Source organism: Streptomyces sp. Inha503, assembly GCF_047215865.1.
Taxonomy (GTDB): Bacteria; Actinomycetota; Actinomycetes; order Streptomycetales; family Streptomycetaceae; genus Streptomyces; species Streptomyces lycopersici.
The window spans coordinates 10841051-10897523 of record NZ_CP178360.1; the positions used below are offsets into that span (position 1 = coordinate 10841051).

Annotated in this window: 45 protein-coding genes (2 of these 45 cut by a window edge); 23 read left to right on the forward strand and 22 right to left on the reverse strand. The window is 73.2% G+C overall.

What is annotated here, in order from left to right; translation table 11 throughout:
* A protein-coding gene (locus ACJX2R_RS45180) for an AAA family ATPase (RefSeq protein ID WP_413104826.1) crosses the window boundary here: on the forward strand, window positions 1-2158 show its 3' portion. 653 nt of this gene lie to the left of the window's left edge; 2158 of the gene's 2811 nt are visible here — the last part of the coding sequence; its start codon lies beyond the left edge, outside the window; its stop codon occupies window positions 2156-2158.
* Between the two features lie 331 nt (window positions 2159-2489).
* On the forward strand, window positions 2490-3095 hold the full coding sequence (locus ACJX2R_RS45185) for a LuxR C-terminal-related transcriptional regulator (protein ID WP_051573486.1): 606 nt from the start codon (window positions 2490-2492) through the stop codon (window positions 3093-3095).
* A 78-nt stretch (window positions 3096-3173) separates the two neighbouring features.
* Here the strand turns inward: ACJX2R_RS45185 and ACJX2R_RS45190 are convergent, their stop codons facing one another.
* Window positions 3174-4859, reverse strand: a complete 1686-nt coding sequence (locus ACJX2R_RS45190; RefSeq protein WP_262697620.1) for a PucR family transcriptional regulator — start codon at window positions 4857-4859, stop codon at window positions 3174-3176.
* A gap of 202 nt (window positions 4860-5061) precedes the next feature.
* Between ACJX2R_RS45190 and ACJX2R_RS45195 the strand changes: the two genes are divergently transcribed.
* The 3 genes from ACJX2R_RS45195 (at window position 5062) to ACJX2R_RS45205 (ending at window position 9589) form a co-directional block, all read left to right on the forward strand.
* Complete coding sequence (locus tag ACJX2R_RS45195) at window positions 5062-6321, forward strand: aspartate aminotransferase family protein (RefSeq protein WP_037957403.1); 1260 nt, start codon at window positions 5062-5064, stop codon at window positions 6319-6321.
* Between the two features lie 88 nt (window positions 6322-6409).
* A complete protein-coding gene (locus ACJX2R_RS45200) occupies window positions 6410-7882 on the forward strand; it encodes an NAD-dependent succinate-semialdehyde dehydrogenase (RefSeq protein WP_413104827.1) in 1473 nt (490 codons plus the stop codon).
* Between the two features lie 138 nt (window positions 7883-8020).
* Window positions 8021-9589, forward strand: a complete 1569-nt coding sequence (locus ACJX2R_RS45205) for a CAP domain-containing protein (RefSeq protein ID WP_413104828.1) — start codon at window positions 8021-8023, stop codon at window positions 9587-9589.
* Window positions 9590-9625: 36 nt separating this feature from the next.
* Here the strand turns inward: ACJX2R_RS45205 and ACJX2R_RS45210 are convergent, their stop codons facing one another.
* Window positions 9626-10363: a peptidoglycan-binding domain-containing protein gene (locus ACJX2R_RS45210; RefSeq protein WP_413104829.1), complete on the reverse strand. Its 738-nt coding sequence runs from the start codon at window positions 10361-10363 to the stop codon at window positions 9626-9628.
* 182 nt (window positions 10364-10545) lie between these two features.
* Between ACJX2R_RS45210 and ACJX2R_RS45215 the strand changes: the two genes are divergently transcribed.
* Window positions 10546-11799: an FAD-dependent oxidoreductase gene (locus ACJX2R_RS45215; RefSeq protein WP_413104830.1), complete on the forward strand. Its 1254-nt coding sequence runs from the start codon at window positions 10546-10548 to the stop codon at window positions 11797-11799.
* Between the two features lie 57 nt (window positions 11800-11856).
* On the opposite strand, the gene ACJX2R_RS45220 is transcribed toward ACJX2R_RS45215, so the two are convergent.
* Window positions 11857-13377 (reverse strand): amino acid permease, encoded by a 1521-nt coding sequence (locus tag ACJX2R_RS45220; RefSeq protein WP_413104831.1) that lies wholly within the window; start codon window positions 13375-13377, stop codon window positions 11857-11859.
* Window positions 13378-13434: 57 nt separating this feature from the next.
* Window positions 13435-14442 carry a hypothetical protein gene (locus ACJX2R_RS45225; RefSeq protein WP_413104832.1) on the reverse strand — a complete coding sequence of 336 codons (1008 nt, stop codon included), beginning with the start codon at window positions 14440-14442 and terminating at the stop codon, window positions 13435-13437.
* Window positions 14443-14708: 266 nt separating this feature from the next.
* Here ACJX2R_RS45225 and ACJX2R_RS45230 point away from each other — a divergent pair, with 266 nt between their 5' ends.
* Genes ACJX2R_RS45230 through ACJX2R_RS45240 form a run of 3 tightly spaced genes read left to right on the forward strand, consistent with a single transcriptional unit; the run spans window position 14709 to window position 18931 of the window.
* The gene (locus ACJX2R_RS45230; RefSeq protein WP_413104833.1) at window positions 14709-16205 is read left to right on the forward strand and encodes an FGGY family carbohydrate kinase; all 1497 of its coding nucleotides are present in this window, start codon (window positions 14709-14711) and stop codon (window positions 16203-16205) included.
* 48 nt (window positions 16206-16253) lie between these two features.
* Complete coding sequence (locus tag ACJX2R_RS45235; protein ID WP_413104834.1) at window positions 16254-17681, forward strand: NAD(P)/FAD-dependent oxidoreductase; 1428 nt, start codon at window positions 16254-16256, stop codon at window positions 17679-17681.
* A complete protein-coding gene (locus tag ACJX2R_RS45240; protein ID WP_413104835.1) occupies window positions 17678-18931 on the forward strand; it encodes an NAD(P)/FAD-dependent oxidoreductase in 1254 nt (417 codons plus the stop codon). Before ACJX2R_RS45235 ends, ACJX2R_RS45240 begins: the two co-directional genes overlap by 4 nt.
* Window positions 18932-19027: 96 nt before the next feature.
* Here the strand turns inward: ACJX2R_RS45240 and ACJX2R_RS45245 are convergent, their stop codons facing one another.
* Window positions 19028-19417 (reverse strand): RNA-binding S4 domain-containing protein, encoded by a 390-nt coding sequence (locus ACJX2R_RS45245; protein WP_044567614.1) that lies wholly within the window; start codon window positions 19415-19417, stop codon window positions 19028-19030.
* Between the two features lie 30 nt (window positions 19418-19447).
* Between ACJX2R_RS45245 and lpdA the strand changes: the two genes are divergently transcribed.
* Together lpdA and ACJX2R_RS45255 are read left to right on the forward strand one after the other, a co-directional pair.
* The gene (gene lpdA / locus ACJX2R_RS45250; protein WP_413104836.1) at window positions 19448-20848 is read left to right on the forward strand and encodes a dihydrolipoyl dehydrogenase; all 1401 of its coding nucleotides are present in this window, start codon (window positions 19448-19450) and stop codon (window positions 20846-20848) included.
* Window positions 20849-20971: 123 nt separating this feature from the next.
* The gene (locus ACJX2R_RS45255; RefSeq protein ID WP_413106117.1) at window positions 20972-23566 is read left to right on the forward strand and encodes a SpoIIE family protein phosphatase; all 2595 of its coding nucleotides are present in this window, start codon (window positions 20972-20974) and stop codon (window positions 23564-23566) included.
* Between the two features lie 17 nt (window positions 23567-23583).
* On the opposite strand, the gene ACJX2R_RS45260 is transcribed toward ACJX2R_RS45255, so the two are convergent.
* From ACJX2R_RS45260 to ACJX2R_RS45285, 6 genes are all read right to left on the reverse strand, one after another.
* Window positions 23584-24582 (reverse strand): MBL fold metallo-hydrolase, encoded by a 999-nt coding sequence (locus ACJX2R_RS45260; protein ID WP_413104837.1) that lies wholly within the window; start codon window positions 24580-24582, stop codon window positions 23584-23586.
* Between the two features lie 137 nt (window positions 24583-24719).
* Entirely contained in the window at window positions 24720-26222 is a 1503-nt protein-coding gene (locus tag ACJX2R_RS45265) for a glutamate synthase subunit beta (RefSeq protein WP_413104838.1), read from the reverse strand.
* A 38-nt stretch (window positions 26223-26260) separates the two neighbouring features.
* Complete coding sequence (locus ACJX2R_RS45270) at window positions 26261-27319, reverse strand: NAD(P)H-dependent flavin oxidoreductase (RefSeq protein WP_413104839.1); 1059 nt, start codon at window positions 27317-27319, stop codon at window positions 26261-26263.
* Window positions 27319-28059: a CoA-transferase subunit beta gene (locus ACJX2R_RS45275; RefSeq protein WP_413104840.1), complete on the reverse strand. Its 741-nt coding sequence runs from the start codon at window positions 28057-28059 to the stop codon at window positions 27319-27321. Before ACJX2R_RS45275 ends, ACJX2R_RS45270 begins: the two co-directional genes overlap by 1 nt.
* Window positions 28056-28904: a CoA transferase subunit A gene (locus ACJX2R_RS45280; RefSeq protein ID WP_413106118.1), complete on the reverse strand. Its 849-nt coding sequence runs from the start codon at window positions 28902-28904 to the stop codon at window positions 28056-28058. Before ACJX2R_RS45280 ends, ACJX2R_RS45275 begins: the two co-directional genes overlap by 4 nt.
* 21 nt (window positions 28905-28925) lie before the next feature.
* Window positions 28926-29681, reverse strand: coding sequence for an enoyl-CoA hydratase family protein (locus tag ACJX2R_RS45285; RefSeq protein WP_413104841.1), 756 nt, complete (start codon window positions 29679-29681; stop codon window positions 28926-28928).
* 79 nt (window positions 29682-29760) lie between these two features.
* Between ACJX2R_RS45285 and ACJX2R_RS45290 the strand changes: the two genes are divergently transcribed.
* The 3 genes from ACJX2R_RS45290 to ACJX2R_RS45300 all read left to right on the forward strand — a co-directional run bounded on the left by ACJX2R_RS45290 (window position 29761) and on the right by ACJX2R_RS45300 (window position 32803).
* Window positions 29761-30576 carry an SDR family oxidoreductase gene (locus ACJX2R_RS45290; protein WP_413104842.1) on the forward strand — a complete coding sequence of 272 codons (816 nt, stop codon included), beginning with the start codon at window positions 29761-29763 and terminating at the stop codon, window positions 30574-30576.
* A 1-nt stretch (window position 30577) separates the two neighbouring features.
* A complete protein-coding gene (locus tag ACJX2R_RS45295; protein WP_413104843.1) occupies window positions 30578-31492 on the forward strand; it encodes an SDR family oxidoreductase in 915 nt (304 codons plus the stop codon).
* A 132-nt stretch (window positions 31493-31624) separates the two neighbouring features.
* Entirely contained in the window at window positions 31625-32803 is a 1179-nt protein-coding gene (locus tag ACJX2R_RS45300) for a serine hydrolase domain-containing protein (RefSeq protein ID WP_413104844.1), read from the forward strand.
* 145 nt (window positions 32804-32948) lie between these two features.
* Here the strand turns inward: ACJX2R_RS45300 and ACJX2R_RS45305 are convergent, their stop codons facing one another.
* Both ACJX2R_RS45305 and ACJX2R_RS45310 read right to left on the reverse strand, forming a co-directional pair.
* Window positions 32949-33941: a patatin-like phospholipase family protein gene (locus ACJX2R_RS45305; protein WP_413104845.1), complete on the reverse strand. Its 993-nt coding sequence runs from the start codon at window positions 33939-33941 to the stop codon at window positions 32949-32951.
* Window positions 33942-33995: 54 nt separating this feature from the next.
* Window positions 33996-35090, reverse strand: coding sequence for a GDSL-type esterase/lipase family protein (locus ACJX2R_RS45310; protein ID WP_413104846.1), 1095 nt, complete (start codon window positions 35088-35090; stop codon window positions 33996-33998).
* A 153-nt stretch (window positions 35091-35243) separates the two neighbouring features.
* On the opposite strand from ACJX2R_RS45310, the gene ACJX2R_RS45315 reads away from it, so the two are divergent.
* Complete coding sequence (locus ACJX2R_RS45315; protein ID WP_413104847.1) at window positions 35244-36866, forward strand: phytoene desaturase family protein; 1623 nt, start codon at window positions 35244-35246, stop codon at window positions 36864-36866.
* A 5-nt stretch (window positions 36867-36871) separates the two neighbouring features.
* On the opposite strand, the gene ACJX2R_RS45320 is transcribed toward ACJX2R_RS45315, so the two are convergent.
* The 5 genes from ACJX2R_RS45320 to egtA form a co-directional block, all read right to left on the reverse strand.
* Complete coding sequence (locus ACJX2R_RS45320) at window positions 36872-38095, reverse strand: transglycosylase family protein (RefSeq protein WP_413104848.1); 1224 nt, start codon at window positions 38093-38095, stop codon at window positions 36872-36874.
* Between the two features lie 295 nt (window positions 38096-38390).
* Complete coding sequence (egtD, locus tag ACJX2R_RS45325; RefSeq protein ID WP_413104849.1) at window positions 38391-39356, reverse strand: L-histidine N(alpha)-methyltransferase; 966 nt, start codon at window positions 39354-39356, stop codon at window positions 38391-38393.
* On the reverse strand, window positions 39353-40108 hold the full coding sequence (gene egtC, locus ACJX2R_RS45330; RefSeq protein WP_413104850.1) for an ergothioneine biosynthesis protein EgtC: 756 nt from the start codon (window positions 40106-40108) through the stop codon (window positions 39353-39355). Before egtC ends, egtD begins: the two co-directional genes overlap by 4 nt.
* A complete protein-coding gene (gene egtB, locus ACJX2R_RS45335; protein WP_413104851.1) occupies window positions 40108-41436 on the reverse strand; it encodes an ergothioneine biosynthesis protein EgtB in 1329 nt (442 codons plus the stop codon). Before egtB ends, egtC begins: the two co-directional genes overlap by 1 nt.
* Window positions 41433-42698 (reverse strand): ergothioneine biosynthesis glutamate--cysteine ligase EgtA, encoded by a 1266-nt coding sequence (gene egtA / locus ACJX2R_RS45340; RefSeq protein ID WP_413104852.1) that lies wholly within the window; start codon window positions 42696-42698, stop codon window positions 41433-41435. The genes egtB and egtA overlap by 4 nt, the downstream gene beginning before the upstream one ends.
* Before the next feature lie 241 nt (window positions 42699-42939).
* Here egtA and ACJX2R_RS45345 point away from each other — a divergent pair, with 241 nt between their 5' ends.
* From ACJX2R_RS45345 to ACJX2R_RS45365, 5 genes are all read left to right on the forward strand, one after another.
* The gene (locus tag ACJX2R_RS45345; RefSeq protein WP_413104853.1) at window positions 42940-43944 is read left to right on the forward strand and encodes an NADPH:quinone oxidoreductase family protein; all 1005 of its coding nucleotides are present in this window, start codon (window positions 42940-42942) and stop codon (window positions 43942-43944) included.
* Window positions 43941-45146 (forward strand): acyl-CoA dehydrogenase family protein, encoded by a 1206-nt coding sequence (locus ACJX2R_RS45350; RefSeq protein WP_413104854.1) that lies wholly within the window; start codon window positions 43941-43943, stop codon window positions 45144-45146. Before ACJX2R_RS45345 ends, ACJX2R_RS45350 begins: the two co-directional genes overlap by 4 nt.
* Window positions 45143-46294 (forward strand): acyl-CoA dehydrogenase family protein, encoded by a 1152-nt coding sequence (locus ACJX2R_RS45355; RefSeq protein ID WP_413104855.1) that lies wholly within the window; start codon window positions 45143-45145, stop codon window positions 46292-46294. Before ACJX2R_RS45350 ends, ACJX2R_RS45355 begins: the two co-directional genes overlap by 4 nt.
* Before the next feature lie 121 nt (window positions 46295-46415).
* Window positions 46416-47936, forward strand: coding sequence for a GMC family oxidoreductase (locus ACJX2R_RS45360; protein ID WP_413104856.1), 1521 nt, complete (start codon window positions 46416-46418; stop codon window positions 47934-47936).
* Window positions 47937-48100: 164 nt separating this feature from the next.
* Entirely contained in the window at window positions 48101-48295 is a 195-nt protein-coding gene (locus ACJX2R_RS45365) for a hypothetical protein (RefSeq protein ID WP_020866016.1), read from the forward strand.
* 36 nt (window positions 48296-48331) lie between these two features.
* On the opposite strand, the gene ACJX2R_RS45370 is transcribed toward ACJX2R_RS45365, so the two are convergent.
* Together ACJX2R_RS45370 and ACJX2R_RS45375 are read right to left on the reverse strand one after the other, a co-directional pair.
* Entirely contained in the window at window positions 48332-49720 is a 1389-nt protein-coding gene (locus tag ACJX2R_RS45370) for a family 2B encapsulin nanocompartment shell protein (protein WP_413104857.1), read from the reverse strand.
* 91 nt (window positions 49721-49811) lie between these two features.
* Complete coding sequence (locus tag ACJX2R_RS45375; protein ID WP_413104858.1) at window positions 49812-51224, reverse strand: family 2B encapsulin nanocompartment shell protein; 1413 nt, start codon at window positions 51222-51224, stop codon at window positions 49812-49814.
* A gap of 393 nt (window positions 51225-51617) precedes the next feature.
* On the opposite strand from ACJX2R_RS45375, the gene ACJX2R_RS45380 reads away from it, so the two are divergent.
* Both ACJX2R_RS45380 and ACJX2R_RS45385 read left to right on the forward strand, forming a co-directional pair.
* Window positions 51618-52535: a phosphatidylinositol-specific phospholipase C/glycerophosphodiester phosphodiesterase family protein gene (locus ACJX2R_RS45380; RefSeq protein ID WP_413104859.1), complete on the forward strand. Its 918-nt coding sequence runs from the start codon at window positions 51618-51620 to the stop codon at window positions 52533-52535.
* A gap of 69 nt (window positions 52536-52604) precedes the next feature.
* A complete protein-coding gene (locus ACJX2R_RS45385; protein ID WP_262697584.1) occupies window positions 52605-53093 on the forward strand; it encodes a GNAT family N-acetyltransferase in 489 nt (162 codons plus the stop codon).
* Here the strand turns inward: ACJX2R_RS45385 and ACJX2R_RS45390 are convergent.
* Both ACJX2R_RS45390 and xylB read right to left on the reverse strand, forming a co-directional pair.
* Window positions 53074-54372 (reverse strand): ROK family protein, encoded by a 1299-nt coding sequence (locus ACJX2R_RS45390; RefSeq protein WP_413104860.1) that lies wholly within the window; start codon window positions 54370-54372, stop codon window positions 53074-53076. The two genes, ACJX2R_RS45385 and ACJX2R_RS45390, sit on opposite strands and share 20 nt — an antisense overlap.
* Before the next feature lie 72 nt (window positions 54373-54444).
* A complete protein-coding gene (gene xylB, locus ACJX2R_RS45395) occupies window positions 54445-55902 on the reverse strand; it encodes a xylulokinase (protein WP_413104861.1) in 1458 nt (485 codons plus the stop codon).
* Window positions 55903-56021: 119 nt separating this feature from the next.
* On the opposite strand from xylB, the gene xylA reads away from it, so the two are divergent.
* A protein-coding gene (xylA, locus tag ACJX2R_RS45400) for a xylose isomerase (protein WP_262697582.1) crosses the window boundary here: on the forward strand, window positions 56022-56473 show its beginning. 721 nt of this gene lie beyond the right edge of the window; the window shows 452 of its 1173 coding nt (coding positions 1-452); it begins with the start codon at window positions 56022-56024; its stop codon lies off the right edge, out of view.

A 56473-nucleotide genomic window follows, 5' to 3' on the forward strand; every position in this document is an offset into this window, starting at 1 on the left:
GCCGGGGGACGAGGAGTTCGCCCGCGCCTGCCACGAGAGCTCCGCGGGCAATCCGCTGTTCCTGAAGTCGGTGCTGGCGGACCTGGCCGTGCGCGGCCACCGGCCCACCGCCGAACACGCCGAATCGGCCCGCTCCTCGCGCCCCGCCCAGCTGCGCGAGCGGCTGGCCAGCTCCCTGCGCGCCCAGCCCCGGCCCCCGCGCGACCTGGCCGCCGCCATCGCGGTCCTCGGCGACCGGGCCGAACCGGACCTCCTGGGCCGGCTGGCCGGGCTGGACCAGATCGGCTTCCGGGCCGCGCTGCGCGACCTCCACCAGCTGGGGCTGCTCGCCGCCGAGCAGGAGCCGCGCTTCCTGCACCGGGTGGTGCAGGACGCCGTCGAGTCCTCGATGACCGTGGCCGAACGGGAGCGGCTGCATGACGCCGCGGCAGCCCTGATGTACCACAACGGACGCCCCGCCGAACTCGTCGCCGCCCAGCTCTTGGCCGTCACCAGCTCCGACCACCCCTGGGCGGTGGAGGTGCTGCGGGCAGCGGCGGACACCGCGCTGCGCCGCGGCGCGCCCCGCACCGCCGCCCGCTATCTGCGCCGCGCACTCCTGGACGGCTCGCTCACCGGGGAGGGCCGGGCCCGGCTGCTGATCGATCTGGCCACCGCGGAGCGCGCCTTCGACCCGGCCGCCTGTGAACGCCACATCTCCCAGGCGATCCCCCTGCTGACCACGGCCAGGCTCAGGGCCGCCGCGGCCCTGCGGATCTCGCCCACCATCGTGGGCCTCGGGCCGCCATCGGTCGTCGATCTGCTGCACCAGGTCGCCGAGGATCTGGGGCCCGCCGCCTCGCTGGAGGGCACGGCGCGCGATGTGGCGCTGCGGCTCGAGGCGCGGCTGCGGCACGCCGGACACGAGGACCCGGCGGAGCTGGCCGCGGCGGTCGAGCGGCTGTCCGCGCTGGGGGAGGAGCCGCCGCTGATCACCTCCGCCGAGCGCGAGCTGACGGCGGTGCTGCTCAACTCGGCGGTGCTGACGGCCCGCTGGCCCGCGGCCGAGGTCTCCCGGCTGGCCAATCGCATCCTGGAGCGCGAACCGGCCACCTCCGACCAGGTCCACACCCCGCTGCCGCTGGTGGTGATCGGGCTGGTGGCCGCCGATTCGGTACGGGGGATCAGCTCCTGGCTGGCGATGGAGCGGCAGACGCGGCGGCAGGGCGGCACGGTCGTGGACGCGCTCGTCAACGTCCAGCAGGCCATGGTGCTCGGCGCCCGCGGCCGCGTCGCCCAGGCACGTGAGTACGCCGAGCGCGCCGTGCGGCTGGCCGAGGTGCACTGGCAGGAGGTCGGGGTCGTCTCCACCCTCGCCCTCACCCGCGTCGCCCTTGACCTCCAGGACTCCGCGTTGATCGAGCGGATTCTGGACGGCCCCGGGCGGCGCCGCTCCTCGAGCCTGGCCCTGACCGCGGCGCTCCAGTTCGTCAAGGCGGCGCAGGACGCCGAGCAGGGCCGCTGGACCAGCGCCCTGGAAACCCTCCTGGCCTGCGGCCGGCAGCTGGAGGCGTCGGGCTGGCGCAATCCCGTGCTCTTCTCCTGGCGGCCCTGGGCGGCCGACCTCCACCGGCGGGTCGGCGACCCCCACGCGGCCGGGGCGCTGGCCGAGGAGGAGCTGCTGCGGGCGACGGAATGGGGCGCCCCCGTGGCGCTCGGCCGCGCGCTGCGGGTGAAGGCCCGGCTGACCGAGGGTGACCAGGGGGTGCGGCTGCTGCACGAATCGGTCGACGTGCTGCGCGCCTCGGCCAATGAACTCGAACTCGCCCGCACGCTGCTGCTGCTGGGCAAGCGGCTGAGGCCGGGCGGCGGCGAGGCGGCGGCGGTACTCCGGGAGGCCGCGGCCCTGGCCTCGGCGTGCGGGGTGCCACGGCTGGTCGAGCGGATCCGGGCGGCGGACGGCAGCGGTGCGGCGGCCGCCCCGCCGGAGGCGACCCTCACCCGTACCGAACGCACCGTGACCTCCCTCGTCGGACGCGGACTGACCAACCAGGAGGTCGCGGCCGAGCTGGGGGTGAGCTCCCGCGCCATCGAGAAGCATCTGACGAGTTCCTATCGCAAGCTGGGCGTCTCCGGGCGGCGCGAGCTCATCGAGCTGCTGCCTCGCATGCATTCGTGAACGGAGCGTTAACGGCGATAATTGGACGCTGTTTGACGAGGATTCGTGAACCGACCGTACCGGCCCACCGAAGGGGTGGGGTGCGGACCGAACCTTCGGGGCACCCCACCACGGGATTGGGTGGCGACACCCCTGTTGACGTTGACTTCCGTGCCCGTAGATCCCTAGTCTCAATTCTGAAATGAACATTTGGAATTGAATATCGATATTCAATTCCGAATACTGAGAATTAGGAAGGGATGGCAGTCCCTTGGCATTGCCTTTACTAGCGGATTCGGCTCGGCCAACCCCCCACGAGCTTGGACACGAGCAGACCGAGTACACGGATCTATTGCGCCAGTTCGATCAGCCAGGGGCGTGTGTCGTCTGTCTCGACCCGTCGCTCATCGTCCAGCAGGCGAACCGGGAATTCTTCCGGCAGTTCGACGACGCCTCCTCGGACGTGTGCGGCCGCGACTTCTGTGACCTTGTCCACCCCAGCGTCCGGCAGGCGCTGAAGCGGCAGTTCACCCGGCTCCTCGACGGCTCCCGCCACCGGTTCACCACCCATGTGGTGGCCATCGGGGCCGAGGGGGCCGCCTTCACCAGCGGGCTCACCGCCGTGGCGGTGCGCGAGGGCACCGCCCATGTGGCCTCGATCCTCGTGGTGATGCGTCCCACGGCGGGTGGCGAGGAGGTGGAGATGGTCACCAACCGTAAGAAGCTCCTCACCGAGACCGAGGCGCGCATCCTGGAGGGCATCGCCGCCGGGCTCTCCACCATCCCCCTGGCCTCCCGGCTCTACCTCAGCCGGCAGGGTGTCGAGTACCACGTGACGCGGCTGCTGCGGAAGCTGCGGGTGCCCAACCGCGCGGCCCTTGTCTCCCGCGCGTACTCCATCGGCGTACTCAACGTCGGCTGCTGGCCGCCAAAGGTCGTCGACGACTTCATCAAATGACCTCCGCACCGCGGAGGTCCACGAACGCGCCACGGCCGGCCCGGATTCGATCCGGGCCGGCCGTGGCGCGTCGCCGTCTCAGGACGGGGCCGGGCCCCGGGACAGCCGCAGCAGGCGGAAGGCGGTGAGCGCCACATGGAGCTGGGTGCGCTGCTCACCCGACTCCAGATCGCAGCCCAGCACCCGCTCCACCGAGTGCAGCCGCTGGTAGAACGCCTGCCGGGACAGGTTCGCGCGCTTGGCGGCCACCGTCTTGTTGCCCGCCGCGTCCAGGAAGGTGTGCAGCACCGGCAGCAGATCGGTGCCGTGCCGCTCGTCGTAGTCCACCAGCCGTCCCAACTGCCGCTCCACGAACTCCTGGAGCCGCACATCGCCGCGCAGCGCGTACAGCAGCTGCCGCAGCCCGATGTCGGACAGCTCGTGGAACGCCTTGTCCGGCGTCCCCGGAACGGCGGCGTCCGCGACCCGCGCCGCCTGCTGGAACGACCGGGCGGTCTGCGACAGGTCCGACACCTCCGAGCCGACGCTGATCACGGCGTCCGGCCGGGACTCCCGCACCGACCGGCTCAGCCGCTCCACCAGCGGCCGCCACGGCGTGGCGGCGGGCAGGGCCAGCAGCACCCCTATGTGGTCACCGGGCACCGCGCCGACCAGTACGGCGGCCCCGGCCGCCCCCAGCTCGTCCGTCAGCCGGTCCTCCAGCTCGGTCGTCTCCCCGGCGCCGGGCCCGGGGCTGACCAGCACCACCATCAGCCGGCGGCCCGCGACCGGCACGCCCAGCGCCTCGGCCCTCGCCCGGGCCTCGCCCCTGGACCGGCAGCGCTGCTCCACCAGGTCCAGCAGCAGTGTGCGCTGGGCCCGCCGCTCCCAGCGGGTGTGATGGGTGAGCCGGGCGATGGTCAGCGCCGTGGCGGTGCGCTCCAGGACCATCGCGTCCTCGGGGCCGACCGCAGGGTCCCGGGCCCCGTCCGGGAGCATCAGCAGCCGCCCCCACCGCTCGCCCCGGTACTCCACCGCGGTCACCAGCCAGTCCTCCGGACCGCTCAGCCCGGTCCGGTCGGGCGAGGGCGTGGCGCGCGAGCGCCGCTCCCAGCCGGTCAGCGCCCCCTCCACCCCGCGCCCCGGCGAACCACAGATCACGGCCTGGTGCACCAGGTTCTCCAGCACCACGGGGTGCCCGCTCATCTCGGCCGCCATGTCCACCACCTCCTCGGGCCCGGCGCCCCGCAGGGTCAGCGCGGTGAAGGTGTCATGGACGTCCTGGGCCCGGCGCAGGCTCTCCACCTGACTGCCGACGATCAGGGAGTGGAGCACCTGAGTGACCTCCACGAAGTTCACCGTCCGCGAGAGCAGGACGAGCGGGAAGTCCCGCGCCAGACAGGCCCGTACCAGCTCCGAGGGCGGCCGGTGGTAGCGCCGCACCAGCTCGATGACCAGTCCGGCGGCGCCGACGTCCGCGAGCTCGTCGACATACCGGCGGACCAGCGCCGGGTCCTCGGGCAGCGGCATCCCGGTGGTCAGCACCAGCTCCCCGCCCTTGAGGAAGGACGCGGGGTCCAGCAGCTCGGTGATGTGGACCCAGCGGACCGGCCGGGCCAGCTGCCCATGGCCGGAGACCACCTCCGGCGCCCCGGCGGCCAGCACCGGCAGCCGCAGCACCTCGGCGAGGCTGAGCGGCGGACGCCCCGGGATCCGCGGGGCCTCGGCGGGCCGGGGCAGCGGCCGTCCGGCAGCGTCGTACGCGGTGCCGCCGGAGCCGTTCATGCCGCTCACTCTGGCAAGCCCGCACGCCGAGCGCAACCACGATCCCGGCCGACCTCTTGACAAGGCCCTTCCCCGGGGTCGTTGACAGATCGTCCATAGCGATCACCACCCCGCGACACAGTGATCATTGTCCTGACCGGGTCCGCCCCCTCACCCTCGAAGTGTCCGAGCGCATCGCCGACCCGTGGGTGTGGGAGAGAACATGACCAATCTGTCGCCGCAGCTCCGTCAAGCCACTCCGGTGGTCGCCGTCCGCGGAGAGGGCGCCTACATCGACGGCGAGGACGGGCGGCGATACCTCGACTTCACCGCGGGCATCGGCGTCACCAGCACCGGGCACTGCCATCCGCGGGTCGTCGCCGCCGCCCAGGAGCAGGTGGGCACCCTCATCCACGGCCAGTACACGACCGTGATGCACCCGCCGCTGCGGCGGCTGGTCGAGAAGCTGGGCGAGGTGCTCCCCACCGGCCTCGACAGTCTGTTCTTCAGCAACTCAGGCAGCGAGGCCGTCGAGTCGGCCCTGCGCCTGGCCCGCCAGGCCACCGGCCGGCCCAACGTCCTGGTCTGCCACGGCGGATTCCACGGCCGCACCGTGGCCGCCGCCTCCATGACCACCTCCGGAACCCGCTTCCGGTCCGGTTTCTCGCCCCTGATGAGCGGTGTCGTGGTGACCCCGTTCCCCACGGCCTACCGGTACGGCTGGGACGAGGAGACCGCGACCCGGTTCGCCCTGCGGGAGCTGGACTACGTCCTCCAGACCATCTCCCCGCCCGACGACACCGCCGCGATCATCGTCGAACCGGTGCTCGGCGAGGGCGGCTACGTGCCCGCCACCGAGGGCTTCCTCCAGGGCCTGCGGGAGCGGGCCGACCGCCATGGCTTCCTGCTGATCCTGGACGAGGTGCAGACCGGGGTGGGCCGCACCGGACGGTTCTGGGGCCATGACCACTTCGGTATCCGCCCCGACATCCTGGTCACCGCCAAGGGGCTGGCCAGCGGCTTCCCGCTGTCCGGCATCGCCGCCTCCGAGGAGCTGATGAGCAAGGCCTGGCCCGGTTCCCAGGGCGGCACCTACGGCGCCAACGCCGTGGCCTGCGCGGCGGCCGCCGCCACCCTCGACGTGGTCCGCGAGGAGAACCTCGTCGCCAACGCCGAGGCCATGGGGGCGCGGCTGCGCAGCGGTCTGGAGGACGTGGCCGCCAAGACCCCCGCCATCGGCGATGTGCGCGGCCTCGGCCTCATGCTGGCCAGTGAATTCGTCACCGCTGACGGCGAGCCGGACCCGGCGACCGCGGCCCGGGTGCAGCGCGCCGCCGTGGACGAAGGGCTGTTGCTGCTCCTGTGCGGCGCCTGGAACCATGTGGTCCGGATGATCCCCGCCCTCGTCGTCGACGAAGCGGCGATCGACGAGGGTCTGCGCGCCTGGTCCGCCGCCGTCAGTGCCGGAACAGCGGATTCCTGACGCGCACCGCACGTCACCCACGGGAGCCCGATCCGCCCGCCGGTCCGAACCCCTCGGACCGGCGGCGGTCCGATAGGAGATTGCCCCTATGTCCACCCCCTCGTACCCCTCGGCCGCCGAGGTCCTCGCCGCGGTGCCCAAGCAGCTCTACATCGCCGGGTCGTGGTCCGACGCGGCGGGCGGCCGGACCATGCCGGTCGACGATCCGGCCACCGGCGAGGTGCTGTGCGACATCGCCGACGCCGCCCCCGCCGACGGGCAGCGCGCCCTGGCCGCGGCCGAGGAGGCCCAGGAGAAGTGGGCGGCCACCGCGCCCCGCGCGCGCAGCGAGATCCTGCGCCGCGCCTATGAGCTGATCGTGGAGCGGGCCGACGCGCTCGCCGCGCTGATGACGGCCGAGATGGGCAAGCCGCTCGCCGAGGCGCGCGGAGAGGCGGCCTACGCCGCGGAGTTCTTCCGCTGGTTCTCCGAGGAGGCCGTGCGCGTCGAGGGCGGGTTCTCCACGCTGCCGGACGGCAAGAACCGCATGCTGCTGATGCGCCGCCCGGTCGGCCCCTGTCTGCTCATCACGCCGTGGAACTTCCCGCTGGCCATGGGCACCCGCAAGATCGGCCCGGCGATCGCCGCCGGCTGCACCATGGTGCTCAAGCCTGCCCCGCAGACCCCGCTGTCCAGCCTGGCGCTGGCCGCGATCCTGTCGGAAGCGGGGCTTCCGGCCGGGGTGCTCAACGTGGTCACCACCTCCCGCGCCGGAGAGGTCGTGGAGCCGCTGCTGACCGGCGGCCACATCCGCAAGCTCTCCTTCACCGGCTCCACCCAGGTCGGCCGCACCCTGCTCGCCCAGAGCGCGCCCGCGGTGGTCCGCACCTCCATGGAACTCGGCGGCAACGCTCCCTTCATCGTCTTCGAGGACGCCGACCTCGATGTCGCGGTCGAGGGCGCCATGACCGCGAAGATGCGCAACATGGGCGAGGCGTGCACGGCGGCCAACCGCTTCTTCGTCCACTCCTCCGTGGCGGCGGAGTTCGCCGACCGGCTGGCCCGCCGCATGGGCGCGCTGGAGGTCGGCCCCGGCAGCCGCGCCGGTGTCCAGGTCGGGCCGCTCATCGACCGGGCGGGCCGTACCAAGGTCGAGGAGCTGGTCGCGGACGCCGTGGCACGCGGCGCCGAGGTCCTGGTCGGCGGCAGCACCCCCGAGGGCCCCGGGTGCTTCTACCCGCCGACCGTGCTCACCGGCGTCTCCCCGGCCAGCCGGCTGATGGAGACCGAGATCTTCGGACCGGTCGCGGCCGTGCTCACCTTCGACGACGAGGACGAGGTGCTCGCCACCGCCAACGACACCGAATGGGGCCTGGTGGGCTATGTGTTCACCCAGGATCTCAACCGCTCGCTGCGGGTGAGCGAGCGGCTCGAGGTCGGCATGGTCGGCCTCAACACCGGACTGGTCTCCAACCCCGCGGCCCCCTTCGGCGGCGTCAAACAGTCCGGGCTCGGACGCGAGGGGGGCCGCGTCGGCATCGACGAGTTCCTGGAGTACAAGTACGTCGCGGTGCCGGTCTGACCGCCGCCACACTGCCAGGCCCGGTCCCGCGAGGATTCGCCGGACAGGGCCCAGGGCGCCCGCCGGAACCGCCGGGGGCGCCCGGCCGTTGCCCCCATTGACGCGTTGCCTCCGGATACGCGGCGATGAGGAGCGGACATGGTCGAGTTGGTGCCCGGCGGGAACCAGGCGCTGCCCGACGGCGCGCTGACCATCCGGGTGCCGGGCCCGTTCGACCTGTCCGCGCTGATCACCGGCGAGGACGGAAAGGTCGCGGGCGACGGCGACTTCGTCTTCTTCAACCAGCCCACCGCGCCCGGCGCCCGGCTGGACGGCGACACCGTCACCCTGCGGCCGCGGTCGCTGCGGCCCGGCGCCGCCCGGGTCACCCTCGTCATCAGCCCCGCCGACCCGGGCACCCCGCTGGGGCGGCTCCCGGCGCCCGTGCTGAGCGTCCTGGACGAGCGGGGAGCGCCGCTGGCCCGGTTCGCCCCGCCGCGCCCCGCGCGGGAGACGGTGCTGCTGCTCGCCGAGGTCTACCGCCGTGGCGATGGCTGGAAGGTGCGGGCGATCGGCCAGGGGTACGCCGACGGACTGGCCGGGGTGGCCCGGGACTTCGGCGTCGACATCGCCGACGACGGAGCCCCCGCGCCCGCGTCACCCGGGCCCGGGTCCCCCGCGCCCCGGTCCTCGGCGCCCGGGTCCCTCGCGCCCCGGTCCCCGGCCCCCGCGTCCCCCGGGCCCGGGTCGCCCGCGTCCGGGTTCCCGGCGTCCGGGTCGCCCGCGTCCGGGTTCCCGGCGTCCGGGTCGCCCGCGCCCGCACCCGCGTCCCCCGTACCCGCGTCGCCCGCGTCCGTGCCTCCCATGCCTCTCGCGGCTCCCGCCACGGCGTCCAGTGCCCCCGCGCGTCCCGTCCCGCCGCCCGGCGCCCCCGCGCCCGCCGACGCGGCCTCGCGGCAGGCCCTCGACATGGTGAACGCGGCGCGGGCCCGGGCCGGGGCCGCGCCCGTGGCCCTCGACGGACGGCTGACCGCGGCGGCCGGGGCACACGCCCGGGCCATGGCCGCCCACGGCGCGCTGGCGCTGGAGGGCCCGGACGGCATCTCGCTCTTCCACCGGATCGCCACGCACGGATACCGCCCGCTGACCATCGCCGAGCACATCGTCTCCGGGCCGCGCACCCCACGCGAGTTCGTGGACTACTGCCTCGAAGGCGCCGAGCGCCGGGGCCCGTTCCACGACCCGGCCCTCGTCCACCTGGGCATCGGCCGGGCCGACGGACCCACCACCGGGGACGTCTACTGGACGGCGGTATGGGCCCGGCCGTTCACCCCGGACGGGCTGCTGGGCCTGGCCTCCGAGGTCATCGCCCGCACCAACGCGGAGCGCGCCGCCGCCCGGCTCGCGCCCCTCGCCCCCGACCCGCGGCTGACGGCGGCCGCGCAGGCACACAGCGACGACATGGTGGCCCGCGACTTCTACTCCCACACCGGCCCCGAGGGGCAGCAGCCCTGGTACCGGGCACGGGCCGCCGGGGCCACCCACCGCGGCGTCGGCGAGAACATCGCATGCGGCCAGCGCTCCCCGGAGGAGGTGGTGCGCGGCTGGATGAACAGCCCGGGTCACCGGGCCAACATCCTGAAGCCCGACTTCACCCATATCGGCGTCGGCCATGCCACCGGCAGCCGCGCGGGCACGTACTGGACCCAGGTCTTCGGCGCCGTCTGATGGCACCCCGCCCCTGTCCGCCTCCGGCCGTGGCGTTCAGGTCCGCGACTCCAGACTGCGCCGGGTGGCGCTCCCGTACACCCCGTTCGCGTCGCCCCGGATCCCGTACCACACCTGGAACCGGGAGACGGCCTGGGCCAGCGTCTGGTCGTACTGGCCGTTGACCTGCCCGTCCTGATACACGTTCGGAATCCGCAGCAGCCGCTTCTGGAGCTCGGTGACCTCCGGGCCGGTGCTCCCGAGGGTCAGCACATCGCCCGGGTCGCCCGGCGGCGGCAATTGGTCGTCCGCGCCCTGGGAGCCGGGGGCGCTCGGCGTCTGCGGCGCGCCGGGGGTCGCGGACGCGGTGGACGCGGTCGGTGTGGCCCCGCCCCCGGCCGCGCCGGACGCCGAGTCCCGGTCCACCATCACCACCAGCGAGAGGGCGACCCCCGCGCCGAGCCCGGCCAGCACCAGCAGGGCGGCGCTGGGGCGGCGCCGCCCGGCCGGGGCGGGCGGTACGGGCGGTTGGTCGGGCGCGGCCGGCGCCTCCTGCGGGGGCCAGGCGTCGGCGGCGGAGGGGCCGCCCGTCATCTCCTGGGTGTCGTCATCCGCCATGGGCGGCGCCTCGGGCGGCAGCTCGGTGCCCGGCGGCCGGAAGAGGTCGAGCTCCTCCATCCACCCCTCGACCGGCCCGTCCGGGGCATCGTCGTACTCCGGCGTCGAGGGGAAGATGGCGGTCGGCTCGATCACCTGGCGCCCGGCTGGTCGGTCCGGATCGGGTTCGGCTGCCATACAGACCTCCTTATACGCCCCACACCATCACGCGGGGATACGGACGCGGGCGCGGGAAGATTCAAGCCGATCGTGAACCGGAGGCCCCGGAGCCCCCGCGGCGCCGGTGTGGCGTGGCGCCGCCGGGTAACCCGTCCTGAGAGGGTGCCCATGGCCTCGGGGACGTCGAAGGGAGCCATGAGATGGAGCGGACCACATGCTGTGTGGTGGGCGGCGGGCCCGCCGGGATGGTCCTCGGCCTGCTGCTGGCGCGGGCCGGGGTGGAGGTCACCGTCCTGGAGAAGCACGGGGACTTCCTGCGCGACTTCCGCGGCGACACGGTGCACCCCAGTACGCTGCGGCTCCTGGACGACCTGGGCCTCGCCGACCGGTTCGCGGCCCTGCCGCAGCGGCATGTGCACTCCATCCAGCTGCCCATAGGGCGGGGTGGCGAACTGTTCACGGTCGGCGAGATCGGCTCACTGCCGGGGCAGTACAACTACGTGGCGATGGTGCCGCAGTGGGACCTGCTCGATCTGCTGGCGGACGAGGCCCAGCGGGAACCCACCTTCCGGCTGCGGACGGATACCGAGGTGACCTCCTTCCTCATGGAGCGCGGACGGGTCACCGGGGTGCGCTACCGCGACCGCGCGAGCGGCTCCACCGGCGAGCTGCGCGCCACCCTCACCGTGGCCTGCGACGGCCGGGGATCGCTCGCCCGCGACCTGCCGGAGCTGGGACTCCAGGAGTTCGCCTGCCCGATGGACGTCTGGTGGTTCCGGCTGCCGCGCGAGGAGGGCGACCCCCAGGGGCTGGTGGGCAATGTCGGTGAACGCTTCCTCACCGCGATGATCGACCGTGGTGACTACTGGCAGTGCGCCGCCCTGATCCCCAAGGGGGCCGACGCCAAATGCCGCGCCGAAGGCCTCGACCGGTTCCTCGCCGCGTTCACCGAGGCCACCCCGTGGATGCGGCGGGAGCCGGCCGGCCGTGAGCCGGGCCCGCGGTCCTGGGACGAGGTGAAGCTGCTGAACGTACGGATGGACCGGCTCCGCCGCTGGCACCGCCCCGGACTGCTGTGCATCGGGGACGCGGCCCACGCGATGTCGCCCGTGTTCGGGATCGGCATCAACCTCGCGGTCGAGGACGCGGTCGCCGCCGCCCGCCATCTGGCCCGGCCGCTGCGTGAGGGCACCGTGGGCCTCGCCGACGTACGCGCCGTCCAGCGCCGCCGGTGGCCGACCACCGTCGCGACGCAGGGGTTGCAGCGGATCGCCCACGCCCGGGTCATCGGGCCGCTGCTGCAAGGGCGTTCACCGGCCGCCGGAGGGGAGCCGCTGCGACTGGCCCAGGTGCTCACCAAGGCGCCCTGGCTGAAGCGGGCGCCCGCGTACTTCCTCGCCTACGGCGCGGGCCGGGAGCGGCCCCCGGCCGAGTCGCTGCGCCGTTCCGGATGAGTCGTCGAAGCCGGGTGCGGAACCCTCCGCACCCGGCTTCACGCATACGAGGAGCCGTCAGACGATGCCTTCGGCGATCTCCGCCTGCTCGCGCGCCGAGCCGTACGCGGACGGCGTGTTGTACGAGCGGCGGGCCACGAACCACCAGATCGTGGCCAGCAGCAGCACCACGGCCAGCGCGATCGAGGCGTAGTTCATCGAGTCCACCGTCACCGGACTGGACTGCGGCAGACAGAACAGCACCGTCACGACCGCCACCCACACCACCGCGATCCAGCCCACCGGCTTGCTCCAGCGGCCTAGGCTCCACGGGCCCGGCTGGAACCGGTCCCCGGCGCGCAGCCGCAGGAAGACGGGGATGGCGTAGGCGGGGGTGATCCCGATGACGTTGATGGCGGTCACCGCGCCGTAGGCCGTTTCGGAGTACAGGGACGGCAGGGCCAGCACACAGGCCACCGCCACCGACAGCCAGACCGCGTGCACCGGCGTCTGGGTCCGGGTGCTGACCCGCTGCCACAGCCGTGAGCCCGGCAGTGCGCCGTCCCGGCTGAAGGCGAACACCATCCGGCTGGCCGCCGCCACCTCGGCGTTCCCGCAGAACAGCTGCGCCACGATGACGATGAGCAGCATCGCGGTGGCGCCGCCCGTGCCCAGGGCGTCGATCAGGATCTGCGCAGGCGGCACTCCGGTGGCGCTTCCCTGGGTGCCGGTGTAGTCCTGGATGGCGAAGGTGAGCCCGGCCAGCAGTACGAATCCGGCCACCCAGGACACCCAGATGGCGCGGACGATCCCCCGGGCGGCGTAGACGGAGGCGTTGGAGGTCTCCTCGGACAGATGCGCGGAGGCGTCGTAGCCGGAGAAGGTGTACTGGGCGAGCAGCAGTCCGATCGCGGTCACGTACAGCGGATTCGACCAGCCGGTGTCATTGACGAACTCGGTGAAGACGAATTCGGGCGACTGGTGGTGGGAGGGCACGATCGCCAGCGCGCCGACGATGATGGCGACGCCCGCCAGGTGCCACCACACACTGACCGAGTTGAGCACGCTCACCAGCCGTACTCCGAACAGATTCAGCGCCGCGTGCAGCAGCAGAATGCAGACGAAGATGAGCATGGTCGATTCCGGTGTGGGATCGAATCCCCACTGGAGGTTGAAGAGCGCTCCGGTGAACAGGGCGGCGCCGTAGTCGATTCCGGCGATGGCCCCGAGCAGCCCCAGCAGATTGAGCCAGCCGGTGTACCAGCCCCAGGTCCGTCCGCCCAGCCGGTCGGCCATGTAGTACAGCGCTCCCGAGGTGGGGTACGCGCTGGTCACCTCGGCCAGGGCGAGCCCGACGCACAACACGAAGAGCCCCACTCCGGCCCAGCCCCACATCATCACCGCGGGGCCTCCGGTGTCCAGCCCGAAGCCGTACAGCGTCATACATCCGGAGAGAATGGAGATGACCGAGAAACTGATGGCGAAATTGCCGAAGCCGCCCATGCGGCGGGCCAGGACGGGTTGATAGCCGAGCTCACGCAGCCGCTGTTCATCGTCCCGGTGGGGGGCGGGACTCGAACTCGACCATGCGGTGGACATGAATGTACCTCCGAATGCTGGGGCGGGCGAGGGGTGGTACAGGTGGGGGAGGTCGGCTCAGCCGCCGGCCCCGGGTCTTGGCCCACGGGCGCCGGCCAGTGAGCGGACCCGGGCGCGAAGAAACATTTCTTCAGCCAGGGCCCGGTCGGCGGTGTCGCGGGTGCGGTAGGCCCAGGGGAGCGGGGTGAAGTACGGCCCCAGCGTCTCGAAGACGCGGGCCGCGTCGGGGAACAGCAGCGCGCCCCACAGGGCGTGTGCCAGATGGTTGAGATCGAGCAGGGAGCTCGTGGTGACATCCGCGTGGTCGAACCAGCCGTTCAGTGCCTTCTGCGCGTCCCGGGTGGCGTCCTCGGTGGCCCAGTGGAGGTCGAGGGCCTTTTCGTAGCCCCGTTCCTCGCGGTACCGCTCGACATGGACGTACAGCGGCAGCACGTGCAGCGCGGAGCCCTCGGGCGCGCCCGAGGCCACCCACTGCACGAAGTTGACCGCCTCGGCCAGCGAACCCCCGGCCCGTCGGGCGTACACGAACTGGAGCATCCGGTGGTACGCCTCGCGGTTATGAGGATCGCGCCGGTCGGCCTCCGCCAGCAGCCCCCAGGGGCCGGGGAAGAGCAGCGGACCCGGCGGGGCCACCCGGTGTTCCTCCTGCCGCTGCTCCTTGTCCAGCTGGGCCAGGGCCAGCAGACACACCCAGGGCACCGGGTCCGCCGGGGAGTGGTGCGCGGCCAGCTGGCAGGACTGCCACGCCTCGCGCCACAGTTCCCGGGTGCGGGGGTGTCCCTCGCGGTGTGCGCGCACCGCGCGCTCCACCCCGACCCGGGTGTGCATCACCAGCGCCGCCACGCTCCGCGGCTCCTCGGTCCGCCACGCCTCCACCACGTTGGATCCGGCGGCGGCCGTGGCCAGCACCTGGGTGCGCTGGGTCCACAGCGACCAGGTGGGAGTCTCCGCGAGCAGATTGCGCATCGATATCCAGCGCCCGGTGCGTAGATCGTGCAGCGCCACGCGCAGCCCGCCGTCATAGCCCGCGGGGTGGTACACGGGGCGGAACTCTTCCTCGGGCATCGGATGACTTTCGTACGGAGCTGACGTACCGGACGCGGGAAAACGAGGTGCCTGGGGGATGGTTGCAGGGATCTTATAGTCCCGGCGCAACGATTCGGGAACGGGGGACTCCGGTGCGTGCCCGAACGGGCCGTCTTGACGCCCGCCCCGCGCCTGCACCAGGCTTTCCGGCAAGATCCGCGCCCCGTCCCGCGAGCGCGCCGTCCCCGAGCCCGAGCCGTCCCCGAGCCCGAAGCGATCCGCCCGTCCCGAGCGAAGAACCGGACATGCTGCCTGCTGAGCGTCGCCACCGCACCCCGGCCGACCCCGCGACCGGCCCGGTCCTCGCCATCGACCAAGGCACTTCGGGCACCAAGGCGCTGGTGCTCTGCCCGGAGCGCGGGGTGATCGGCTCCGCCGAGGTGCCCGTACGGCCCCGTCATCTGCCCGGCGGACTGGTCGAGGTCGATCCGGCAGCGCTGCTCACCTCGGTCCTCGAGGCCGGGCGGCAGGCTCTCGCGGCCGCGGAGAAGCCGGTGGTGGCGGTCGGTCTTGCCAACCAGGGCGAGACCGTACTGGCCTGGGACCCCGTCACGGGAGAGCCGCTGACGGACGCCCTGGTCTGGCAGGACCGGCGGGCCCAGACGGTGTGCGAGCGGCTCGCGCCGCACGCCGGGACGTTGCGCGAACTCACCGGTCTGCCGCTCGATCCGTACTTCGCGGCGCCCAAGATGGCGTGGATCCGGCGCCATCTGACCGGCGAGGGCGTGGTCACCACCAGCGATGTGTGGCTGGTCCACCGGCTGACCGGCGCGTTCGTCACCGACGCCGCCACCGCCGGGCGCACCGGACTGCTCGACCTCGACCGTGTCGCCTGGTCCCAGAAGGCGCTGGACGTCTATGGGCTGACCGCCGAACGGCTGCCGCGCGTCGTCGACGCCGCGGGGCCGGTCGGCACCACCACGGCCTTCGGCGGCGAGGTCCCGCTCACCGGACTCCTGGTCGACCAGCAGGCCGCCCTGCTGGCGCAGCGGGTGACCGAGGCGGGCACCGCCAAGTGCACCTACGGCACCGGCGCCTTCCTCCTCGCCCAGACCGGCGACCGGCCCCGGCGCGGCCCCCACGGCCTGGTGTCCTGTGTGGCCTGGCGGTTCGGCGGGCGCACCAGCTACTGCCTGGACGGGCAGGTGTACACCGCCGCCTCCGCGGTGCGCTGGCTCAGCGACCTGGGGGTGATCCAAGGGCCCCGGGACCTCGACCCGGTCGGGGGGACCGTGCCCGACACCGGGGGAGTCACCTTCGTACCCGCGCTCGCCGGACTCGCCGCTCCGTGGTGGCGCGGCGACCTCAAGGGCTCGCTGACCGGGCTCGGCCTCGACACCACCGCCGGACATCTGGTGCGCGCCCTGTGCGAGGGCATCGCCGCCCAGGTCGTGGAGATCGCCGAGGCGGCCGCCTCCGACCTGGGCGCGCCGCTGACCGTCCTGCGGGTCGACGGAGGACTGACCCGCTCGGCGCTGCTGATGCAGACCCAGGCCGATCTGCTCCAGCGGCCGGTGGAGGTGTCGGCGCTGCCGGACGTCACGGCGCTGGGGGTGGGCGCCGCCGCCCGGATGGGGCTGGACCCGGGCCTGACGGTCGAGCAGGCGGTTCCCGCGTGGGAGCCCGCCGCCGTCTACGAACCGCGGATCGGCGCGGAGCGGGCCGCCGAGCGGCTGGCCGCCTTCCGCTCGGCCGTGGCCGCGCTGCTGGACCACGCGCCGACGGCCGCCGACCACGACTGAGGACCCCGCGCACCAGGAGCCGTGTCCACCGCCGAGCAAGGGACCAGCATGACCGTTACGACCACGGGTGACCTCCCCGACGAGGTCTACGACGTGGCCATCGTCGGCGCCGGGGTGGTCGGCGCCGCCATCGCCCGCGAACTGGCCCGCTACCGCTTGCGGACCGCCCTGGTCGAGGCGTCGAACGACGTCGGCAACGGCACGTCCAAGGCCAACACCGCGATCCTGCACACCGGCTTCGACGCCACCCCGGGCACCCTGGAGGCCCGCCTGGTGCGCGAGGGCTACCAGCGGCTGACCGCCTACGCCGCCGAGACCGGCATCCCGCTCGAACCGCTCGGCGCGCTGCTCGTCGCCTGGGACGCGGAGCAGCTCGCCGCGCTGCCGTCGCTCGCCGAGAAGGCCGCGCGCAACGGCTATGACGAGACGGCCATCCTCGACACCGAGGCGGTCTACGCCCGCGAACCCCACCTGGGCCCCGGTGCCCTCGGCGCGCTCGAGGTCCCCGGCGAGAGCGTCATCTGCCCCTGGACGACGACGCTCGCCTACGCCACCCAGGCGGTCCGCGCGGGCGTCGCCCTGCATCTGAACTGCCCGGCCGGCGCCATCACCACCCGGGCGGACCACCACGAGATCGCCACCCCGCGCGGGGTGCTGCGCACCCGTCACCTGGTGAACGCCGCGGGGCTGTACTCGGACGAGATCAACCGGCGGCTCGGCCACGAGGAGTTCACCGTGACCCCGCGCCGCGGCCAGCTCATCGTCTTCGACAAGTTCGCCCGCGGCCTGGTCGACCACATCCTGCTGCCGGTGCCCACCGCGCTCGGCAAGGGCGTGCTGGTGGCGCCGACCGTGTACGGCAATGTGATGCTCGGCCCCACCGCCGAGGACCTCGACGACAAGACCGCCACCGGATCGTCGGCCGACGGACTGGCCTCGCTCCGCGAGAAGGGCGCGCGGATCCTGCCGGAGCTGCTGGAGGAGGAGGTCACCGCCGTCTACGCCGGGCTGCGCGCCGCCACCGAGCACGGCGACTACCAGATCCGCGCCGACCCCGGGCGGCGGTATGTCGCCGTGGGCGGCATCCGCTCCACCGGGCTCACCGCCTCCATGGCGATCGCCGCGCATGTGGCGGAACTCCTCGCCGGCTGCGGTCTTGACCCTGGGCCCGAGCGGGAGATCGAGCCCGTGCGGATGCCCACCATCGGCGAGGCGTTCCCGCGGCCCTACCAGCGCGCCGACCTCATCGCCGCCGACCCCGCGTACGGCACCGTGGTCTGCCACTGCGAACGCGTCACCCGGGGCGAGATCCGCGACGCGCTGACCGCCACTGTGCCACCGGCCTCGCTGGACGGCCTTAGGCGCCGCACCCGGGCCCTGGCCGGGCGCTGCCAGGGATTCTTCTGCGGCGCCGCGGTGCGCGCCCAGTTCGAGGCGGCCACCGCGGCCCAGGACCGGACGGAGGCTCGGCGATGACCCCCGTCGACCGTACCCACCGCACCGTCGACGTCCTGGTCATCGGGGCCGGACCGGCCGGACTCGCGGTCGCCGCGCGGCTGGCCGCCGCCGGGGTGGACCGGGTGGAGATCCTCGACCGCGAACAGCGCGCGGGTGGCATCCCCCGCCACTGCGACCACACCGGATTCGGGCTGCGCGATCTGCGCCGGCTGATGACCGGACCGGACTACGCCCGCCACCACATCGCCGCCGCCACCCGCGCCGGGGCCGTGCTGCGCACGGGGGTCACGGCCACCGGCTGGGCGGCGCCGCGGACAGTGGACGTCACCGGCCCGACCGGCCTGGAACGGATCACCGCCACGGCCGTCGTCCTGGCCACCGGCGCCCGGGAACGCCCGCGCAGCGCCCGGCTGGTGCCGGGCACCCGGCCCGCGGGTGTCTTCACCACCGGGGAGTTGCAGCAGGCCGTCCATGTACACCATCAGAGCGTCGGCCGCCGCGCCGTCATCGTCGGCGCGGAACGGGTCAGCTACTCCGCGGTGGCCACCCTGCGCCGGGCCGGGGCCGAGGTCGCCGCCATGGTCACCGACCTGCCCCGCCACCAGACCCACCCGGCGCGCCACCTCGGCACCCGGCTGCGCCATGGCGTTCCGCTGGTCACCGACGCCACCGTGGCCGAACTGACCGGCCGGGCGCGGCTGGAGAGCGTACGGCTGCGGCACCGGGACGGCAGGACCGCGGCCATCGGCTGCGACACCGTGGTGTTCACCGGCGACTGGATCCCCGACCACGAACTGGCCAGAAGCGCCGGGATCGCCCTCGACCCCGGCACCCGGGGCCCGGCCACCGACGCCGAGTTCCGCACCGGCGAGCCCGGGGTCTTCGCCGTGGGCAATCTGCTGCACCCGGTCGAGACCGCCGATGTCGCCGCCCTCGACGGCCGGTTCGCCGCCGCGCCCGTACTGCGCCATCTCGCGGGCGCGCCATGGGCCCCGGGACCGCTGCCGGTGCGGGTCGAGGCGCCGCTGCTGTGGATCTCACCCAACCGGCTCACTCCGGACGGGCCCCGTCCGCCGCGCGGCCGGTTCACCCTGCGCACCACGCGGTTCCTGACCCGGCCGGTGCTCACCGTCAGCCAGGACGGCCGGACGCTGCACCGCGGGCGCCTCCCTCATACGGCGGCGCCCAACCGGCCGTTCCATCTGCCGGCCGGCTGGATCGCCGGGGCCGACGCACACGGCGGCCCCGTGCGCATCACCGCGGACTGACCGGGCCTTACGAGGTGTCCGGCGGTACACGTACGCCTGCGGCGGGAGGGGACAGCACCGATACGCGGTTCCGCCGCGCGGTCCGCCGGACACCCCCTAGCCGAGGCCCCCGGGCGTGCCGCGCAGCCGCTCCATCTCGCGCCGGTCGCGCTTGGTGGGGCGGCCCGTGCCGCGGTCGCGCAGCCCGATCGGCACGGTGTGCTCGCGCGGAGGCGGCGGCGGGCTGTTGTCCACGTAGCACTCCACCGCCACCGGCGCCCCGACCCGCTTGCGCACGATGCGCGAGACGACCACGATCCGGTCGCGCCCCGCATGGCGCAGCCGCACCTCGTCCCCGGACCGCACCGTGTGCGCGGGCTTGACGCGCTCGCCGTTGACCCGGACGTGCCCCGCGCGGCAGGCCGAGGACGCCATGGAGCGCGTCTTCGTCAGCCGCACGGACCAGATCCAGCTGTCCACCCGTACGGACCCCTCGTCTGAAGCCATACCCCGACTCTAATGTCTAAGGTGCGACGCATGAGCGCACATTTCGACGTGGTGGTCCTGGGAGCCGGACCGGGTGGCTATGTCGCCGCGATCCGCGCCGCTCAGCTGGGCCTGACCACGGCCGTGGTCGAGGAACGCTACTGGGGCGGCGTCTGCCTGAACGTGGGCTGCATCCCGTCCAAGGCCCTGCTGCGCAACGCCGAGCTGGCCCATCTGTTCATCCACGAGGCCAAGGACTTCGGCATCCGGGTGAACGGCGATGTCACCGTGGACTACCGCGACGCGTTCGAGCGCAGCCGCAAGGTGGCCGACGGACGGGTCAAGGGCGTCCACTATCTGATGAAGAAGAACAAGATCACCCAGTTCGAGGGGCGGGGCGCCTTCACCGGCCCCCACGACATGCTGGTCACCCGCTCCGGCGGCGGCACGGAGACGCTCACCTTCGACCACTGCGTGATCGCCGCGGGCTCGATCACCAATCTGCTGCCCGGCACCTCCCTCAGCGAGCGGGTGGTCACCTACGAGGAGCAGATCCTCTCGCCCACCCTGCCCGGCAGCGTCCTGATCGCGGGCGCGGGAGCCATCGGCGTGGAGTTCGCGTACATCATGCACAGCTACGGGGTGCAGGTGACGCTGGTGGAGTTCATGGACCGGATCGTGCCCCTGGAGGACGAGGAGGTCTCCGCCGAGCTGACCCGGCGCTTCCGCAGGCTCGGCATGAACATCCTCACCTCCACCCGGGTGGAGGCGATCAACGACGCGGGCCCCGCGGTCAAGGTCATGGTGACCACCGGCGGCCAGCGGCAGACCCTCCAGGCCGCCCGGGTGCTCCAGGCCATCGGGTTCCGGCCGCGGGTGGAGGGATACGGTCTTGAGCACACAGGTGTCCGGCTGACCGAACGGGGCGCCATCGGCGTCGACGGCCGGTGCCGCACCAATGTGCCGCACATCTTCGCCATCGGCGACGTCACCGCCAAGCTGATGCTGGCGCACGCCGCCGAGGCCATGGGCATCGTCGCGGCGGAGACCATCGCCGGGGCGGAGTCCATGGAGCTGGACTATGTGATGATCCCGCGCGCCACCTTCTGCCAGCCGCAGATCGCCAGCTTCGGCTGGACCGAGGCCCAGGCGCGCGAGCGCGGTTTCGACGTCCGGGTGGCGAAGTTCCCGTTCACCGCCAACGGGAAGGCCCAGGGGCTCGGCGACCCCGTCGGCTTCGTGAAGCTCATCGGCGACGGCCGCCACGGCGAGCTGCTGGGCGGCCATCTCATCGGCCCCGAGGTCACCGAGCTGCTGCCCGAGCTCACCCTCGCCCAGCAGTGGGATCTCACCGCGCACGAGGTGGCCCGCAATGTCCACGCCCATCCGACCCTCAGCGAGGCGGTGAAGGAGGCCGTCCACGGGCTCGCCGGACACATGATCAATTTCTGACCGCGAATGCTCCCGCCCCGGCCGCCACCAGGTGTGCGACCCGCGGATGTGCGTTAGACAGAGCATGTGAAAGTGCGCTCGGCGCTGGGCTCGCGCAGTGTCGGCGGGCAGGTGTTCGCCCTGATGCTGATCATCGTGACGCTCCTGGTGCTCGCCGCGGGGGCCACGCTGTCCCTCCAGGCGCGCGGCAGCCGGGAGAGCCAGGCCCGGGCCCGTGCCCTGACCGTCGCACGGGCCGTGGCCGTCGCCCCCGGCGTCCAGCAGGCGCTGGAGTCCCGCCACCCCGCCAGGACCCTCCAGCCCTACGCCGAGAAGGTCCGCAAGCGGGCCGGTGTCGACTACATCGTGGTGACCACCCCCCGGGGCATCCGGTGCAGCCATCCGAACCCCAAGCTGATCGGCAAGCGCGTCGACCGCGGCCTCTACCCGGCCACGGTGGGCCGGGCCTTCACCGACAAGACCCCGGGCGTCACCCGCCCGGCCGCCTCGATCCGGGCAGCCGTTCCGGTCACCGACTCCCGCGGCCGGGTGATCGGCATCGTCAACGCCGGGGTCTCCATCCCCTCCGTGGCCCGTACGGTCAGCCGCCAACTGCCGGTGATCTACGGCTCCACGGCCTTCGCCCTCCTCCTGGGCGGTGGCGGCGCGGCGCTCGTGGCCCGGCGGCTGCGGCGGCAGACCCACCGGCTCGGCCCCGCCGAGATCACCAGGATGTACGAACACCACGACGCCGTGCTGCGCTCGGTCCGGGAGGGGGTGCTGATCCTCGACGACGAGGGACGGCTGCTGCTCGCCAACGACGAGGCGCTGCTCCTGCTGGGTCTCGCACGCGACTCGGACGGACGGCAGATCACCGACGTCGGCCTGCCCCCGGAGATCGCCGGGCTGCTCGCCTCCGGCCGCGAGGCCACCGACGAAGTGTACGAGGTCGGGCACCGGCTGCTGGCGGTCAACCAGCGCCCGGCGAAGCGGGCCGGACAGCCCTGGGGCAGCGTCGCCACCCTGCGGGACACCACCGAGCTGCGTGCCCTGACGGACAAGGCCGACCGGGCCTACGCACGCCTCCAGCTGCTGTACGAGGCGGGAGTCCGCGTGGGCAGCAGCCTCGACATGGAAGGCACCGCCGAGGAACTGACCCGGGTCGCCGTGCCGCGCTTCGCCGACTACGCCACCGTCGATCTGCACGAGGCCGTCCTGCGCGGCGAGGAGCCGGGCGACCGGGACTCGCCGCTGCGCCGGGCCGCCTTCAGCGGCATCCGGCAGGACCCCCCGCTGCGCCGGGTCGGTGAGCGGGTCTCGTCCTTCCCCGTCACCCAGCGGGCCGGTGGCACCGGTCAGGCGCGCGTGTTCGACGTCGGCGAGCTGCCGTCGCACCCCGGCTGGACACCCCAGGACCCGGAGCGGCTGGGGTGGGTGAGGGAGTACGGCATCCACTCGCTGCTGACCGTTCCGCTCAGCGGGCGCGGCGTCCGGCTGGGCCAGGCGGCGTTCTGGCGCTCGGGGAACACCCCGCCCTTCGACGAGGAGGACCGGACCTTCGGCGAGGAGCTGGCCGGTCAGGCGGCCGTCGCCATCGACAACGCCCGCCGCTACGCGCGCGAGCACGCCACCACCCTGGCCCTCCAGGAGAGCCTGCTGCCGCGCGGCCGCCCCGAGCAGCAGGCCGTCGTGGCCGCCCAGCGCTATCTGCCCGCCCCCGGCGGGGTGCGGGGCGACTGGTTCGACGTCATCCCGCTGTCCGGGGCCCGGGTCGCCCTCGTCGTCGGCGATGTCGTCGGCCACGGACTGCACGCCGCCGCGACCATGGGCCGGCTGCGCACCGCCGTGCGCAACTTCTCCGTCGTGGACCTTCCCCCCGATGAGCTGCTCGCCCGGCTGGACGACGTGGTCGACCAGCTCGACCGCGAGGAGACCGGCCCCGGCGCTGGGGCAGCCGGCGCCACGTGTCTGTACGCGGTCTACGACCCGGTCTCCCGGCACTGCACCCTGGCGCGGGCCGGGCATCCGCCCCCGGCCCTGGTCCACCCCGATGGCTCGGTGACCTTCCTCGACCTGCCCGCGGGACCGCCGCTGGGGCTCGGCGGACGGCTCTACGAGGCGGCCGAGACGGAGCTGCCCGAGGGCAGCCGTCTCGTCCTCTACACCGACGGGCTGGTCCAGGACCGCGAACGGGACATCGAAACCGGGCTGGACCAGTTGCGGGACGCCCTCACCGACGCCGACCCCGACCCGGAGCGGGCCTGCGACACCGTGATGGCCGCCCTGCTCTCACCGCGGCGCACCGACGACGTCTGCCTGCTCATCGCCCGCACCACCGCGCTGGACGCGCGCCGGGTGGCCTCTTGGGATCTCCCGGCGGACCCGGAGGTCGTGGCCAGGATGCGGGCGGCCGTCGCCCGCACCCTGGCCGAGTGGCACCTGGAGGAGGCCGCCTTCACCACCGAGCTGGTGGTCAGCGAGCTGCTCGGCAACGCCATCCGGCACGCCGTGGGCCCCGTACGGCTGCGACTGCTGCGCAACCGGGCGCTGATCTGCGAGGTCGCCGACGGCAGCACCACCGCGCCCCATCTGCGCCGGGCGGCCACCACCGACGAGGGGGGACGCGGACTGTTCCTCGTCGCCCAGATGGTCCAGCGCTGGGGCACCCGCTACACCAGCCAGGGCAAGATCATCTGGACCGAGCAGGATCTCCCGGCCGGGGCACGCGCCCTGCGGTGACCAGGTTGACCAGGTGGTCAGGCCGAGGGCGCCGGCGTGTCCTCGCGCCGCTCCCATGCCACCTGGGCCAGGTCGGCCATGGTGGTCACGAGGTCCGCCGCCTCCTCGGCACCGTTCAGATGCCGGTACTCCGAGCCCACCGTGATCACCAGCCGCTCGGGCAGGCCCAGCGACGGATAGGTGTTCTCGGCGATCAGGGTGCGGGCGGCCTCCAGGGCCGGTACCCCGGCCGTGTGCAACTGCCGGGTGCGGTCCCGCAGATGCTCCAGATAGCCGATGTGGCCGCGCACTCCCTCCCGGTCGAGGACCGGGCCATGGCCGGGCACGATCACCTCGGCCCCGGTCTCGAGCACCCGTTCGCACGCGGCGATCACATTGGCCAGCGGGCCCGCCCAGTGCACCGCGTGGTCGCCCGGGTCCCGGGGGCCGGAGGCGAAGATGACATCGCCGGTGAACGCCACCTTCTGCCGCGGCAGATACGCCACCAGATCGCCCGCGGTGTGCGCGGATTCCAGACTGAACAGCCGCACCGGCACCTGGCCCACGCGCAGGTCGAGCTCGCCTACGAAGGTGAGCGTCGGCTCCACCACCTCGGTGGCGGACCAGTCGAACCGCCCGAAGTGCCGCTGGAGGTACCAGCCGAGCGGAGTCGCCGGATCGCTGCCGTGCACCAGGCCGTGCAGCTGCTGCGGCGAGGGCTCGTACTCGATGTGGCCCAGCGCCTCACGGGTGGCCACGATCTCCGCGTCCGGTACGACCTCAGCGCCCCACAGGTGGTCGCCATTGGCATGGGTGACGATCACCCGCTCGATCCGGCCCCCGTCGGGCAGCAGGGCACGGCTGTGTTCGAGGAACTCACCGGCCATCCGGCGGTCGTAAGGGCTGTCGACCCAGGCGGCGTGGCCGTCGGGCGAGACGATCAGACCGCAGTTGGCCAGACCCCAGCCGGCGCTCGGGGTCGGGGACCAGATGTGCACACCGTCGGCCACGGTGAGGAGGGGGGATTGCGAGATCATGGACGCACACTATGCCCGCGCCGCGCCCCCGCGGCAGGCGGCCCGCCCCGCCCGCGTCAGTTCCCGGCCACCCGGCCACCGCCGCGCCGGACCGTCATCGGCAGGTCGGTCGTCGGGCCGTCTCGGCAGGTCGGTGGTCAGGCCGTCATCGGCAGGTCGGTCGGCCCGATCGGCGCCGGGAGCGTCGTGGAGCCCGCGAGATAGCGGTCCACGGCCGCCGCGGCCGAGCGGCCCTCGGCGATCGCCCAGACGATCAGCGACTGGCCACGGCCCGCGTCGCCCGCCACGAACACCCCCTCCGCGCCGGTGGCGAACGACGCGTCACGGGCGACGGTGCCGCGCTCGTCGAGTTCGAGACCGAGCTGGTCCAGCAGCTCTCCGTCCCGCTCCGGGCCGCGGAAGCCGAGAGCCAGCAGCACCAGATCCGCCCGCAGCACCCGCTCCGTGCCCGGCCCGGACTCCCCATCGGCACGGGCCCCGACCAGACGCAGCGCCCGGACACCGCCGTTCGGCCGCCCCGCGTCCGGTGGGGTCCCCTCGAAGCGGACCGTGGTCGCGGCGAAGACCCGCGCGTCCACGTCCGCCTCCGGAGAGGCCGCCAGCTCCCGCGCCTCCTCATGGGCGGCGGACATCCGGTAGATCTTGGGGTAGGTGGGCCAGGGCTCGCCCTCGGTCCGCTCGTCGCCGGGCCGGGGGTGGATGTCCAGCTGGGTCACGGAGACGGCGCCCTGCCGCAGCACCGTGCCCAGACAGTCCGCGCCGGTGTCCCCGCCGCCGACGATGACCACATGTTTGCCCTCGGCGGTGATCGGCGGCCGGGCGTAGTCGCCCTCCAGCACCCGGTTGGCCATCGGCAGATACTCCATCGCCTGATGGATCCCGGCCAACTCCCTTCCCGGGACGGGGAGTTCGCGCCAGGCCCGGGCGCCCACGGCTATCACGACCGCGTCGTAGCGCGCCCGGAGCTCGGCGGCATCCATATCGGTGCCGACGTCCACGCCGGTGCGGAACTTGGTGCCCTCCGCGCGCATCTGCTCCAGCCGCCGGTCCAGGTGGCGCTTCTCCATCTTGAACTCGGGGATGCCGTAGCGGAGCAGTCCGCCCGCCCGGTCGTCGCGCTCGTACACCGCCACGGTGTGCCCCGCACGGGTGAGTTGCTGGGCCGCGGCCAGGCCCGCGGGCCCCGAGCCGATGACGGCGACGGTCCGGCCGCTCAGCCGGTCCGGTGGCTTGGGGGTCACCTGGCCGCTCTCCCAGGCCCGGTCGGCGATGGCCACCTCGACGTTCTTGATGGTGACCGCCGGCTGGTTGATGGCCAGCACACAGGCGCTCTCGCAGGGGGCCGGGCAGAGCCGGCCGGTGAACTCGGGAAAGTTGTTGGTGGCGTGCAGCCGCTCGCTCGCGCGCAGCCAGTCGTCACGGGATACCAGGTCGTTCCACTCCGGGATGAGGTTCCCCAGCGGGCAGCCCTCATGGCAGAAGGGGATGCCGCAGTCCATGCAGCGGCCCGCCTGGGCGCTGATGATCGGCAGCAGCCCGCCGGGCGCGGGAACCTCGTTCCAGTCCCGCACCCGCTCGTCCACCGGACGCCGGGGCGGAAGACGACGGGGTGTGGTGAGGAAACCCTTGGGGTCGGCCATGACGACCTCCCATTACCCGTGTCATGGTCTGGCCGCTTTCACCCCACTGTACGACCGCTGGTCAGCCGGTCCAGGGTCGTCGCGGCCTCGGCCATGATCCGGTCCACCAGCTCAGCGCAGGAGGGCAGATCCTCGATCACACCGGCCACCTGTCCCGAGGCCATCACCCCCGTGTCGGTGCGGCCGTCCACCATCGACGCCTTCAGCAGCATCGGAGTGGTGGCGGCCAGCAGAACCTGGCTCCAGGTGAGGTCCTTGCCGTGCCGCATCGCCAGCCCGTCCCGCACCATCCTCGGCCAGCTCAGCCCGGCCAGCCGCCGGAACGCGGCGGCGTGGCGCACCGCGCGAAGGAGCGCGGCGGCGCGGCCGGAGCGCTCGAGGGAGTCGACCAGCTCGCTGCGGAGCATCCGGTGGGGGAGTCCGTCGACCGCCGTGGTGACGGTGACATCGGTGACCGCCGCCGCCAGATAGCGCGTCTTCACCGCGTCCGGGACCGTGCTGTCGGAGGTGAGCAGGAAGCGGGTGCCCATGGCGATCCCCGCCGCCCCGTAGGCGAGCGCGGCCGCGAGCCCCCGTCCGTCGTGGAAGCCGCCCGCGGCCACGACCGGGATGTCCACCGCGTCCACGACCTGGGGGAGCAGCACGGTGGTGGCCACCTGCCCGGTGTGGCCACCGCCCTCGGAGCCCTGCACCACCACCGCGTCCGCGCCCCAGCCCGCCACCTTCTCCGCGTGGCGCCGCGCGCCCACGGACGGGATGACCACCACGCCCGCGTCCTTCAGCCGGTCGATCAGCTCACGCCTGGGAGCCAGCGCGAACGAGGCGACCCGCACCCCCTCCTCGACGATGATCCGCACCCGCTCCCCGGCGTCTCCGGCGTCGGCGCGCAGATTGACACCGAAGGGCGCGTCGGTGCGGGCGGCGACCTCGCGCACGGCCGAGCGCAACCGCTCGGGCGACATGGTCGCGGAGGCCAGGATGCCCAGCGCCCCGGCGTTCGCCACGGCGGACACCAGCCGGGGCCCGGCCACCCACCCCATGCCCGTCTGGACGATGGGATGGCGCACCCCGACGAGCCGGGTCAGCGGGGTTTCCATCAGGACGGCACCTCCCGCTCGCGGGCCCCCTCCGGGTCGATGACCTCCCGGATCAGCCGCAGCTCGGCGGGGGTCGGCTCCCGCGTGCACGGTACGTCGTCGGCGATGTCGAGCGGGAAGCCGGTGGCCTCCCGCACCGCCTCGGCGGTCACCCCCGGATGCAGGGAGCGCACCCGCAGGGTGTGGTCGGGCGTGGCGAAGTCGAGGACCGCCAGATCGGTCACCACACACCGGAGGTCATGGAAGCGGGCCGCGGCCGGCCCCGCGGCCGCCACCCGGTCGTATCCCACCCCGCACACCATGTCGACGCGTTCGACGAAGACCCGCCGCGAGTGCCGGGGCACCCAGTAACTCGTGGGGTTGTTCAGGGTGTTGACCGGCGCTCCCCGCACCCCCAGCAGTTGCCGTTTGGGCCGCTTCCAGTCGCCGACGCAGCTGATGTTCTGGTTGCCGTGGCGGTCGAGCTGGCTCGCGCCCATCATCACATGGCGCCGGCCGCCGGTGACCAGCGCCAGATGCGCCCGGTACGGCAGCCACCCCTCCACCACCTCCGGATCGCCGCCCACGATCATCGCCTCGCCGTCCGTGAGCAGCAGCCCGGGCGCGAAGGTGAGCTTGGCCAGCCGGGCGCCGACCCTGGGCACCGCGCCCATCGGGGCGGCCAGGATCTCCCCGTCGCCCCGCCATGCCTCGGCACAGGCCACCACGCAGTACTCGGCCCGGGTCACCCCGCCGGTCATGTGCCCTCCCTCCCGAACGCCGCCACCGCGGCCCGGTACCGCTCCTCGTCCCCGGACAGAAACCGCTTCGTGAACTCCCGCCACGCCTCCGGGTCGGCCGCGGCCTTGGCGTACGCGCTCTGGAACGCCTCGTCCCGTCCGTAGTCGGGCACGCAGGAGGTGAAGTGCGCGCCTCCCGGGGTCTCGACCACACCGGTCACCGTATACCGCTTGACCAGCAGCGTCCGCGGGCCGCCCGCGTCCGCGAACTCGGCGGTGGTGACGACGCGTTCACAGGAGAGATACGCCTCCGCGGCCGCCTCGCAGAACAGGTCGTCGAAGTACGGATCGGGCCCGAGGTACTGCCCGTTGCCCTGCGCGTCCGCCCGGTTGAGGTGTACCAGCGCCACGTCCAGCCGCAGCGCGGGCATCGCCACCAGCTCCTCACCGTCCTCGTACGGCGATGTCACCGTCCGCAGCCCGGGGTTGACCGTCATGACGTCCGAGCCGAGGCCCGCGCGGACGGGCAGGAACGGCAGCCGGTGCACGGCGGCCGTCAGCCCCCACATCATCATCGACTCGTCCAGCTCGGTCAGTTCGATGTCCCCCCGCTCGCGCGCCGCCCGGAAGTGCGGCTCCAGGGGGATCGAGTCGAGCGTCGCGAACGCCGTCACCAGCTTGCGGATCTTCCCGGCGGCGGCCAGCAGCCCGACGTCGGGGCCGCCGAAGGAGACCACGGTCAGATCGGTGACCTCCGACCGCAGCAGGGCGCGGACCAGCGCCATGGGCTTGCGCCGCGACCCCCAGCCGCCGATCCCGACCGTCATACCGCTGCGGATCCGGCCGACGACCTCCTCGGCCGTCATCGTCTTGTCGGCCAACGCCGCTCACCCCTTCCCGGTGCTCCTGGCGACGAACGCGTCGCGGTGCCCGTCGGACAGGCCCGCCAGATTGGCCTCGAAGGTGAAGCCCTGCTCGAAGCGGTAGCTCCGGCGCACATCGACCGGATCGATGCCGTTGATGGCCGCCTTCGCGAGCCGCAGCAGCCCACCGTCCTTGGCGGCGATCTCGCCCGCCAGCTCCAGCGCCGCCTCCCGCAGCCCGGCACGCGGCACGACCCGCCACACCGAGCCATGGCGGTGCAGCTCCTCGGCCGTCGCGGTGCGCGCGGTGTAGTACAGCGCGCGCATCAGCTGGAGCGGGACCAGCCGCGCCAGATGGGTGGCCGCGCCCAGTGCGCCGCGGTCCAGCTCGGGCAGGCCGAACGTGGCGTCCTCGCTGGCCACGATCGCGTCGGCGTTCCCCACGAGACCGATGCCACCGCCCAGGCAGAAGCCGTGGACGGCGGCGACGACCGGGACCGGGCAGTCGTAGACGGCGGCGAACGCCTCGGCGCATCCGTGGTTGGCGCCGATGAGCGCCGTATGGCCCTCGGCCGCCTGGATCTCCTTGATGTCCACGCCCGCGTTGAAGCCCCGGCCCTCGGCGGCCAGCACCACACAGCGCACCGACGGGTCGGCGCCCGCGGTGCGCAGCGCGTCGGCCAGCTCGTACCAGCCCCGCACGGGGAGGGCGTTGACGGGTGGGAAGTCCATGGCGACCAGGCGGACGCCGGCCGCGGGGTCGGAGGTGGAGACACCCATGAGCAGATCCGATACCTTTCCACCAAACATTTGTTAGGTGGAAAGGTAGCAGCGCTCATCGCGCAGCGGGAGGTGTCTCGTGGCAGTCACCATCGATCTCGCCGGGCGCGTCGCCGTGGTGACCGGCGGCACGCGCGGCGTCGGAGCGGGGATCACCCGGGCCCTGCTCACCGCCGGGGCCGAGGTGGTGATCTGTGCGCGCTGCCCACCCGGCAAACCCATCGAGGCCGAAGGGCGCACGGCGCGCTTCGAACCGCTCGACATCCGGGACCCGGAGGCCGTCGAGGCGTTCTTCGCCCGGCTGCGCCGCTCCCACGGACGGCTCGACCTGCTGGTCAACAACGCCGGAGGAAGCCCCTACGGGCTGATCGCCGAGGCCGGGCAGCGGCGCGCGGCGCGCGTCGTCGAACTCAATTTGATCGCTCCCATGACCGTCTCCCTGAGCGCCTACGAGCTGATGCGCCAACAGGAGGACGGGGGCTCGATCGTGATGATCGGCAGCGTCAGCGGCACCCGGCCGTCCCCCGGCACCGCACCCTACGGAGCCGCCAAGGCGGGCCTGGAGAACCTGGCACGCACCCTGGCAGTGGAGTGGGCCCCCGCGGTCCGTGTCAACACACTCGTGCTCGGCATGGTCCGCACCGAACTGTCGCATCTGCACTACGGGGACGAGGAGGGCATCGCCGCCGTCGGCCGGACCGTGCCGCTCGGGCGGATGGCCGAGCCCGTCGAGGCCGGAGACGCCTGTGTGTTCCTCGCCTCCGGGCTGGCCGAATACATCAGCGGCGCCAGCATCGCCATCCACGGAGGCGGGGAGCGCCCCGCGTTCCTCGAAGCCGCCAACGTCAACCAGCCGGCCTCCGGCACCGGCCGGGCAGAACCACGGGAGGACTGAGATGAGCGGACTGTGTGACGGGCGCGTCACCGTCGTCACCGGAGCGGGCCGCGGACTCGGGCGGGCGCACGCGCTCGCCTTCGCCGCCGAGGGCGCGAAGGTCGTCGTCAACGACCTCGGCGTGGCCCCGGACGGCGACGGGGCTTCGGCGGGCCCGGCCCAGCAGGTCGTCGAGGAGATCCGGGCCGCGGGCGGGGAGGCGGTGGCGCACGGCGGCGACATCGCCACCGCAGACGGCGCCGCCTCCCTCGTGGCCACCGCCCTGGACACCTACGGCCGGCTCGACACCCTCGTCAACAACGCCGGATTCCTGCGCGACCGCATGCTCGTCAACCTCGGCGAGGACGAGTGGGACGCGGTGGTCCGCGTCCACCTCAAGGGCCACTTCCTGCCGCTGCGGCACGCCGCCGCCCACTGGCGCGCCGAGGCGAAGGCGGGCCGCACCCCGGTCGCGCGGGTGGTCAACACCAGCTCCGGGGCCGGGCTGCTGGGCAGCGTCGGACAGGGCAACTACTCCGCGGCCAAGGCCGGGATCCTCGGCCTGACCTCGGTGGCCGCCGCCGAACTCGGCCGCTACGGGGTCCAGGTCAACGCCATCGCCCCGGCGGCCCGCACCCGGATGACGGAGACGACGTTCGCCGGTGACATGGCCGCACCGGACGACCCCGCCGCCTTCGACGCGATGGCCCCCGCCAATGTCTCACCGCTCGTCGTCTGGCTCGGCTCGGCCGCCTGCGCCGGGGTCACGGGCCGGGTCTTCGAGGCCGAGGCCGGGCGGATCACCGTCATGGAGGGCTGGCGGCCGGGCCCCACCGCCGACAAGGGCGCCCGCCGGACCCCCGCGGAGGCGGGCGAGACCGCGCGGAAACTCCTCGCCGGAGCCGAACCGCCGGGGCCGGTGTACGGGGCACCCTGACGGGCCGCCCGGCCGCTACGGGGTGGGGAAATCCCCCGTACGGGACGGGCGGCAGCGGGATGGGAGCCCGGTGCGCCGCGACGGCACGATGATCCGCGAACGGCACACCGGAACAAGGCAAGGAGCGGGGTCGTGGGAGTTCGGGCGAGGGGCCTGGCGCTGTGGGCGGGGATCGGCGCGCTGGCGGTGACGGCGACCGTCACCATCGCCACGGCCCAGGGGGAGTCGGCCGGGCCGTCGGCGCCGTCCGGCTTCGAGGAGGCCGTCGGCCAGACGGTGAAGGACGGGTTCCCGGGCGCGGTGGCCTACGCGCGGCGCGGCGGCGACGAGTGGCGGACGGCGGCCGGGGTCGCGGACAAGGCGACCGGCGAGAAGGCCCGGCCGGGGCAGCGGTTCCGGATCGCCAGCAACACCAAGGCGTTCGTCTCCACGGTCCTGCTGCAACTGGAGGGCGAGGGACGGCTCTCACTCGACGACAGCGTGGAGAAGTGGCTGCCGGGCGTCGTCCAGGGGAACGGCAACGACGGTAAGGCCATCACCATCCGTCAGCTGCTCAACCACACTTCGGGGATCTACGACCCCACCACCGAAGCCTCGTTCTTCGCCCCCTATCTGGAGGACGGCGACCGTGACCACGTCATCACCCCGCGCGAGGTGATCGCCCGCTCGGTCGCGCACGAGCCGGAGTTCGCGCCGGGGAAGGGCTGGTCGTACTCCAACACCAACTATCTGCTCGCCGGGCAGGTGATCGAGGCGGTGACCCACCGCTCCGCGCCCGCCGAGATCGACCGCAGGATCCTCGCCCCGCTCGGGCTGAAGGACACCTCCTTCCCGGTGACCGATCCCGAGGTGCACGGCTCCCATCTGCACGGCTACGACCTCAAGGGCCGCGATATGACGCGGTTCAGCCCCTCCTACGACTGGACCGCCGGAGCCATGATCTCGACCGTGGACGACCTGGCACGGTTCGAGCGCGCACTCTTCGGGGGCAAGCTGCTCCGCCCCGACCAGCGGCGCGAGCTCAAGACCCCGGTGAAGTTCCCCGACGCGCCCGCGTACGGACTCGGGGTGCAGCGCATGGAGGTGCCGTGCGCCACCGGGGAGGGGAAGAAGGCCGATCCGCTCACCGCCTGGGAGACCGACGGCGCGGGCCCCGGCTACACCAGCGTCTCCCTCACCACCGCCGACGGTCAGCGCCAACTGGTCCTGGCGGCCACCGTCTACGACCTCGCCGCGGAGCTCAGGGGCGAGGCGCCCGTACCGCGGAGCAAGGGCCTGCTGAAGGCGCAGACGGCGGCTCTTTGCGACTAGCCCCGTCCCGGCGCGGCGGATGACCGGGCGGACGCCCGCGCACATCCGGGTTGTCCGGGCGGGGTCTGGGATGGAGCCCCAGTTGAGGGAAGGGGCGGGGAGGGGAAAAGAACCGCCGGACATCCCGTGGCCCCGGTCGCTCCGCTCAGGAACGGGCCGCCGGGGCGAGCTGGGCCACGATGGCCCGGCGCCCCGCCTCAAGAGCCTCCTCGAGCAGAGCGCTGTCCGTTTCCAGACGGCTGACGGACGGCGCCGCGGCATCGGGGCGGACCGACAGCACCGCGGGGTCCGTGGGCGATTCCGCGGTGTCGGTGTCGTAGACCGCCAGCAGCCGGTCGTCGTCGGCGAGCCGGGCGGGCCGGTTCAGGAAGGCGGCGCGGAACTGGGGGGTGTACTGGCGGAAGGCGACCGCGGCGACCAGCCGGGAGCCCATCGACGGGGTGGCCCGGAGCGCCGCGTCCTGGACCGGCGGCCGGCTGCGCAGGACGAGGACGTGGGTCGCGCCGTCCCGCAGCGCCTGGCGGAACGGGATCGACTCGGCCAGGCCCGCGTCGTAGAAGCGGCGGCCGCCGATGGTGACCGGGCCGCCCGCCAGCATCGGCAGCGCGGCGCTCGCCCGCAGCGCCAACCGGAGGGCGACCTCATCCGTCAACTCGCCGTGCAAATCGACCGGTTGGCCGGTTTCGAGATCCGTGGCCAGCGGATGCAAGGCGAGGGGCGCGGCCAGCACCGAGGCGTAGTCCAGCGGGAATTGACGGATGTAGACCTCTTCGATCAGCGTCTCGATATCCACCATGGGGCGCCCGCGCAGCAGATTGCGCTTGCGGATGAGAGCACTGGCGAAACGGGGGTCGGCCCAGCCGCGCAGGCCCTCCGGCCGCGAACTGACCAGCCAGGCCGCCGAGATGGCCCCCGCCGAGGCCCCGTACACCGCGTCGAACGCGGTCAGCAGCCCCAGCTCGTGCACGGCCAGCGCCATCCCGGCCGAGATCGTGCCCCGCATCCCGCCACCCTCGATCGCCAGGGCCACCCGGTATCCGTCCGCACGCGCCCCGGGGCGGCTGCCCGCCTCCGCCCGGTCGGCGAGGACCTTCATCAGCCGGTGGCGGTCGAGGCCGCGCTGGGACTGCTCCGTCACTTCTTCTTCTCCTCGAGGGGCGATTCGGGCTGAAGGGGCCGGTGTTCCTGGGCGCTACTCCGCCGTGGCCGTCGTCAGTATGGGCACACAGCCGGCCCGCCGCAGAAGGGTGCTGAAGCGCGAGGCGAGGACCCGATGGCCGTCCGCCGCGGGATGCAGCCGGTCCGACCCCTCGGCCTCCAGCATCAGCCGCGTATGGACGGGGCCGAAAGCGTCGGGGCCGTGGAGGTAGCGCAGCCGCGTGTCGCCGTGGTCGCGAAGCAGGGTCACGGCCCGGCGTATGTGCGCCCGGCACTCGCGCATCGTCATCCCCGAAGGACCCGGCACCTCCTCCCGCTCGGGCGCGGTGATCGTGGACATCACGGCGAACGGGGTCGTGGGGTGGCCCTCGCGCACGGTGCGGACGAAACCTATGAGCGCCGAGACCAGCGCGTCGCGGTTGTGGCTGCCGAGCGCCTGGACATTGACCCCGACGCAGAGGGTGAGCAGATCGGCCGGCAGATCCCGCATCAGCCGCGCCGTCATGGGCTCCAGACAGCTGGACCTGCCCAGGGCCAGCGAGGTGAGATCCCAGCGGTTCCGCCGGGCCACCAGGGCGGTCCAGGTCCGGCTGGGGGACGCGGCGCCGCGCCCCTGCGAGATGGAGCTGCCGCAGTGGACCCAGCGCGGCCGCGGCCCGGGCTCGTCGCCCTCCACGGCCGAGCCCGCCGCCACGGACAGTCCGCGCAACCGGAACTGATGGTAGAAGGGCAGCCACAGCTCGACCGCCGCCATCCGCCCCGGCAGTCCGTCGCACCGGAACTCGGCGTCCCCGCCGTGGGTTTCCAGCTCCACGGTGCCCGCCCGCCGCCCGTCGCACACCACATCGAGGCGGGCCCGCTCCTCGGGCCCGTTCAGCGTGGGCGCGGGATCGGCCTGGTAGCGGCAGCCGAGCGAGGGGCTGTCGGTGCGCAGCGTCACCCGCACCCCGGACGGCATCGCGGCCCGGCCCAGCCCGCCCTCGGGGAGATACAGCGCCGCCTCCTCGCGCGGCAGCCGCCAGGGAGCCGTCCACCCGGGGCCCGGCCGCAGGGACACCGCGCCCCGGTAGCGCAGCCGGGGATCGTCGTGAGGGATGTCGAGCGAGGCGCTGGCGGGGCGGGGCTGCATGCTCGCGAGTCTGACACCCGCCTCGGACATGTCGGGGAACCACGCGTCGTGCGAGTACCGAGGGCAGCCCGTCATTCAGTATCTTCGCCGCATCCTTCGCGTAGCATGCTGAAATTGGATAAAACCACTGCGCGATGGCAGGAGGAACCCCGGATGGCCGAGGCAGACGCCGTCGTCGTCGGGTCCGGGGTCAACGGCCTGGTGGCCGCCGCGGAGCTGGCCCTGGCCGGATGGTCCGTCATCCTGGTGGAGCGCGAACCGGACATCGGCGGGTTCATCGCCACCGAGGAGCGCACCCTGCCGGGCTACCTCCACGACACCTACTCCTCCTGGCATCCGCTGTTCGTCTCAGGACCGGCGTTCGCGCGTTTGGGGGAGCCCCTGCGGCGGCATGGGCTGGAGTACCGCAACACCGATGAGTGGACCATCGCGAGCGTGGCCGACGACGGCAGGGTCACGCTTGCGCACCGCGATCCCGAGCGCACCGCCGAGGGTTTCGCGCACGAAGCGGACCGGGCCGCGTATCTGGCCGCGCTCGGCCGGCTGGGTGCCGACATGGCGGCGATCGGCGGCCTGATGGGCGGCGAACTCCGCTCACCGGCCGCCCTCCGCCACGTGGCCGTCCTGCTGCGCGGCGGCGGGCGGCAGGGGGTGGAGCGGTGGCTGCGCTCGGTGGCCACCAGCGGCCGTGGGTACCTGCGCGCGGAGTTCCGCGGGGACGAGGTGGACCATCTCTACGCCCCGTGGCTGCTGCACGCGGGGCTGTCGCCGGACCACGCGTCGGGCGGATTCCTGGTGCCGCTGTTCGCCGCCACTCTGCATGGCGCCGGGGTGCCGGTGGTGGCCGGGGGCGCGGGCCGGTTCCTCGACGCCTTCAGGTCGCTGCTGACGACGACGGGCGTGCGGCTGGAGACCGGCACCCGGGTCGACCGCGTCCTCGTCGAGCGGGGGCGCGCCGTGGGAGTGGCGGCGGGCGGCCGGGTCTTCCGTGCCCGCCGCGCGGTCCTCGCCTCGGTGACCCCCACCGCCCTCTACGGCACCCTCCTGCCGGAGGGCTCGGTGCCCCGTGAACTACGCGACGAGGCGCGGCGGTTCCGCTACGGCCGCGCCGCGATGCAGATCCATGTCGCGCTGTCCGAGCCGCTCGGCTGGCGCGACGCACGGCTGAACACGGTCCCGCTGGTGCATCTGACCGACGGTTCGGGCAGCACCGGTATCGCCTGCGCCGAGGCCGAGGCGGGTCTGCTGCCCCGGCGGCCCACGGTGGTCGTCGGGCAGAGTTACGTCCTGGATCCCGGCCGGGTTCCGCCCGGGGCCGCAGCGCTGTGGTTGCAGTTGCAGGAGGTGCCGTCCATCCCGCGCGGCGACGCGGCCGGTGAGCTGGACACCGCTCAGGGCTGGACCCCGGAGCTGACCCGGGGCTACGCCGACCGGGTGCTGAACCGGATCGCCGGGCACACGCCCGATCTGCCCGGCAAGGTGCTCGCCGTCGATGTCATCGCGCCCCCTGACCTCGCGCGCCGGAACCCCAACGCACCCGGCGGCGACCCGTACGGTGGCTCCCTCGAACTGGACCAGAGCCTTCTCTGGCGGCCCCTGCCCGCTTCCGGACGGCACGCGACCGATATTGACGGCCTCTGGCACATCGGCGCGTCCACTCACCCGGGGGCCGGGCTGGGCGGTGTCTCCGGGCACATGGTCGCCACCGCGCTCACCAGAGGGCCGCGATTCGCCCGTCTGCCCCGGTTCTCACCGGGGCGACGGGTGAGAGGCTGACGCCGTCAGAGGCTGACGCCGTGTGACCGCAGATAGGCGAGCGGATTGATGTCCGAGCCGTAGCCGGGGCCGGTGCGGATCTCGAAGTGGAGATGCGGTCCGGTGGCATTGCCCGTCGAGCCGGAACGGCCGATCTGCTGGCCTCCGTTGACGTTCTGCCCGGCCCGCACCGACAGCTGCGAGAGATGGGCGTACTGGCTGTACTTGCCGTCCGGATGCCGGATGACCACCTGATAGCCGTACGCGTCGCCCCAGCTGGCCGAGACCACATGGCCCGAACCCACGGCCTTCACGGAGGTGCCGATGCCCACGGGGAAGTCCACGCCCGTGTGGTAGCCGCTCGACCAGCTGGAGCCGGCCGCCCGGTAGGCGGTGCTCGGGCTGACGCCGCTGACGGGGGCGGTGAAGCCCGAGGCGACCACGGGCTTGGTGGCCCGCTCCCGGCTGGTGTGCTTCTCGGCCTTCGGGTGCGGCGCGGGCTTCGGCTTCGGCTTCGCCTTGGCCTTGTGATGGGGCTCGGGTTCCGCCTTGGGCTTGGCGGTGGCCTTACCGCCCTTGAGGGAGAGCTTCTGGCCGGGGTAGATCAGATCGGGATCGCCGCCGATCGTCTCGCGGTTGGTCTCGTAGAGCGCCTTCCAGCCGCCGTTGACGTCGTGGGTGTCGGCGATACGGGACAGCGAGTCGCCGCTGACGACCACATAGCGGCCGGACTTCGTGGAGGCGCGCCCCGGGAGGCTGGTGGGCGTGGGCTTGCTCGCCGCCTGCTGGGCCTTCTCCGGCCGATGGGTCTGTTTGACCGGGGCGGCGGCCGTCCTGACGGTCTTCTGGGCACTCTGCCGCGGCGCCGCGTCGTCCCGCGTCAGACCCGCCTTGTCCGAGCACACCGGCCACGCGCCGGGGCCCTGGCCGTCGAGCACCTTCTCCGCGATCGCGATCTGCTGGTCCCTGGTGGCCAGATCGGCCCGTGCCGCGTACGCCGTGCCGCCGTAAGCCTCCCATGTGCTCTGGGTGAACTGGAGCCCGCCGTAGAAGCCGTTGCCGGTGTTGATGTCCCAGTTGTGGGTGGACTCGCACTGGGCCACCTTGTCCCAGGTTTCGCCCGAGGCCGCGGACGCGCCCGCGGCGCCGACGAGTGGAAGGGCGATTCCGGCGCCGCCCGCCGTGACGCTCAGTGAGGCACGGGAGATGCGGTTGGGCTTGTAGCGGCGGTGGCGTCCCCGTAAGGGCATGGACGGCTCCTTCTCGTGCTGCCGGGTGCGGCGAGCTGCCGGGCGGGCCAAAGATAAGGGGGCCGATTTGGGCCAAACAAGAGGGAGTTCACCTGGAAAGAGGGCCACAGCGCGCTGTGCTGCGGCCCTCTTCCGCTTATGTGATGTGCATCACATGAATTCAATGGGTGGTTCGGGCGGGACACAGGGTGACCGGCCCACGCCCAGCGCATGGATGGTGGCCGCGCGCACCCCGCGCGGCCGCCGCCCGCGACCGATGGTCCCGGGCGGCGGCGTGCCGTGCTCTGTCGAGGAGTTACCGGCGCACGGCGAGCGACACCGCGAAGCGGCCCTCCGCGTCGGTCCACCAGCGCCGCGACTCCATCCCCGCGGCGGCCAGTTCGTCCCGCACCTTCTCCTCCCGGAACTTGGCGGACACCTCGGTGCGGACCTCCTCCCCGGCCGCGAAGTGCACCGCGAGATCCATGGCGGGGATCTTCGCGGTGAGCTCCTTACGGGCCCTCAGCCGCATCTCCATCCACTCCTCCTCGGCGTTCCACACCGCCACATGGTCGAAGTCGGAGGGGTCGAAGTCGGCGCCCAGCTCGCGGTCGAGCACCGTCAGCACGTTCTTGTTGAACGCCGCGGTGACCCCTTGGACGTCGTCGTAGGCGGAGACGAGCGTGGCCTCGTCCTTGACCAGGTCGGTGCCGAGCAGCAGCGCGTCGCCGGGCGCGAGCAGCTCGCTCACCGAGGCGAAGAAGGCCGCCCGCTCCGCGGGCAGCAGATTGCCGATGGTGCCCCCGAGGAAGGCCAGCAGCCTCGGCCCCGGGGTGTCGTCGGGCAGCGCGAGCCCGTTCATGAAGTCGGCCACCAGCGCGTGCACCATCAGCCGTGGATGCTCGGCCAGCAGGGCCTCCCCGGCGAGTTCCAGCGCGCTCTCGCTCACGTCGACGGGGACGTAGACGCGCAGATCCGGCAGCGCCCGGATCAGGTGGTGGGTCTTCTCGGAGGAGCCGGAGCCCAGTTCGACGAGGGTGCGGGCCCCGGTGGCGTCGGCGATCTCCGCCGCGCGGGCGACGAGGATCTCCCGCTCGGCCCGGGTCGGGTAGTACTCGGGCAGCCGGGTGATCTCCTCGAAGAGCGCGCTTCCCCGGGCGTCGTAGAACCACTTGGGCGGAAGCTGTTTGGGGGTGCTGGTCAGCCCGTCGGCCACATCGGCGCGCAGCGCGGCCGCGGTGGCGTCGGCGGGCAGGGTTCGGGTGACGGTGAAGGGGCTCAACGGGAAGCCTCCTTGAGTGCGGTGAGCAGTACATCGGTGCGGGTGGCGGTGAGCAGGGTGCGGTCGGGGACCTCGGTCCAGCCGGGGTCCTGGTCGTACGGCTCGGAGGCCACCACCACGCCCCGGTCCGGATCGGCCAGGTACCACAGCGTGTCGCCCCAGGCGGTGGCGGCGATGGTCTCGCCGTCCATGAGCAGCAGATTGAGCCGTGAGCCGGGGGAGGCGGCGGCGAGCTGCCGGGCGGTCTCGGCCAGCGCCTCCGGCGGCGCGTGGCCCAGCCGCAGCCGGTGCAGCACCAGCGCCCAGACGAACGCCGAGTCGCAGCGCGCCTCCAGGCCGAGCAGATCCGCCGGTGGCAGTGTGGCGGCGAGGTCCGCGACCGTGTGCGGCCAGTCGCGGAGCGCCCCGTTGTGGCTGAACAGCCAGGTCCCGGAGGCGAACGGCGAGGCGCCCGCCTCGCCGTCCGCGCTCGCCTCGGTGGCGTCCCTTACGGCGGCCATCAGCGCCCCCGTGCGCACCACGCGGGCCAGGTCGGCGAACGACAGATCGCCCCAGATCGGGCCGGCGCGGCGGTAGCGCGCGGGCACCGGGTCGTCCGAGGCGTACCAGCCGACGCCGAACCCGTCGGCGTTGACCGTGCCGTGCGCCTGCCGCCGCGGCGCCCACGACTGCCGGAACAGGCTGTCCGCGGGCGCCACGACCACCTCGCCGATGGAGGTCCGCGGCCCGAGGTAGGCCAGGTGGCGGCACATCAGGACGCGTCCCGCGCGGTGCGGAAGCCGGAGAAGATCTGGCGGCGGACCGGCAGGTCCCAGTTGCGGAACGTGCCCCGGCAGGCGACCTCGTCCACCGCGAAGGAACCGCCGCGCAGCACCTTGTGCGCCGGGCCGAAGAACACTTCCGAGTACTCCCGGTACGGGAAGGCGCGGAACCCCGGATAGGGCAGGAAGTCGCTCGAGGTCCACTCCCACACATCGCCGATCAGCTGCCGCACCCCCAGCGGGGAGGCGCCCCGCGGATAGCTTCCGGCCGCCGCGGGCCGCAGATGGCGCTGGCCCAGGTTGGCGTGGTCGGGCGTGGGATCCTCGTCGCCCCACGGATAGCGCCGGGACCGGCCGCTCTCCGGGTCGTGGCGGGCGGCCTTCTCCCACTCCTCCTCGGTCGGCAGCCGCCGCCCCGCCCAGCGGGCGTAGGCGTCCGCCTCGTACCAGCTCACATGCACCACCGGCTCCTCCGGCGGCACCGGCTCCGTCACCCCGAACCGCCGCCGCAGCCACTGCCCGCCCTCGCGGCGCCAGAACAGCGGGGCGGCGAGGCCGTGCTCCTGGATGTACGCCCAGCCGTCGGCCGTCCACCAGCGCCGCTCGGTGTAGCCGCCGTCCGCGATGAACCGCTCGTACGCGCCGTTGGTCACCGGAGTGGTGTCGATGTGGAAGGCCGGGACCAGCCGGTGGTGCGCGGGCCGCTCGTTGTCCAGGGCCCAGGGCTCGGCCGAGGTGCCCATGGTGAACGGGCCGCCCGGGACCAGCACCTCCTCCGGCAGCGCCTCGCCGTCCGCCGCGTCGGGCGGCGGCGGGGCGGTGAGCGCGGCGGGTCCGCGGCGCAGCTGATGGGTGATGAGCATCGTCTCGTCGTGCTGCTGCTCATGCTGCGCGATCATGCCGAAGGCGAAGCCCGCGTCGACCAGCGGGGCGCCGCGCAGTTCGATCCGCTCCAGGATGTCCAGCACCCGGCCGCGCACCTCGTGGACATAGCCGCGGGCCTCGGCGGGTGCCAGCAGCGGCAGGGTGGGCCGCTCGGCGCGCGGATGCTCGAAGGCGTCGTATATCGAGTCGATCTCGGGGCGCAGGGCGTCACGTCCGCCGACCGCGCGCAGCAGCCACTGCTCCTCCTGGTTGCCGATGTGCGCCAGATCCCACACCAGCGGGGACATCAAAGGGGAGTGCTGGGCGGTGAGGTCGGGCTCGTCCACGCAGGTGGTCAGGGTGTGGGTGCGGTCGCGCGCGGTGCGCAGCGCCTTCTCGGCGCGCCGGCGCAGCGCCTCGGGATCGATGGTGAGATCGGAATCGGGGGCGGTCATGACCGTCCCTCCTTACCGGTGAGGGGAGCGAGCAAATCGTCGGCGGGACATCGGCCGCGGACCACATAGCGGTCGGTGAAGGCGGCGACGGCGGCGGTGACGGCGGGGGAGGCGCCGATGCGCGGCAGCGCGTCCAGCGCCGTGGTGAAGCAGCTGACGGCGGCGGTCCGCAGCTCGGGGTCGGCCAGACCGTGACGGGCCGCGGCCCGCCACAGCGGATTGCCCGGTGCGGGCCGTGCGCCCGCCGTCTCGGCGAGCGGCTTCACCACCCGGTAAACCGTTTCAGCAGCCTCGGGATCGTCGAAGAGCGCGACCGTGACGGCAAGGGGGACGATCCAGCCGTCCTCACCGCTCTGCGCGTCGATCATGCGCAGTTCCAGATGGCCGCGCGGGCGGACGGGGGGAAAGAGCGTGGAGATGTGGAAGTCGAGGTCGTCGTGGGTGGGCGGCCGGGGCAGCCCCGTCCGGGCCCACCGGCGGAAGGTCACCCCGGACGGCACCGTCCAGGGCGCCTTCTCGTCCCGGATGGCCATCACGGGCGCGTCCAGTACGTAGTGGGCCCAGGCCGTGCGGGGATCCCGGCCGTCGGCCGGGGCGTGGGTGCGCCCGGGTTCCATCGCCGTCCACAGCGCCTGCCGGGTGGAGCGGTAGCCCGTGGGGCGGCCTTGGCGCAGCGGCGAGTTGGCGAACGCGGCGGTGAGCACCGCGCCCAGCAGATGGGCGAGCCGCCAGCGCCGTGCCATGCCGAGCGGTCCGGGCTCCTCGTGCCCGGCGTCCACACAGACCTGCACGGAGGCGGTGTTGCACATCATGGAGCGCCCGGCCGGACCCCGGCGGTCGAAGTAGGTCTCCATGCAGTCGTACCGGGGCGTGGTGAGGAAGCGTCTCGGCGGGCGCCAGGGGTCGTGTCCGTGGCCGGCGAGCCCGAGGCCGAGGCCGGTGAGTACGGAACGTACGAGGACCAGATCGGCGGTCGCGGACTCCACACACGCGGTGAGGGAGTCGGCCGGGAGGGAGCTGAGCTCCACCTGACCGCCGGGTTCGAAGGTGATGGCGGACCGCAGTGGCAGTCCGCGCAGGGCGGTGACCGCGGCTTCGAGCCGGGCCGCCTCGATGGGTCGTGCGGGGTCGTGCGGGTCGTACATGAGCCATTCGAGTTCGACTCCGATGCGGCGCGGCGGCCCGGTCTTGAAACAGATGCCGTGCAGCCTGGCCTCCATCTCGACCTCGCTGATCGCCTTGTCGTCGGGCACAGTCGTCATCTCCCGTCACGTTCCGGGAACGGCTCGCCGGGAAACGAACCGATATGTCGCCGTCCACTCTTAACTGCCGACGCGCCGGGCTCAAGGGCGCCTCCAGAGTTGCACAAGAGTTCATCCGCCGCCGGGTGGGCAGGTCAGGATGGCTGACGGTGGTGGCGGTTCCGCTCCTCGTACCGACTGGTTAGTATGTTCGACCCGGCGCGGTACCGCGTTCCGACGATCCGTTTGTGGAGGCCACCGGATGCAGACATGGCGAGTGCACGACAATGGCGAGCCCGGTGAGGTCATGCGCCTCGACGAGGTGCCGGACCCCCAGGCGGGACCGGGACAGCTGCTGCTGCGGGTCCGGGCCGTCAACGTCAACTTCCCCGACGCCCTGCTGTGCCGCGGCCAGTACCAGGTGCGGCCGCCCCTGCCGTTCACCCCCGGCGTCGAGGTGTGCGGCGAGGTCGTCGCCGTCGGCGAGGGCGCCGAGGGCGTGGTGGGCTCCCGCGTCCTGGCCACGCCCACGCTCCCCGCGGGCGGCTTCGCCGAGCTGGTGCCCGTGGAGGCGTCGGCCGCGCTGCCCGCGCCCGACGCCCTGGACGACGCCGAGGCCGCGGCGCTGCACATCGGCTACCAGACCGGCTGGTTCGGCCTGCACCGCAGGGCGCGCATCCAGTCCGGCGAGACGCTCCTGGTGCACGCCGCCGCCGGCGGGGTCGGCAGCGCCGCCGTCCAGCTCGGCAAGGCGGCGGGGGCCACCGTGATCGGCGTCGTCGGTGGCGAGGACAAGGCGCGGGTCGCCCGCGAGCTCGGCTGCGACCTCGTCCTGGACCGGCGCGCCGACGACATCGTGGCGGCCGTCAAGGAGGCCACCGGCGGACGCGGCGCGGACGTCGTCTACGACCCGGTCGGCGGCGACGCCTTCGTCAAGTCCGTCAAATGCGTCGCCTTCGAGGGCCGCATCGTGGTCGTCGGCTTCGCCAGCGGCGTCGTCCCCCAGGCCGCCCTCAACCACGCCCTGGTCAAGAACTACGCCATCCTCGGCCTCCACTGGGGCCTTTACAACACCCACGACCCGGCCGCGATCCGCGCCTGCCACGAGGAGTTGACCAAGCTCGCCGCACAGGGCACCGTCAAACCGCTGGTCAGCGAGCGCGTACCGCTGGAGGACGCGGCCGACGCCGTCCAGCGCGTCGCCGACGGCGTGACCACCGGCCGCGTGGTCGTCGTCCCCGGGCAGGCCGCCGGAGGGGACCGATGAGCACCACCCGGCACCGCCCCGCCGTGGACGCCGACGAGCTGCGCCGCCGCGTCCGTGAACTCCTGGACGCCCATCCGCCCGCCACCACCGACCGGGTGGACTTCCTGCGCGCCCGCTTCGATGCCGGGCTCGCGTGGGTGCACTACCCGGCCGGACTCGGCGGCCTGGACGCCCCGCGCTCCCTCCAGGCCGTCGTCGACGCCGAGCTGGAGGCCGCGGGGGCGCCCGACAACGACCCCCGACGCATCGGCATCGGCCTCGGCATGGCCGCCCCCACCATCCTCGGCTTCGGCACCGACGAGCAGCGGAAGCGGCTGCTGCGCCCGCTGTGGACCGGCGAGGAGGTGTGGTGCCAGCTGTTCAGCGAGCCCGGCGCCGGATCCGACCTCGCGGCCCTCGCCACCCGGGCGGTGCGCGACGGCGACGACTGGGTGGTCGACGGACAGAAGGTCTGGACCTCCAGCGCCCATCTCGCCCGCTGGGCCATCCTCATCGCCCGCACCGACCCCGACCAGCCCAAACACCGCGGCATCAGCTACTTCATCTGCGATATGACCGACCCCGGCGTCGAGGTCCGGCCACTGCGCCAGATCACCGGCGAGGCGGAGTTCAACGAGGTCTTCCTCACCGGTGTGCGGATCCCCGACAGCCGGCGGCTCGGCGAGATCGGCGAGGGCTGGCGAGTCGCCCAGACCACCCTGATGAACGAGCGGGTCGCCATCGGCGGCGGCCGCGTCCCCCGCGAGGGCGGCATGATCGGCCTGGTCGCCGACACCTGGCGGGAGCGGCCCGAACTGCGCACCCACGACCTCCACCAGCGGCTGCTGCGGCTGTGGACGGAGTCCGAGGCGGCCCGGCTCGCGGGGGAGCGGCTGCGCCAGCAGCTCGCGGTCGGCCAGCCCGGTCCCGAGGGCTCGGCCATGAAGCTCGCCTTCGCCCGCCTCAACCAGCGGATCAGCGCACTGGAGGTCGAGCTGCTGGGGGAGGAGGGGCTGCTCTACGACGACTGGACGCTGCGCCGCCCCGAACTCGTGGACTTCACCGGGCGCGAGGCCGGTTACCGCTATCTGCGCGCCAAGGGCAACTCCATCGAGGGCGGCACCTCGGAGGTGCTGCTCAACATCATCGCCGAACGCGTCCTGGGCCTGCCGCCCGAGCCGCGGACCGACAAGGACGTCCCGTGGAAGGACCTGCCCCGATGAGCACCGCCGACCTGCTCTACTCCGAGGCGGAGGACGATCTGCGCGCGGCCGTACGGTCGCTGCTCACCGACCGCTGCCCGCCCGCCACGGTGATCTCCGAGGCCGAGAGCGGCCGGGCGTACGACGTGGCGCTGTGGCGCGCGCTGGGCGCCGAGATGGGCACCGCGGGGCTGCTGGTGCCGGACAAGCTGGGCGGCCAGGGCGCCACCGCGCGGGAGGCGGCGGTGGTGATGGAGGAGCTCGGCCGCGCCGTCGCCCCCGTGCCGTACCTCACCAGCGCCGTCCTCGCCGCCGCCGCCCTGCTCGGCTGTGACACCGACCAGGAGGCCGTGGCCCGGCTGCTCGGCGCGGTCGCCGAGGGCCGTACGGTCGGCGCCCTCGCGGTGCCGCTGTCCACGGTGGCCGTGGTGCCCGGCGGCGGGTCCGGCGCGCCCGCCGTGACCGTACGGGCCGAGGGGGACGCTACTCTGAGCGGCCAGGTCTCCGGAGTCGCGGGCGCGGCGGGCGCCGATGTGCTGCTCGTCCCCGCCACCGGTGCGGACGGCCAGGGGCTGTACGCCGTGGAGACCGCCGAGACCAGCGTCACCGTCGAACCCCTCACCTCGCTCGACCTCACCCGCCCGCTCGCCGCGGTGACCCTCACCGGTGCCCCGGCCCACCGGCTGGCCGGGCCCGACCGGGCCGAGGCGGCCATCGGGCGGGCGCTGCTGACCGGGGCCGGGCTGCTCGCCTCCGAACAGCTGGGCGTGGCCGAATGGTGTCTGACCGAGACCGTCCGCCACACCAAGGAGCGCCATCAGTTCGGGCGCCCCATCGGCTCGTTCCAGGCGCTCAAGCACCGTATGGCCGCGCTGTGGCTGGAGCTGGTCTCGGCGCGCGCCACCGCGCGGTGCGCCGCCGACGCACTGGCCACGGACAGTCCGGACACACCGGTCGCGGTGGCCGTGGCCCAGGCGCACTGCGCCGAGGTGGCGGTGCGCGCGGCCGAGGAGTGCGTCCAGCTGCACGGCGGCATCGGTATGACCTGGGAGCATCCGGCGCATCTGTATCTCAAGCGGGCCAAGAGCGACGAGATCGCACTGGGCACCCCCGGCCGCCACCGGCAGGCGCTCGCCGCGCTGGTGGATCTGCCGGCCCCCACCGGCTGACCGGTCGGCGGCCCCACCGGCTGACCGGCCGGATCCCGCGAACCCGCCCCCGCTCCGCGATCACGCCACTAGAGTGCCGAACAGCTGTGCGGCACATCGGGTGGGTCCGGAACGGGGGCACATGATGAGCGACTACGACTACATCGTGGTGGGGGCGGGCTCGGCGGGCGCCGTGGTGGCGGCCCGGCTGACGGAGGCCCCGGACGTACGGGTGCTGCTGCTGGAGGCCGGGAAGGACGACGCGGCCGCGCAGATCCACGACCCCACCGCGTGGTTCACCCTCATCGGCGGTGAGCACGACTGGGGCTACACCACCGTCCCGCAGCCGGGCCTGGCCGGGCATCCGCAGGCCGCCGCGCGCGGCAAGGTGCTCGGCGGCTCCAGCAGCATCAATGTGATGACCTATGTCCGCGGCCACCTCGGCACCTTCGACTCCTGGGCCGCCGACGGCTGCACCGGCTGGGACGCCGCCTCGGTGCTGGAGACCTTCCGCGCCCTCGAGCACGCCGAGGGCCGTGACCCGCGCTTCCGGGGCACCGACGGCCCGCTGCGGCTCAGCCGGGCCGAGACGCCCAACCCGCTGAGCACCGCCTTCCTCGACGCCGCCAAGGAACTCGGCCACCCCTACAACGACGACTTCAACGGCGCGGAGAGCGACGGCGCCGGGCGCCATGAGTGGACCGTTCACGAGGGGCGCCGCCAGAGCACGGCGGTCGCCTATCTCGACCCGGCGATGGACCGCGCCAACCTCACCGTGCGCACCGAGGCCCGGGCACACCGGCTGCTCTTCGAGGGCGCCCGCTGCGTCGGCGTCGAATACGCGGGCTCCGGCGGTGTGGCACGTCGGGTGCGTGCGACGCGGGAGGTCATCGTGTGCGCGGGTTCGGTGGACTCGCCCAAGCTGCTGATGCTCTCCGGAATCGGCCCGGCCGGGCATCTGCGCGAAGTGGGCGTCCCGGTGCTGGTGGACGCCCCCGAGGTGGGGGCCAATCTCCAGGACCACCCCCTGGTCGGGCTGGTCCACGAGGCGGGCATCCCGCTGCCGCCGCCCCCGCTGACCACCGCCGAGGCGGCCCTGTTCACCCGGACCGCCCCGGGGCTGCCCCGCCCCGACCTGGAGGTGTTCCTCTTTCACATCCCGTTCCACCCGAGGCTGCTGCCGTTCCCGCCGAACAGCTTCACCCTGACGGCCGCCGCGATGCAGCCCCACAGCCGGGGCACGGTCCGGCTCTCCGGCGCGGACCCCGAGGACCGACCGCTGATCGACCCCGGGTATCTCAGCGACGGAAGGGACCTCGCCACCCTGGTCCAAGGCGTCGAACTGGCCCGGTCGCTGGCCGCCACCGACGCGTTCGAGGAGTGGCGGCCGCGCGAACTGCTGCCCGGCCCCGGGGTGAGCGGCCGGGACGGACTGGCCGACTTCGTCCGCGAGAACACCGGCACCTACTTCCACCATGTCGGCACCTGCCGGATGGGCGGGGACGAGCAATCGGTGGTGGATCCCCGGCTGCGCGTCCGGGGCGTCGAGGGGCTGCGGATCGCCGATGGATCGATCATGCCGTCGATCGTCTCGGCCAACACCAACGCGACCTGCGTCATGATCGGCGAGATGGCCGCCGAGCTGATCCGCGCCGACGCCTGAGCGGACTCGCCACGCCCGCTCACTGCGCGGGGGCGACCGCCGGGGAGTAACCGAACAGCAGATCGGCACCCGTATGGAGCACCAGGTGACGGCGGTCCAGGGGCGATTCTGGGCCACACTGACGGCCGGATTCCGATGCTCCGTAGTGGCCGAGGAGGCTCCCCATGGCCATTTCCATCTCCGTGGTCCTGCTGCTTCTGATCCTCACCGTGGTGTTTCTCCGCAGCGGCGGACTGCGCATCTCGCATGCGCTGGTCTGTGTGACGCTCGGCTTCTACCTGGCGAGCAGCAGCGTGGCGCCCACCATCTCCGAGGGGCTGGCAGCCACCGCGGACGTGGTCAGCAGCGTCCGTCCCTGATCCACGCCCGCGGCGACCGGTCTCTGACGGCCGGGCTCAGCGGCCGATCTCGACGTCCTCCAGCACACCGACCGCATCGGGCACCAGAATCGCCGCCGAGTAGTAGGCGGAGACCAGATAGGACGTCACGGCCTGCTCGCTGATGCCCATGAACCGGACGTTCAGACTGGGCTCGTACTCATCCGGGATACCGGCCTGATGCAGTCCGATGACCCCCTGACTCTCCTCCCCGGTGCGCATCGCCAGGATCGAGCTGGTGCCGGACTCGCTGATCGGGATCTTGTTGCAGGGCAGCAGCGGAACTCCGCGCCACGCCCGCACCGCGGTCCCGGCCACCTCGACGCCCTGCGGATACAGACCACGGTTGTTGCACTCCCGCCCGAAGGCGGCGATGGTGCGCGGATGCGCCAGCAGATACTGGGTCTTGCGGCGCCGGGCCAGCAGCTCGTCGAGGTCGTCGGGGGTGGGCGGGCCGCTGCGGGTGTGGATGCGCTGGGACAGGTCCGCGTTGTGCAGCAGCCCGAATTCCCGGTTGTTGACGAGCTCGTGCTCCTGGCGTTCGCGCAGGGCCTCGATGGTGAGTCGGAGCTGCTGCTCGACCTGGTTCATGGGTTCGTTGTAGAGGTCGGCGACGCGGGTGTGGACGCGCAGCACGGTCTGGGCCACGCTCAGCTCGTACTCCCGGGGCTCCAGTTCGTAGTCCACGAAGGTGCCCGGCAGGGCAGGCCCCCCCGAGTGGCCGGACGCGATGGCGATATCGGCCTCACCGCGCCGGTTCTGAGCGGGCACGGTCCGCTCGGCGAGCCCCTGGAGATGGTCGCGCAGCGACGCGGAGCGCTCGGCGGCCTCCTGGACGACGCGGCGGGGGAGGGTGAGCACCGTGGTCCGGGTGACGGCCCGGGCGGTGAACTCCCAGGTGTGCTCCGGACCGGTCAGGACCGCGTCGCCGAAGTACTCCCCGTCGGCCAGCACCGCCAGCGTGCTGCCCTCGTCATACGCTCCGGGGGCGATCTGGCGGACCTTGCCATGGGCGATCAGGAACACCTGGTCGGCCGGGCGGCCCGCCTCCACCAGCACATCCCCCGGCGCGTACTCGCGCTGCACACAGCCGTCGGCCAGCGCCTCCAGCGCGGAGGTGACCCCGAAGCCGCGCAGCGTCGGCAGCTCGCCCAGCTCCGGCGGGATGACCCGCACCTGTGATCCGGTGGTGATGAACTCCACCCGCCCGTCCCCGACCGTGTAGGTCAGCCGGCGGTTCACCCGGTACGTACCGGCCGACACCTGGACCCAGGGGAGGACGCGCAGCAGCCACCGGGAGGAGATGGCCTGCATCTGCGGAACGGACTTGGTGGTGGTCGCCAGATTCCGTGCGGCGGCCGTGCCCAGACTCAGCGGCTGCTCACCGGACTCCACGGAGGTGGTCATAAGTGCTCATCACCCATTTCGGTAGATCTTCGGGAAGGTATGCGAAGGCCACAGGCCCGGTCGGGTGGACGTCAGGGCCCGTCGGGCCGATTCAGAGCCCGACTTCCACGTCCTCCAGAATTCCGAGCGCGTCCGGGACGAGCACGGCCGCGGAATAGTAGGCGCTGACGAGATACGAGATGATGGCCTGCTCGCTGATTCCCATGAACCGCACCGAGAGGCTCGGCTGGTATTCGTCGGGAATTCCGGTGCGGTGCAGTCCGATGACCCCCTGGTTCTCCTCCCCGGTGCGCAGAACGAGAATGGAGCTCACCCCGCTCCCGGAGACCGGAATCTTGTTGCACGGGAGGATGGGCACGCCCCGCCAGGCCGGCAGCGCGTGCCCGTTCACCTCCGTGGGCTGCGGGGAGATGCCATGGCTGTTGAACTGCCGGCCGATCGCCGCGATGGCGCGCGGATGCGCCAGGATCAGCCCCGGGTCCTTCCAGACGGTGGCCAGCAGCGCGTCGAGGTCGTCCGGGGTGGGCGGGCCGCTGCGGGTGTGGATGCGCTGGGACAGGTCGGCGTTGTGCAGCAGGCCGATCTCGGGGTTGTTGATGAGCTCGTGCTCCTGGCGTTCGCGCAGGGCCTCGATGGTGAGGCGGAGCTGCTGCTCGACCTGGTTCATGGGTTCGTTGTAGAGATCGGCGACGCGGGTGTGGACGCGCAGCACGGTCTGGGCCACGCTCAGCTCGTACTCCCGCGGCGTCAGTTCGTACTCCGCGAAGGTGCCCGGCAGGACCGGCTCGCCGGAGTGGCCCGAGGCCAGGGCGATGGCCGCCTCCCCGTGCTCGTTCCGCTCGGTCTCCGGCGCCGAGCGCACCGCCTCCACATGCGCGCGCAGCTCGGGTGAGCGGTCCAGCTGCTCCTCGAACTCCTGCCGGGGCAGGGCCAGCACCGTGCAGGACGTCACGGCCTTCACGGTGATGCCCCAGGTGCCCGCCTCGGCGGCGGTCAGCTCCGGCTCCCCGATGTGGTCGCCACCGGCGGCCAAGCCGACCACGGACGGCTCGTCGAACGCGCCCTCGGTCAATTTCTCGACCTTGCCATGGGCGATGAGAAGGAGCTCATCGGCCGGGCGCCCGGCCTCCACCAGCACATCGCCGGGCGCGAACTCCCGCTGGGTGAAGCGGTCCGCCAGGGCTTCGAGCACCGCCGCGTCCTCGAACCGGCGCAGCAGCGGCAGCTCGCGCAGCTCGACCGGGATGACCCGCACCTGTGATCCGGTGGTGGTGAACTCCACCCGGCCGTCCCCGAGCGTATGGGACGCCCGGCGGTTCACCCGGTAGGAACCACCCGGAACCTGCACCCACGGCAGCATGCGCAGCAGCCACCGCGAGGTGAGCCCCTGCATTTGCGGAACGGATTTGGTCGTCGTCGCCAGGTTCCGCGCGGCCGCCGTGCCGAGGCTCAACTGCGGCTGCGAAATGTCGGTACCGGAACCCGGTTCAACGGACGTCGTCATCGTGAATGCTCACCCAACCCTGTACGGACCTTGAAGAGAAATTCCGATCGAGCAACTGCCAAGCTATCAGCGGACTTTGGGCCGTTGCATTCACTCAAAAGAGTGCCCGGGTGCGGGTTATGGCGGCGGTCGCCGACGGGTAAACATTCCGAATGCGTCGTGGGCCGACGGCCGGTGCGCCCCCGCCCGTTCACCCGGCGCGCGCATCCGCCCCGCGCCCCCACGGGCACCGCCGCAACCGCCCCGGCACCTCGGGAACGGCGAGGAAATGGCCGGGGACCACCGGTGGAACTCTTCGCTCAGTACTGCCCTTTGGGCGTACGGCCGTCCGATACTCACTGGCGTCGAGCCTGCGTATCCGGCACCGCGCCGGGACGAGAGCCGGGAGGCCCCATGGACCGCCGTACACGCCGTGCCTTTGTCGTCACCCTCGGAGCCGCCCTGGCGGGCGGCGCCGCCGCGCCCGCGTTCGCGGGCACGTCCGCCTCGCTCGGCGACACCGCCGTCGCGAAGGACGGCTCCAAGGACGGCGCGAGGGACCGCGCCAAGGGCGAGCGGCCGCTGGCCAGAGCCCACGCCCACAACGACTACGAGCACCCGCGTCCGCTCCTCGACGCGCTCTCCCACGGCTTCGGCAGCGTCGAGGCCGACATCTGGCTGGTCGACGGCCAGCTGCTGGTCGCGCACGACGCCACGGACCTCGACCCCACCCGCACCCTGGAATCGCTCTACCTCGATCCGCTGGCCCGGCGGGTGAAGGCCAACGGCGGCCGCGTCTACCGCGGTTACGACCTGTCGCTCCAGCTGCTGATCGACCTCAAGACCGCCGGGGAGCCCACCTACCTGGAGCTGGCCAAGCGGCTGCGCCGCTACGGCCACCTGTTCAGCGCCGCCTACGGCGGGGTCGGCGGCCGGGTGCGCCGCGGCGCGGTGACGGCCGTCATCTCCGGCGACCGCGGCGCCCGGGCCCCCATGGAGGCCGAGAAGGTGCGCCACGCCTTCTACGACGGGCGGCTGGAGGACCTCGGCTCGGGCGTGCCCGCCTCCTTCATCCCGCTGGTCAGCGCCGACTGGACCAAGACCTTCACCTGGACGGGAGCCGGTCCGATACCGGCGGCGGAGCGCGAGACACTGCGCCGTCTCGTCGCCTCCGCGCACGACGCCCGGCAGACCGTGCGCTTCTGGGCCACCCCGGACGTGGCAGGTCCGGAGCGCGACGCCCTGTGGCATGAGCTCCTGGCCGCCGGCGTGGACTACCTCAACACCGATGACCTCGCGGGCCTGGAGGCGTTCCTGCGCGCGGCCCGCTGACGCCTCGTGGGGCGGCGGCCGGGGAGAAAACCACTCGCGTGCCGCCGCCCGCACGGCCATCCTGGCCCCATGCTCATCAGGACCGCCACCGCCGAGGACTGGCCCGCCATCTGGGCCTTCCTGCGCCGCATCGTCGCCGCGGGGGAGACCTACACCTACCCCCGCGACCTGGACGAGGACCGGGCCCGCGAGATCTGGATGCTGGAGCCCCCGAGCCGTACCGTCGTCGCCACCGACCCGGACGGCACGGTCCTCGGCTCGGCCAAGACGAACCCCAACCACATGGGGCCCGGCGCGCATGTCGCGGGGGCCAGCTTCATGGTGGCACCCGAGCACGGCGGGCGCGGTGTGGGCCGCGCCCTGGGCGAGCATGTCCTGGACTGGGCGCGCGCCGAGGGCTACAAGGCGATGCAGTTCAACGCCGTGGTGGAGAGCAACACCCGGGCGGTGGCGCTGTGGCGCTCACTCGGCTTCGAGATCATCGGCACCGTCCCCAAGGCGTTCGCCCACCCCACGAACGGCTATGTGGGGCTGCACATCATGCATCGCTTCCTCTGATCCCGGCCGGCTCACCCGCCCCGGCGGGGTCCCTGAACCCCGCCGGATCGTCGAGGACCGCCTGCACCACCGAGCTGGCCCCGCCCAGCAGCGGCCCGTCCGGGCCGAGCCGGGAGACGGTCACCGCCCCGCTGCCCGGACGGGCCGGGTCGGTCAGCCGCCGGCCCAACTCCCGCTCCAGGGCGGGCAGCAGCCAGGGCGCCAGCGGCGTCAGCGCGCCGCCCAGCACCACCTTCTCCGGGTCCAGGAGGTTCACCGCGCCCGCGAGGGCGATCCCGAGCGCCGAGCCCGCGCCGCGCAGCGCACGCCGCGCCCGCTGGTCGCCGCCGGCCGCCCGCACGGCCAGCACGGCGATACGGCCGCCGGGGCCCGGGTGCTGTGCCGCGGCCTGCTCGGGGGACAGGCCGCTCGCCCGCAGCACCGCCTCCTCGCCCGCGTACTGCTCCAGACAGCCGCGTCCGCCGCAGACGCACTCGGGCCCTTCGGGACGCACCGGCACATGGCCCAGCTCGCCCGCGAAACCGTGGGTGCCCCGCAGCAGTTGCCCGTCGAGCACGACCGCCGCGCCGATGCCGATCTCGGCCGAGACATGGACGAAGTCCCGGGGCGCCGGATCGTGGCCGCCCCGCCACAGCTCGGCGAGCGCGCCCAGATTCGCCTCGTTGTCCACGGTCACCGGCAGACCGGGCAGCGCCGCGCGCAGCTCGGGGCCGATGTCCACCCCCTCCCAGCCCAGGTTGGGGGCGCGGACGACCAGCGACGAGTCACGCGCCACCAGACCGGGCACCGCCACCGCGAGCCCCACCGGCCGCAGCCCGCCCAGCTCCGCCTCCGCCGCGACCTGCCGGACCAGACCGGCGAGCTGGGCGAGCACCGGGGCCGGTGAGCGGTCGCGGTTCGCCGACGCGAGCTCCGTACGGGCCCGTATCCGCCCGGCGAGGTCCATCGCGCACACCGCGAGATGGTCCACCCCGATCTCCGCGCCGAGACCGGCCGGACCGCGCTCGTTCAGCTGGAGGGCGCTGCCGGGGCGGCCGACCGTACCGGGCCGGGAGGGGCCCAGCTCGACCAGCAGCCCGTCCCGGATCAGCTCGTCGACGAGCGTGGAGACGGCGGCCCGGGTGAGCCCCACCCGCGCCGCCACCGCGGCACGGGACAGCGGGCCGTGGGCGGCCACGGCGTGCAGCACGAGGGAGAGATTGCGCCGGCGCATCGCCTGCTGGGTGTTGGGCAGTGGCGCTGCCACCTGAATCCGTCTCCTCTCGGCCGATCCGCTCATTGTGCCGGGCAGGTACGACAACCGGGGCCGCTCGGCCGCCGCCGTACGGCGTTCCCTCGTGGCATGGCGCGCTCAGCCATGGCGCAGCAGACCGTCCGCGTCCGCCAGCACCCGGGAGAGCCGCTCCAGCGCCGCCTCGTCGCGGGGCACCGGACCGTAGGACGGCCCTTCGGCGGTCGCCCAGCGCCGCGCCACCGCCGCCGGATCCTCGCCCAGCACCAGCCCCGCGGCCTGCGCGGCGGCCCCGAGGGCGACCAGTTCCTCGGCCCGGGGCACCTGGACCGGGCGTCCGCTCAGCCGCCGGACCGTCTCCCGCCACGCGGTGCCCTTGGCGCCGCCGCCGATGAGCAGCAGCGGGGCGTCGGGCGCCGTGTCCGCGTCCAGCACCTGGTCCAGCGCGGTGAGCAGGGCGAAGACGGCGCCGTCGTAGGCGGCCTGGAGCACCTGCCCGGGTGTGGTGTCGTGGCGCAGTCCGTGCAGCAGCCCCGAGGCGTGCGGCAGATGGGGGGTGCGCTCGCCGTCGAGGAACGGCAGCAGTACGGCCGAGCCGCCCGGCTCCACCGCCTCCCGGTCGCGGCCCAGCAGCGCCGCGATCCGGTCGACCGCGAGCGTGCAGTTGAGCGTGCACGCCAGCGGGAGCCAGGCGTCACGGGTGTCGGCGAAGCCCGCGACCACCCCGGTGGGGTCGGTGGGCCGGTGGGCCGAGACCGCGTAGACGGTGCCGGAGGTGCCCAGGCTCAGCACCGGTTGCCCCGGGCGCAGACCGAGCCCCAGAGCGGCCGCCATGTTGTCGCCCGTGCCGGTGGCCACCAGGGCGCCGGTGGGGAGCGGCAGATCGGGCAGCTCCCGTACGGTCCCGGCGGCCTCGCCGTGGCGCAGCACGCGCGGCAGCAGCTCGGGGGCGAGCCCGACCCGGCCCAGGATCTCCTCGTCGTAGGACTCGGTGCCCGAGGCCCACCAGCCGGTGCCCGAGGCGTCGCCGCGGTCGGTGGTGCCGTGGCCGGTGAGCCGCTCGGTGAGGTAGTCGTGGGGGAGCCGGACGGCCGCGGTGGCTCGGGCCGCCTCCGGTTCGTTCTCCATGAGCCAGGCCCACTTGGTGACGGTGAAGGCGGGCGCGGGCAGGCTGCCCACTCGCTCCGCCCACGCCTTGGGCCCGCCCAGCTCCTCGATGAGCCGGTCGCGCTGCGGCGCGGAGCGCACATCGTTCCACAGCAGTGCGGGCCGCACCGAGCGGCCCGAGGCGTCCAGTGTGACCAGGCCGTGCTGCTGACCGCCCACGGAGACCGCGGCCGCCTGCCGGGCCGGGGTCCCGCACTGGCGCAGCGCCTCGGTGAGCGCCTCCCACCACTGCTCGGGCACGGACTCCTTACCGGTGCCGTCGCTGCCGCCGCCGACGGTGTGCGGGGCCTGTCCCCGGGCGACGACCGCACCGGTCGCGGAGTCGACGACGAGCGCCTTGGTCGACTGCGTGGAGCTGTCCACGCCGACGACGAGCGGTCCTTGCGGCACGGGCACGGCTGCTGCTGCCATCTCGCGCTCTCCCTTGCGTTCATGGGGCGTGCGGTGTGCGGGCTGTAACGGGGCTTCCCCGGAATGCTCGCGCATACTAATTTGTAAAGCGCCATGACGAAATAGGCGAGGGAGCCGCGATGAGCTACAACCCCACCCCCGAGGACAGGTTCACCTTCGGACTGTGGACGGTCGGCTGGCAGGGCCGGGACCCGTTCGGGGACGCCACCCGCCCGGCGCTCGACCCCGTGGAGTCCGTGACCCGGCTCGCCGAACTCGGCGCGTACGGCGTCACCTTCCACGACGACGACCTCATCCCGTTCGGGGCCTCGGAGACCGAGCGCGAATCGCATATCAAGCGCTTCCGGCAGGCCCTGGACGCCACCGGGATGACCGTGCCCATGGCCACCACCAACCTCTTCACCCATCCGGTCTTCAAGGACGGCGGCTTCACCGCCAACGACCGCGATGTGCGCCGCTACGCGCTGCGCAAGACCATGCGCAATATCGACCTCGCCGTCGAGCTGGGCGCGAAGACCTATGTGGCCTGGGGCGGCCGCGAGGGCGCCGAGTCCGGCGGCGCCAAGGACGT

What these genes read in the sequence shown, in the direction of transcription:
- ACJX2R_RS45200 (WP_413104827.1), top strand. Translation starts at nt 6,410, where the DNA reads ATGTCCACCCCCTCGTACCCCTCGGCCGCCGAGGTCCTCGCCGCGGTG.
- ACJX2R_RS45230 (WP_413104833.1), top strand. Translation starts at nt 14,709, where the DNA reads ATGCTGCCTGCTGAGCGTCGCCACCGCACCCCGGCCGACCCCGCGACC.
- ACJX2R_RS45240 (WP_413104835.1), top strand. Translation starts at nt 17,678, where the DNA reads ATGACCCCCGTCGACCGTACCCACCGCACCGTCGACGTCCTGGTCATC.
- lpdA (WP_413104836.1), top strand. Translation starts at nt 19,448, where the DNA reads ATGAGCGCACATTTCGACGTGGTGGTCCTGGGAGCCGGACCGGGTGGC.
- ACJX2R_RS45360 (WP_413104856.1), top strand. Translation starts at nt 46,416, where the DNA reads ATGATGAGCGACTACGACTACATCGTGGTGGGGGCGGGCTCGGCGGGC.
- ACJX2R_RS45295 (WP_413104843.1), top strand. Translation starts at nt 30,578, where the DNA reads ATGAGCGGACTGTGTGACGGGCGCGTCACCGTCGTCACCGGAGCGGGC.
- ACJX2R_RS45235 (WP_413104834.1), top strand. Translation starts at nt 16,254, where the DNA reads ATGACCGTTACGACCACGGGTGACCTCCCCGACGAGGTCTACGACGTG.
- ACJX2R_RS45225 (WP_413104832.1), bottom strand. Translation starts at nt 14,442, where the DNA reads ATGCCCGAGGAAGAGTTCCGCCCCGTGTACCACCCCGCGGGCTATGAC.
- ACJX2R_RS45195 (WP_037957403.1), top strand. Translation starts at nt 5,062, where the DNA reads ATGACCAATCTGTCGCCGCAGCTCCGTCAAGCCACTCCGGTGGTCGCC.
- ACJX2R_RS45285 (WP_413104841.1), bottom strand. Translation starts at nt 29,681, where the DNA reads ATGGGTGTCTCCACCTCCGACCCCGCGGCCGGCGTCCGCCTGGTCGCC.
- ACJX2R_RS45345 (WP_413104853.1), top strand. Translation starts at nt 42,940, where the DNA reads ATGCAGACATGGCGAGTGCACGACAATGGCGAGCCCGGTGAGGTCATG.
- ACJX2R_RS45280 (WP_413106118.1), bottom strand. Translation starts at nt 28,904, where the DNA reads ATGACGGCCGAGGAGGTCGTCGGCCGGATCCGCAGCGGTATGACGGTC.
- ACJX2R_RS45220 (WP_413104831.1), bottom strand. Translation starts at nt 13,377, where the DNA reads ATGTCCACCGCATGGTCGAGTTCGAGTCCCGCCCCCCACCGGGACGAT.
- ACJX2R_RS45370 (WP_413104857.1), bottom strand. Translation starts at nt 49,720, where the DNA reads ATGACCACCTCCGTGGAGTCCGGTGAGCAGCCGCTGAGTCTGGGCACG.
- ACJX2R_RS45190 (WP_262697620.1), bottom strand. Translation starts at nt 4,859, where the DNA reads ATGAACGGCTCCGGCGGCACCGCGTACGACGCTGCCGGACGGCCGCTG.
- ACJX2R_RS45385 (WP_262697584.1), top strand. Translation starts at nt 52,605, where the DNA reads ATGCTCATCAGGACCGCCACCGCCGAGGACTGGCCCGCCATCTGGGCC.
- ACJX2R_RS45320 (WP_413104848.1), bottom strand. Translation starts at nt 38,095, where the DNA reads ATGCCCTTACGGGGACGCCACCGCCGCTACAAGCCCAACCGCATCTCC.
- egtB (WP_413104851.1), bottom strand. Translation starts at nt 41,436, where the DNA reads ATGACCGCCCCCGATTCCGATCTCACCATCGATCCCGAGGCGCTGCGC.
- ACJX2R_RS45380 (WP_413104859.1), top strand. Translation starts at nt 51,618, where the DNA reads ATGGACCGCCGTACACGCCGTGCCTTTGTCGTCACCCTCGGAGCCGCC.
- ACJX2R_RS45205 (WP_413104828.1), top strand. Translation starts at nt 8,021, where the DNA reads ATGGTCGAGTTGGTGCCCGGCGGGAACCAGGCGCTGCCCGACGGCGCG.
- egtA (WP_413104852.1), bottom strand. Translation starts at nt 42,698, where the DNA reads ATGACGACTGTGCCCGACGACAAGGCGATCAGCGAGGTCGAGATGGAG.
- ACJX2R_RS45255 (WP_413106117.1), top strand. Translation starts at nt 20,972, where the DNA reads ATGCTGATCATCGTGACGCTCCTGGTGCTCGCCGCGGGGGCCACGCTG.
- ACJX2R_RS45265 (WP_413104838.1), bottom strand. Translation starts at nt 26,222, where the DNA reads ATGGCCGACCCCAAGGGTTTCCTCACCACACCCCGTCGTCTTCCGCCC.
- ACJX2R_RS45260 (WP_413104837.1), bottom strand. Translation starts at nt 24,582, where the DNA reads ATGATCTCGCAATCCCCCCTCCTCACCGTGGCCGACGGTGTGCACATC.
- ACJX2R_RS45275 (WP_413104840.1), bottom strand. Translation starts at nt 28,059, where the DNA reads ATGACCGGCGGGGTGACCCGGGCCGAGTACTGCGTGGTGGCCTGTGCC.
- ACJX2R_RS45315 (WP_413104847.1), top strand. Translation starts at nt 35,244, where the DNA reads ATGGCCGAGGCAGACGCCGTCGTCGTCGGGTCCGGGGTCAACGGCCTG.
- ACJX2R_RS45355 (WP_413104855.1), top strand. Translation starts at nt 45,143, where the DNA reads ATGAGCACCGCCGACCTGCTCTACTCCGAGGCGGAGGACGATCTGCGC.
- egtC (WP_413104850.1), bottom strand. Translation starts at nt 40,108, where the DNA reads ATGTGCCGCCACCTGGCCTACCTCGGGCCGCGGACCTCCATCGGCGAG.
- ACJX2R_RS45245 (WP_044567614.1), bottom strand. Translation starts at nt 19,417, where the DNA reads ATGGCTTCAGACGAGGGGTCCGTACGGGTGGACAGCTGGATCTGGTCC.
- ACJX2R_RS45310 (WP_413104846.1), bottom strand. Translation starts at nt 35,090, where the DNA reads ATGCAGCCCCGCCCCGCCAGCGCCTCGCTCGACATCCCTCACGACGAT.
- xylB (WP_413104861.1), bottom strand. Translation starts at nt 55,902, where the DNA reads ATGGCAGCAGCAGCCGTGCCCGTGCCGCAAGGACCGCTCGTCGTCGGC.
- ACJX2R_RS45215 (WP_413104830.1), top strand. Translation starts at nt 10,546, where the DNA reads ATGGAGCGGACCACATGCTGTGTGGTGGGCGGCGGGCCCGCCGGGATG.
- ACJX2R_RS45350 (WP_413104854.1), top strand. Translation starts at nt 43,941, where the DNA reads ATGAGCACCACCCGGCACCGCCCCGCCGTGGACGCCGACGAGCTGCGC.
- ACJX2R_RS45375 (WP_413104858.1), bottom strand. Translation starts at nt 51,224, where the DNA reads ATGACGACGTCCGTTGAACCGGGTTCCGGTACCGACATTTCGCAGCCG.
- ACJX2R_RS45210 (WP_413104829.1), bottom strand. Translation starts at nt 10,363, where the DNA reads ATGGCAGCCGAACCCGATCCGGACCGACCAGCCGGGCGCCAGGTGATC.
- ACJX2R_RS45270 (WP_413104839.1), bottom strand. Translation starts at nt 27,319, where the DNA reads ATGGAAACCCCGCTGACCCGGCTCGTCGGGGTGCGCCATCCCATCGTC.
- ACJX2R_RS45365 (WP_020866016.1), top strand. Translation starts at nt 48,101, where the DNA reads ATGGCCATTTCCATCTCCGTGGTCCTGCTGCTTCTGATCCTCACCGTG.
- ACJX2R_RS45390 (WP_413104860.1), bottom strand. Translation starts at nt 54,372, where the DNA reads ATGAGCGGATCGGCCGAGAGGAGACGGATTCAGGTGGCAGCGCCACTG.